53 protein-coding genes, 1 tRNA gene and 1 pseudogene (2 of these 55 cut by a window edge) are annotated in these 55,637 nt (G+C 72.8%); 31 read left to right on the top strand and 24 right to left on the bottom strand.

All coding sequences use genetic code 11. The features are described from left to right. Window positions 1-388 carry the 5' portion of a MarR family transcriptional regulator gene (locus ABZ385_RS18415; RefSeq protein WP_358583754.1) on the bottom strand. The gene continues 128 nt to the left of window position 1, outside the view, so the window shows 388 of its 516 coding nt (coding positions 1-388); its start codon is at window positions 386-388; its stop codon lies off the left edge, out of view. 162 nt (window positions 389-550) lie between these two features. Between ABZ385_RS18415 and ABZ385_RS18410 the strand changes: the two genes are divergently transcribed. Continuing rightward, entirely contained in the window at window positions 551-1,312 is a 762-nt protein-coding gene (locus ABZ385_RS18410; protein WP_358583767.1) for a class III extradiol ring-cleavage dioxygenase, read from the top strand. Here ABZ385_RS18410 and ABZ385_RS18405 read toward each other — a convergent pair. After that, window positions 1,309-2,373: a questin oxidase family protein gene (locus ABZ385_RS18405; RefSeq protein ID WP_358912188.1), complete on the bottom strand. Its 1,065-nt coding sequence runs from the start codon at window positions 2,371-2,373 to the stop codon at window positions 1,309-1,311. The two genes, ABZ385_RS18410 and ABZ385_RS18405, sit on opposite strands and share 4 nt — an antisense overlap. 71 nt (window positions 2,374-2,444) lie before the next feature. Beyond that, entirely contained in the window at window positions 2,445-2,993 is a 549-nt protein-coding gene (locus ABZ385_RS18400) for an N-acetyltransferase family protein (protein ID WP_358583751.1), read from the bottom strand. Window positions 2,994-3,204: 211 nt separating this feature from the next. On the opposite strand from ABZ385_RS18400, the gene ABZ385_RS18395 reads away from it, so the two are divergent. Then, complete coding sequence (locus ABZ385_RS18395; RefSeq protein ID WP_358583749.1) at window positions 3,205-4,203, top strand: sigma-70 family RNA polymerase sigma factor; 999 nt, start codon at window positions 3,205-3,207, stop codon at window positions 4,201-4,203. A 48-nt stretch (window positions 4,204-4,251) separates the two neighbouring features. Here ABZ385_RS18395 and ABZ385_RS18390 read toward each other — a convergent pair whose 3' ends face one another. Beyond that, on the bottom strand, window positions 4,252-5,259 hold the full coding sequence (locus ABZ385_RS18390) for a WYL domain-containing protein (protein WP_358583747.1): 1,008 nt from the start codon (window positions 5,257-5,259) through the stop codon (window positions 4,252-4,254). A 118-nt stretch (window positions 5,260-5,377) separates the two neighbouring features. Here ABZ385_RS18390 and ABZ385_RS18385 point away from each other — a divergent pair, with 118 nt between their 5' ends. The 5 genes from ABZ385_RS18385 (at window position 5,378) to ABZ385_RS18365 (ending at window position 11,369) form a co-directional block, all read left to right on the top strand. Continuing rightward, window positions 5,378-6,901, top strand: a complete 1,524-nt coding sequence (locus ABZ385_RS18385) for an MFS transporter (RefSeq protein WP_358583745.1) — start codon at window positions 5,378-5,380, stop codon at window positions 6,899-6,901. A gap of 227 nt (window positions 6,902-7,128) precedes the next feature. Then, window positions 7,129-7,890 (top strand): DeoR/GlpR family DNA-binding transcription regulator, encoded by a 762-nt coding sequence (locus ABZ385_RS18380; protein ID WP_358583743.1) that lies wholly within the window; start codon window positions 7,129-7,131, stop codon window positions 7,888-7,890. Next, window positions 7,887-8,834, top strand: a complete 948-nt coding sequence (gene pfkB, locus ABZ385_RS18375) for a 1-phosphofructokinase (protein ID WP_358583741.1) — start codon at window positions 7,887-7,889, stop codon at window positions 8,832-8,834. Before ABZ385_RS18380 ends, pfkB begins: the two co-directional genes overlap by 4 nt. Before the next feature lie 67 nt (window positions 8,835-8,901). Then, complete coding sequence (locus tag ABZ385_RS18370; RefSeq protein ID WP_358912186.1) at window positions 8,902-11,022, top strand: fructose-specific PTS transporter subunit EIIC; 2,121 nt, start codon at window positions 8,902-8,904, stop codon at window positions 11,020-11,022. A gap of 92 nt (window positions 11,023-11,114) precedes the next feature. Then, window positions 11,115-11,369: a hypothetical protein gene (locus tag ABZ385_RS18365; protein ID WP_358583737.1), complete on the top strand. Its 255-nt coding sequence runs from the start codon at window positions 11,115-11,117 to the stop codon at window positions 11,367-11,369. Here the strand turns inward: ABZ385_RS18365 and ABZ385_RS18360 are convergent. From ABZ385_RS18360 to ABZ385_RS18345, 4 genes are all read right to left on the bottom strand, one after another. Then, on the bottom strand, window positions 11,366-12,121 hold the full coding sequence (locus tag ABZ385_RS18360) for a DUF6227 family protein (protein ID WP_358583735.1): 756 nt from the start codon (window positions 12,119-12,121) through the stop codon (window positions 11,366-11,368). The two genes, ABZ385_RS18365 and ABZ385_RS18360, sit on opposite strands and share 4 nt — an antisense overlap. Before the next feature lie 143 nt (window positions 12,122-12,264). Next, window positions 12,265-13,482, bottom strand: a complete 1,218-nt coding sequence (locus ABZ385_RS18355; RefSeq protein WP_358583733.1) for an Ig-like domain-containing protein — start codon at window positions 13,480-13,482, stop codon at window positions 12,265-12,267. 128 nt (window positions 13,483-13,610) lie between these two features. Then, window positions 13,611-14,759 carry a P1 family peptidase gene (locus ABZ385_RS18350; protein WP_358912184.1) on the bottom strand — a complete coding sequence of 383 codons (1,149 nt, stop codon included), beginning with the start codon at window positions 14,757-14,759 and terminating at the stop codon, window positions 13,611-13,613. Window positions 14,760-14,772: 13 nt separating this feature from the next. Then, window positions 14,773-16,077, bottom strand: coding sequence for a low temperature requirement protein A (locus ABZ385_RS18345; RefSeq protein ID WP_358700268.1), 1,305 nt, complete (start codon window positions 16,075-16,077; stop codon window positions 14,773-14,775). Between the two features lie 233 nt (window positions 16,078-16,310). Between ABZ385_RS18345 and ABZ385_RS18340 the strand changes: the two genes are divergently transcribed. Continuing rightward, entirely contained in the window at window positions 16,311-16,511 is a 201-nt protein-coding gene (locus ABZ385_RS18340) for a hypothetical protein (RefSeq protein WP_358583729.1), read from the top strand. Between the two features lie 7 nt (window positions 16,512-16,518). Here ABZ385_RS18340 and mscL read toward each other — a convergent pair whose 3' ends face one another. From mscL to ABZ385_RS18310, 6 genes are all read right to left on the bottom strand, one after another. Next, the gene (gene mscL, locus ABZ385_RS18335; protein WP_358912183.1) at window positions 16,519-16,998 is read right to left on the bottom strand and encodes a large conductance mechanosensitive channel protein MscL; all 480 of its coding nucleotides are present in this window, start codon (window positions 16,996-16,998) and stop codon (window positions 16,519-16,521) included. Between the two features lie 135 nt (window positions 16,999-17,133). Then, window positions 17,134-17,652, bottom strand: coding sequence for an RcpC/CpaB family pilus assembly protein (locus ABZ385_RS18330; RefSeq protein ID WP_358912181.1), 519 nt, complete (start codon window positions 17,650-17,652; stop codon window positions 17,134-17,136). A gap of 202 nt (window positions 17,653-17,854) precedes the next feature. Beyond that, complete coding sequence (locus ABZ385_RS18325) at window positions 17,855-18,712, bottom strand: S-methyl-5'-thioadenosine phosphorylase (protein ID WP_358583724.1); 858 nt, start codon at window positions 18,710-18,712, stop codon at window positions 17,855-17,857. Between the two features lie 354 nt (window positions 18,713-19,066). Beyond that, window positions 19,067-19,408 (bottom strand): FmdB family zinc ribbon protein, encoded by a 342-nt coding sequence (locus tag ABZ385_RS18320; protein ID WP_358912179.1) that lies wholly within the window; start codon window positions 19,406-19,408, stop codon window positions 19,067-19,069. Between the two features lie 67 nt (window positions 19,409-19,475). Further along, window positions 19,476-20,747: an MFS transporter gene (locus ABZ385_RS18315; protein ID WP_358699004.1), complete on the bottom strand. Its 1,272-nt coding sequence runs from the start codon at window positions 20,745-20,747 to the stop codon at window positions 19,476-19,478. Between the two features lie 237 nt (window positions 20,748-20,984). Continuing rightward, window positions 20,985-22,523 (bottom strand): potassium/proton antiporter, encoded by a 1,539-nt coding sequence (locus tag ABZ385_RS18310; protein ID WP_358583718.1) that lies wholly within the window; start codon window positions 22,521-22,523, stop codon window positions 20,985-20,987. A 210-nt stretch (window positions 22,524-22,733) separates the two neighbouring features. Here ABZ385_RS18310 and ABZ385_RS18305 point away from each other — a divergent pair, with 210 nt between their 5' ends. Beyond that, on the top strand, window positions 22,734-25,577 hold the full coding sequence (locus ABZ385_RS18305; RefSeq protein WP_358912177.1) for a penicillin acylase family protein: 2,844 nt from the start codon (window positions 22,734-22,736) through the stop codon (window positions 25,575-25,577). Between the two features lie 106 nt (window positions 25,578-25,683). On the opposite strand, the gene ABZ385_RS18300 is transcribed toward ABZ385_RS18305, so the two are convergent. Further along, on the bottom strand, window positions 25,684-26,298 hold the full coding sequence (locus ABZ385_RS18300) for a 5-formyltetrahydrofolate cyclo-ligase (protein ID WP_358583714.1): 615 nt from the start codon (window positions 26,296-26,298) through the stop codon (window positions 25,684-25,686). Between the two features lie 93 nt (window positions 26,299-26,391). Between ABZ385_RS18300 and galU the strand changes: the two genes are divergently transcribed. From galU to ABZ385_RS18265, 7 genes are all read left to right on the top strand, one after another. Next, complete coding sequence (gene galU, locus ABZ385_RS18295) at window positions 26,392-27,303, top strand: UTP--glucose-1-phosphate uridylyltransferase GalU (RefSeq protein ID WP_358912175.1); 912 nt, start codon at window positions 26,392-26,394, stop codon at window positions 27,301-27,303. Between the two features lie 4 nt (window positions 27,304-27,307). Beyond that, on the top strand, window positions 27,308-28,654 hold the full coding sequence (gene glp / locus ABZ385_RS18290) for a gephyrin-like molybdotransferase Glp (RefSeq protein ID WP_358583711.1): 1,347 nt from the start codon (window positions 27,308-27,310) through the stop codon (window positions 28,652-28,654). Between the two features lie 86 nt (window positions 28,655-28,740). Beyond that, window positions 28,741-29,265, top strand: coding sequence for a cyclic pyranopterin monophosphate synthase MoaC (gene moaC, locus ABZ385_RS18285; protein WP_358583709.1), 525 nt, complete (start codon window positions 28,741-28,743; stop codon window positions 29,263-29,265). After that, on the top strand, window positions 29,262-29,780 hold the full coding sequence (locus ABZ385_RS18280; protein ID WP_358583707.1) for a MogA/MoaB family molybdenum cofactor biosynthesis protein: 519 nt from the start codon (window positions 29,262-29,264) through the stop codon (window positions 29,778-29,780). Before moaC ends, ABZ385_RS18280 begins: the two co-directional genes overlap by 4 nt. Further along, window positions 29,777-30,400 (top strand): GNAT family protein, encoded by a 624-nt coding sequence (locus ABZ385_RS18275; protein ID WP_358912258.1) that lies wholly within the window; start codon window positions 29,777-29,779, stop codon window positions 30,398-30,400. Before ABZ385_RS18280 ends, ABZ385_RS18275 begins: the two co-directional genes overlap by 4 nt. Before the next feature lie 209 nt (window positions 30,401-30,609). Beyond that, window positions 30,610-31,818, top strand: coding sequence for a gephyrin-like molybdotransferase receptor GlpR (gene glpR / locus ABZ385_RS18270; protein WP_358912173.1), 1,209 nt, complete (start codon window positions 30,610-30,612; stop codon window positions 31,816-31,818). Window positions 31,819-31,904: 86 nt separating this feature from the next. Further along, window positions 31,905-31,978 (top strand) — tRNA-Ala (locus tag ABZ385_RS18265). A gap of 61 nt (window positions 31,979-32,039) precedes the next feature. Here the strand turns inward: ABZ385_RS18265 and ABZ385_RS18260 are convergent. After that, window positions 32,040-32,555 (bottom strand): GNAT family N-acetyltransferase, encoded by a 516-nt coding sequence (locus ABZ385_RS18260; protein ID WP_358579667.1) that lies wholly within the window; start codon window positions 32,553-32,555, stop codon window positions 32,040-32,042. Between the two features lie 280 nt (window positions 32,556-32,835). Between ABZ385_RS18260 and ABZ385_RS18255 the strand changes: the two genes are divergently transcribed. Together ABZ385_RS18255 and ABZ385_RS18250 are read left to right on the top strand one after the other, a co-directional pair. Then, window positions 32,836-33,627: an exodeoxyribonuclease III gene (locus ABZ385_RS18255; RefSeq protein ID WP_358912171.1), complete on the top strand. Its 792-nt coding sequence runs from the start codon at window positions 32,836-32,838 to the stop codon at window positions 33,625-33,627. Window positions 33,628-33,814: 187 nt separating this feature from the next. Next, window positions 33,815-34,825 (top strand): DUF6528 family protein, encoded by a 1,011-nt coding sequence (locus ABZ385_RS18250; RefSeq protein WP_358912169.1) that lies wholly within the window; start codon window positions 33,815-33,817, stop codon window positions 34,823-34,825. A gap of 15 nt (window positions 34,826-34,840) precedes the next feature. On the opposite strand, the gene ABZ385_RS18245 is transcribed toward ABZ385_RS18250, so the two are convergent. Further along, window positions 34,841-35,467, bottom strand: coding sequence for a MerR family transcriptional regulator (locus ABZ385_RS18245; protein ID WP_358579675.1), 627 nt, complete (start codon window positions 35,465-35,467; stop codon window positions 34,841-34,843). Window positions 35,468-35,642: 175 nt separating this feature from the next. Here ABZ385_RS18245 and ABZ385_RS18240 point away from each other — a divergent pair, with 175 nt between their 5' ends. Genes ABZ385_RS18240 through ABZ385_RS18230 form a run of 3 tightly spaced genes read left to right on the top strand, consistent with a single transcriptional unit; the run spans window position 35,643 to window position 39,027 of the window. Then, window positions 35,643-37,223 carry an NAD(P)/FAD-dependent oxidoreductase gene (locus ABZ385_RS18240; RefSeq protein ID WP_358912167.1) on the top strand — a complete coding sequence of 527 codons (1,581 nt, stop codon included), beginning with the start codon at window positions 35,643-35,645 and terminating at the stop codon, window positions 37,221-37,223. Beyond that, window positions 37,220-38,146, top strand: a complete 927-nt coding sequence (locus tag ABZ385_RS18235) for an alpha/beta hydrolase (RefSeq protein WP_358912166.1) — start codon at window positions 37,220-37,222, stop codon at window positions 38,144-38,146. Before ABZ385_RS18240 ends, ABZ385_RS18235 begins: the two co-directional genes overlap by 4 nt. After that, window positions 38,143-39,027 carry an SDR family oxidoreductase gene (locus ABZ385_RS18230; protein ID WP_358912164.1) on the top strand — a complete coding sequence of 295 codons (885 nt, stop codon included), beginning with the start codon at window positions 38,143-38,145 and terminating at the stop codon, window positions 39,025-39,027. The genes ABZ385_RS18235 and ABZ385_RS18230 overlap by 4 nt, the downstream gene beginning before the upstream one ends. A 165-nt stretch (window positions 39,028-39,192) precedes the next feature. Here the strand turns inward: ABZ385_RS18230 and ABZ385_RS18225 are convergent, their stop codons facing one another. Together ABZ385_RS18225 and ABZ385_RS18220 are read right to left on the bottom strand one after the other, a co-directional pair. Beyond that, window positions 39,193-39,423, bottom strand: a complete 231-nt coding sequence (locus ABZ385_RS18225; RefSeq protein WP_358579652.1) for a hypothetical protein — start codon at window positions 39,421-39,423, stop codon at window positions 39,193-39,195. 115 nt (window positions 39,424-39,538) lie between these two features. Further along, the gene (locus ABZ385_RS18220) at window positions 39,539-43,057 is read right to left on the bottom strand and encodes a S41 family peptidase (protein ID WP_358912162.1); all 3,519 of its coding nucleotides are present in this window, start codon (window positions 43,055-43,057) and stop codon (window positions 39,539-39,541) included. Between the two features lie 181 nt (window positions 43,058-43,238). On the opposite strand from ABZ385_RS18220, the gene ABZ385_RS18215 reads away from it, so the two are divergent. Continuing rightward, the gene (locus ABZ385_RS18215) at window positions 43,239-43,829 is read left to right on the top strand and encodes a TetR/AcrR family transcriptional regulator (RefSeq protein ID WP_358579647.1); all 591 of its coding nucleotides are present in this window, start codon (window positions 43,239-43,241) and stop codon (window positions 43,827-43,829) included. Between the two features lie 111 nt (window positions 43,830-43,940). Beyond that, the gene (locus ABZ385_RS18210) at window positions 43,941-46,187 is read left to right on the top strand and encodes an MMPL family transporter (RefSeq protein ID WP_358912160.1); all 2,247 of its coding nucleotides are present in this window, start codon (window positions 43,941-43,943) and stop codon (window positions 46,185-46,187) included. A 45-nt stretch (window positions 46,188-46,232) separates the two neighbouring features. Here the strand turns inward: ABZ385_RS18210 and ABZ385_RS18205 are convergent, their stop codons facing one another. Further along, window positions 46,233-46,574 (bottom strand): SsgA family sporulation/cell division regulator, encoded by a 342-nt coding sequence (locus tag ABZ385_RS18205; protein ID WP_358912159.1) that lies wholly within the window; start codon window positions 46,572-46,574, stop codon window positions 46,233-46,235. A 208-nt stretch (window positions 46,575-46,782) separates the two neighbouring features. Between ABZ385_RS18205 and ABZ385_RS18200 the strand changes: the two genes are divergently transcribed. The 4 genes from ABZ385_RS18200 to ABZ385_RS18185 all read left to right on the top strand — a co-directional run bounded on the left by ABZ385_RS18200 (window position 46,783) and on the right by ABZ385_RS18185 (window position 50,734). Beyond that, window positions 46,783-47,877 (top strand): energy-coupling factor ABC transporter permease, encoded by a 1,095-nt coding sequence (locus ABZ385_RS18200; RefSeq protein WP_358579640.1) that lies wholly within the window; start codon window positions 46,783-46,785, stop codon window positions 47,875-47,877. A gap of 1 nt (window position 47,878) precedes the next feature. Then, window positions 47,879-48,640, top strand: coding sequence for a cobalt ECF transporter T component CbiQ (gene cbiQ, locus ABZ385_RS18195; RefSeq protein ID WP_358579637.1), 762 nt, complete (start codon window positions 47,879-47,881; stop codon window positions 48,638-48,640). A gap of 100 nt (window positions 48,641-48,740) precedes the next feature. Continuing rightward, entirely contained in the window at window positions 48,741-49,520 is a 780-nt protein-coding gene (locus tag ABZ385_RS18190; RefSeq protein ID WP_358700450.1) for an ABC transporter ATP-binding protein, read from the top strand. A gap of 20 nt (window positions 49,521-49,540) precedes the next feature. Beyond that, window positions 49,541-50,734, top strand: a complete 1,194-nt coding sequence (locus tag ABZ385_RS18185; RefSeq protein WP_358912157.1) for a serine hydrolase domain-containing protein — start codon at window positions 49,541-49,543, stop codon at window positions 50,732-50,734. A 34-nt stretch (window positions 50,735-50,768) separates the two neighbouring features. Here ABZ385_RS18185 and ABZ385_RS18180 read toward each other — a convergent pair whose 3' ends face one another. Next, window positions 50,769-51,038 (bottom strand): hypothetical protein, encoded by a 270-nt coding sequence (locus ABZ385_RS18180; RefSeq protein ID WP_358579630.1) that lies wholly within the window; start codon window positions 51,036-51,038, stop codon window positions 50,769-50,771. Next, window positions 51,035-51,553, bottom strand: coding sequence for a hypothetical protein (locus ABZ385_RS18175; protein ID WP_358912155.1), 519 nt, complete (start codon window positions 51,551-51,553; stop codon window positions 51,035-51,037). The genes ABZ385_RS18180 and ABZ385_RS18175 overlap by 4 nt, the downstream gene beginning before the upstream one ends. Window positions 51,554-51,634: 81 nt before the next feature. Here ABZ385_RS18175 and ABZ385_RS18170 point away from each other — a divergent pair, with 81 nt between their 5' ends. Both ABZ385_RS18170 and ABZ385_RS18165 read left to right on the top strand, forming a co-directional pair. Then, window positions 51,635-51,976 carry a helix-turn-helix transcriptional regulator gene (locus tag ABZ385_RS18170; RefSeq protein WP_358701544.1) on the top strand — a complete coding sequence of 114 codons (342 nt, stop codon included), beginning with the start codon at window positions 51,635-51,637 and terminating at the stop codon, window positions 51,974-51,976. Continuing rightward, the gene (locus tag ABZ385_RS18165) at window positions 51,973-52,644 is read left to right on the top strand and encodes a permease prefix domain 1-containing protein (RefSeq protein ID WP_358912153.1); all 672 of its coding nucleotides are present in this window, start codon (window positions 51,973-51,975) and stop codon (window positions 52,642-52,644) included. Before ABZ385_RS18170 ends, ABZ385_RS18165 begins: the two co-directional genes overlap by 4 nt. A gap of 11 nt (window positions 52,645-52,655) precedes the next feature. Here the strand turns inward: ABZ385_RS18165 and ABZ385_RS18160 are convergent, their stop codons facing one another. Then, on the bottom strand, window positions 52,656-54,053 hold the full coding sequence (locus ABZ385_RS18160; RefSeq protein WP_358912151.1) for a sporulation protein: 1,398 nt from the start codon (window positions 54,051-54,053) through the stop codon (window positions 52,656-52,658). Between the two features lie 122 nt (window positions 54,054-54,175). On the opposite strand from ABZ385_RS18160, the pseudogene ABZ385_RS18155 reads away from it, so the two are divergent. Both ABZ385_RS18155 and ABZ385_RS18150 read left to right on the top strand, forming a co-directional pair. Next, window positions 54,176-54,496 (top strand): annotated as a pseudogene (locus tag ABZ385_RS18155) (asparagine synthetase B); the annotation flags it as partial. Window positions 54,497-54,515: 19 nt separating this feature from the next. Then, window positions 54,516-54,890, top strand: a complete 375-nt coding sequence (locus ABZ385_RS18150) for a UDP binding domain-containing protein (RefSeq protein WP_358912149.1) — start codon at window positions 54,516-54,518, stop codon at window positions 54,888-54,890. A gap of 30 nt (window positions 54,891-54,920) precedes the next feature. Here the strand turns inward: ABZ385_RS18150 and ABZ385_RS18145 are convergent, their stop codons facing one another. Beyond that, window positions 54,921-55,637, bottom strand: partial view of a DMT family transporter gene (locus ABZ385_RS18145; RefSeq protein ID WP_358579610.1) — the 3' portion only. 135 nt of this gene lie beyond the right edge of the window; only the last 717 of its 852 coding nucleotides appear in the window; its start codon lies off the right edge, out of view — the gene reads right to left on this strand; it ends in the stop codon at window positions 54,921-54,923.

Genomic DNA, 55,637 nt, shown 5'->3' with positions numbered 1-55,637 from the left:
CGGCGACATGGCCGGGGGCGGTCCTGCGCAGCACCTCGAACCCCTCGTCGGTGAGGATCGCGAGCTGGCCCCGCTTGTCGGAGGGGCAGTCCTCGCGGCGCACCCAGCCGCTCTTCTCCAGGCGCGCGACCGCGTGCGAGAGCCGGGACCGGGTGATCTTCATCGTCTTGGCCAGCTCGGTCATCCGCAGCCGCCGCCGGGGGGCGTCGGACAACTGGACCAATAGCCCGTAATACATGTGCGGCATGCCCGCGTCGCGCTGGAGCTGACGGTCGAGGAAGTCGTCGAGGAGGGTGCTCGCCTGGAGGTAGGACCGCCAAACGCGCTGTTCGTCGCCGTCCAGCCAGCGCGGTCCGCCGTCTGCGGGAGGAGTGGGTGCCATGTCCATGTACTCCACTGTACGAGGCCCTTCCTTGAACTTTGAACAAACCACGCGTACCGTCGAGCGTAAAGCTTGAGAGTTCAAGTAGATGCCTCTGTCGGCCAAAGGGGTCCCGCCCCCCCGGCCCCAAGGCCCCCACACGCAGCCCGGAGGTGCGCGATGACCCGCATGCCCGCCCTGTACCTCAGCCACGGCGCGCCGCCGCTCGCCGACGACCCCGTGTGGCCCGCCGAACTGGCCGCCTGGTCCGCCGGTCTGCCCCGCCCCCGGGCGATCCTCATGGTCTCCGCCCACTGGGAAGAGGCGCCCCTGGCCCTCGGCGCCACCGCGACCGCGCCGCTCGTGTACGACTTCTGGGGCTTCCCCGAGCGCTACTACCAGGTGACGTACGCCGCCCCGGGCGCCCCCGCCCTCGCGGACTCCGTGCGCAAACTGCTGCGCGCCCCCGGTATACCCGTGCAGGACGTGCCGGACCGGGGTCTCGACCACGGCGCGTACGTCCCGCTGGTGGAGATGTACCCCGACGCCGACATCCCCGTGCTCCAGATCTCCCTGCCGACCCTGGAACCGCGCCGCCTCATGGACCTCGGCCGCAGGCTCGCGCCGCTGCGCGACGAGGGCGTCCTGATCGTCGGCAGCGGCTTCTTCACGCACAACCTGGCCGCGCTGCGGCAGGACGGCACCCCCTCCTGGTCCGCCGAGTTCGACGCCTGGGGGAAGGAGGCCCTCGCGGCGGGCGACGTGGACGCGCTCCTCGACTTCGGCCACGCGTCCCCCGCCGGGCACCTCGCCCACCCCCGCACCGAGCACTTCGCCCCGCTCTTCGTGACCCTCGGCGCCGCCGACGCCACGGGGGACCTCGCCGGGCAGCGCAGCGTCATCGACGGGTTCTGGATGGGGCTGGCGAAGCGGTCGGTGCAGTTCGGCTAGCGCGGGCCCGCGACCGGGCGGCCGCCCGGCCACCCGAGCGGCTCACCCAGCTCGACCGCCCGCAGCGCCGCCGCCAGCGCCCGCTCATCACCGATGTCGAGCGCCGTGTCCGTGAACTTGATGACGTGCTCGTCGCCGTGCGCCAGCGCCAGCTCGGCCACCTCCGCCGCGGCGACGGAACCCCGCGGCTCGTACGCGACCGGTGCGTCCGGCGCGTACATGGCGGTGACCGCCGCCGACGCCGTCCAGGCGGCGCGCAGACTCGGCACCCACAGCGCGCGAGGGAGCGCGGGCAGGGCGCGCAGCACGGCGTTGGGGGCCGTCGCCGCGTGGACGAGCATCACCTCGTCGCCGTGGCCGTGCGTGGCGTACCGGTGCGTGGCCGCCCGGACCAGCTCGGCCAGCGCCCGCCGCGCCTGGTCGGGGTCCGTCACGGAGGCGGCCCACACCGGCAGCCCGCGCACCCGGGCGAGCCGGTCGGGGAAGCCGCCCGCCGCCCGGTCCGTGATGGGGGGCACCGCGTCCAGGGCCTCGGCGGCGCTCACGGCGCCCGGCAGTGGGGCCAGGCCGGTGACCGGGCGGTGCCGGGCGGCCCAGTAGCCGAGGCCGTGCGCCAGTTCGGCCAGGCGGGGCGTGGTCTCGCCCCCCGCCAGGGCCCGCACAGCGTGGCCCACCCGGATCACGGGGTGCGTCGAGCCCCCGCACATCCCCGGCAGCAGCACGGGCCACCACTCGGCGAGCACCTCACGCCAGGGCCGCGCGGCGATCTCCCGGCCGAAGTGGCCGATCCAGTCGGCCGCCCGGCGCGGATCGCCGAGGGCGGTGTGCCGTTCCGCGACGGTGATCGGCGCGACGGGGGCGGGCAGGTCCTCCAGCTTCGGGGCGTAGCGATCGAGCCAGCGGTGGACCGCCCCCGCCTGCCCGCGCGCGGCGAGCGCCTCGACGGCCATCGGGGCGTGGTTGGTGAGCCGCCCCAGCCGCTCGGGCCCGAAGCCGTGCAGCCGCTCGAAGGCCTCGTCGAGGATGCCCGTGGGGTCGGTCGTGCCGGCAGTGTCGCTCATGCCGGGACGGTAGGCCCCCGGCCGGGCGGCCCGTAACGGCCCGGAGACCTAGGGCGGGCCCCGTCCCGGCCCTAGGTCCGGGGGCCGGGAGGGCCGAGGGGCCGCTCGTACCAGGCGACGTCCCAGTACCGCCCGAACTTCCTGCCCACTTCCTCGTACGTGCCCACGTGCCGGAAGCCGAAGCGCTCGTGCAGGCGGACCGAGGCCGGGTTCGGCAGGGCGATCCCGGCGTAGGCGCGGTGCAGGTCCTCGCCCTCCAGGGCCGCGAAGAGCGCCGTGTACAGGAGGGTACCGATGCCGTGGCCCGCGGCGTGCGGGGCGCAGTACACGCTGACCTCCACGGAGGTGGCGTAGGCGGGCTTCGGGCGCAGCGGGCCGCTGGTCGCGTAGCCGAGCAGTCGGCCGGGGCGTGCGTCGGAACGCGTTTCCTGGGCAACCAGAAGACGGTGAGGGCCGTCTTTGGGGTGGGAGAGCAGCCAAGGGCGGCGCTGTTCCGGCAGGAAGGCGACGGTGTCGAAGGTGATGGCCGTCTCACGTACGTAGTGGTTGTAGAGGTCGGTGAGGGCTTCGAGATCGCTCTCGACCCCCGGCCTGACCTGCACCCGCGCACGTTCTGTCATCGACTGCCCTCCCCGTGTGGCGCGACAGGGTACTGCACCGTCAGGAAAAAAGAAGCGCCGCATGGGAATTCTGTCCGGATTCCAGTCGTTGTTTCCATCGGATGCAGGGCACTCGAAGGTGTGCCATCCGCCACACAGGCCCCACTGGGGCCGACACACAGCAGGCCCCGGCAAGAGGGCCGACCAGGACACCACACGCAAGGGAGCACGCATGGCAACCCGTGCCGTCGCCCGTCGTAAGTCCGCCTCCGGCGAGACCGATGCGGCACGCAGTGTTCGCGCCGTAGGCGGGGAGATCGCCGACCGCGACCTGGTCGGCATGTACCTCGACGAGATCGCGCGTACGCCGCTGCTCGACGCCGCCAAGGAAGTGGAGCTGTCCCAGATCATCGAAGCGGGTGTGTACGCCCGCAAGATCCTGGACGGCGAGGTCGAGGACAGCAAGGTCACCGCGGACCGCGAGGAGCTGGCAGCCCTCGTCGCCGACGGCGAGCGGGCCAAGGACGTCTTCATCCGGTCGAACCTGCGCCTGGTCGTCGCGGTCGCCCGCCGCTATCCGCGCAGCGGCCTGCCCCTCCTCGACCTGATCCAGGAGGGGAACGCGGGCCTGGTGCGCGCCGTCGAGAAGTTCGACTACGCCAAGGGTTTCAAGTTCTCCACGTACGCCACGTGGTGGATCCGCCAGGCCATCACGCGCTCGATAGCCGACCAGTCGCGCACCATCCGCCTCCCCGTCCACCTGGTGGAGGAGCTGGGCCGCATCCGCCGCGTGCAGCGCGAGTTCAACCGCGAGCACGGCCGCGAGCCGGAGCCCGCGGAGATCGCCGCCGAGCTGTCCTCGACGCCCGAGCGCGTCATCGACGTCCTGGACTGGGCCCGCGACCCGGTCTCGCTGAACATGGGCGTGGACGACCAGGGCGACACCCAGTTCGGCGACCTCCTGGAGGACACCTCCGCCGTCTCGCCCGAGCAGTCCGTCCTGTCGCTGCTGCGCAGCGAGGAGCTGGACGACCTGATCGGCCGCCTGGACCAGCGCACGGCCTCCATCATCAAGATGCGGTACGGCATCGACGACGGCCGCGAGCGGACGCTGACGGAGGTCGGCAAGGAGCACGGGCTCACCCGCGAGCGGATCCGCCAGATCGAGAAGCACGCCCTGCTGGAGCTGAAGAAGCTGGCGCGGGACACGGGCTTCGACGCGGTCGCCTAGGGCCTTCGCGGGGCCCCTCATCCCCCCTGCGGCCGAGGCCGCGCGCGGTTAGGCGGGGCGGACCGGGCCCTCGTCGGGGTGCCCGGCGGCCGCCCGGGTCAGGCGGCCGCCCATCTCCCGCAGGCAGTCGATCAGTTCCGGCGGCCCGTGGGCCGTGAAGTCGCAGTCGGTCACCGCCAGGCGGACCGCGAGCCACTCGACGGAGTCCGTCGCCCTGCCGCGCAGCCGGCAGCGGCCCGCGTCCAGCGGCTCGACCGCGCCGAGCGTCGACGGCAGCCTGGCCGTCACGAACTCCGCGGGCGCGGCGAACGTCACGTCGATCTCGTACGCCTCCTGCCCCCGCCACACCGACTGGCGGATGAACTCCGCGGCGCCCCCCTTCGGCAGCTCCCTGGGCACGAACCGCGCCCCCGTGGGGAAGGGCTCCGCGATCCGGTCGACGCGGAAGGTGCGCCAGTCCTCGCGGTCGATGTCGTACGCCACGAGATACCAGCGCCGCCCGGTCGAGACCAGGCGGTAGGGCTCCGTCAGGCGCCGCGACTCGGTGCCGTCCCCCGTGCGGTAGGCGAACCGCAGGCGCTCGTGGCCGGCCGTGGCCGACGCCATCACCGTCAGCGTCTCCGGCGCGATGCTCGCCCCGTCCCCGCCGGTCAGCGGCATCGTCGCGATCTGCAGCGCCGACACCCGGTGGCGCAGCCGCGCCGGCAGGACCTGCTCCAGCTTGGCGAGCGCCCGCACGGACGCCTCCTCCACGCCCTCCACCGCGTGCCCCGCCCCGGCCCGCAGCCCCACCGCGATGGCCACCGCCTCCTCGTCGTCGAGGACCAGCGGCGGCATGGCCTTGCCCGCGACCAGGCGGTACCCGCCGAGGGCGCCCTGGGTCGCCTGCACCGGATAGCCGAGGTCCCGCAGCCGGTCCACGTCGCGCCGCACCGTGCGCCGGCTCACCCCGAGCCGCTCGGACAGCTCGCTGCCGGGCCACTCGCGGGGCGCCTGGAGCAGCGAGAGCAGTTGCAGCAGCCGGATGGGCGTCTGGGCGCCCGTCGCCCCGGTCACGCGCCGGCCGCCCGGAGCAGCGGCGCGGTCCTCGTCGGACCCTCGGTCGTCGTCATGGCATCCAGCATGCCGTGGATATAGGAACTGTTATGACCTACATGCCTTCTAGCCTTCCGGCATGAGTTCTTCCCCCAGCACCCTGCCCGAAGCCCCGCCGGCGGCGGACCGGCGCCGGTGGCTCGCCCTGGCCATCGTGATGACCGCCGCCTTCATGGACCTCGTGGACGTCACCATCGTCAACATCGCGATCCCGTCGATCCAGCGGGACCAGGGCGCCACCTACAGCCAGATCCAGTGGATCACCGCCGGTTACGCGCTCGCGTTCGCCGCCGGACTCATCACGGGCGGACGGCTCGGCGACATCCACGGCCGCAAGCGGCTCTTCCTGATAGGCATCACCGGCTTCACCGTGGCCTCCGCGCTGTGCGGTCTGGCCGCCAACCCGGAGATGCTGGTCGCCTCCCGCATCCTCCAGGGCGCCATGGCCTCGCTGATGGTGCCGCAGGTGCTGTCCATCGTGCACGCGACGTTCCCCGCGCACGAGCGCGGCAAGGTCTTCGGGCTCTTCGGCATGATCGTCGGCCTGGGCGCGGTCTCCGGACCGCTGCTCGGCGCGCTGCTCACGGAGTGGAACCTCTTCGGCCTGGAGTGGCGGCCGATCTTCCTGATCAACCTGCCGGTCGGCATCGCGGGCGTCCTCCTCGGCCGGAAGTTCATCACGGAGTCCAAGGCCCCGAGGGCCCTCAAGCTCGACCTCGTCGGCGTCGTCCTGGTCACCCTCGGCATGCTGATGCTGATCTACCCCCTCACCCGCGGCCGCGAGCTGGGCTGGCCGACGTGGGGGTACGTCATGATGGCCGGCTCCCTCGTCGTCTTCGGCGCGCTGGTCGCGTACGAGAGGCACAAGGCCGCGAAGGACGGCTCGCCGCTCGTGGAGCTGTCGCTGTTCAAGGTGAAGAGCTTCGCCGCGGGCATCGCCGTGCAGACCGTCTTCGGCGTCGTGATGGGCATCTTCTTCCTCGTCTGGACCCTGTACATGCAGCTCGGCCTCGGCTGGACCCCGCTGCGCTCGGGTCTGACGGGCGTGCCGTTCTCGATCGCCGTCTCGGCGGCGGCGGGCATGTCGGTGCAGAAGCTGGTGCCCCGCTTCGGCCGCAAGGTGCTCCAGGCGGGCGCCCTGACGATGGCCGCGGGCCTGCTGGTCTACATCTGGGAGGTGGACCGGTACGGCACCGGCATCGCGCCCTGGCAGATGGCGCTGCCCCTGGTCGTGATGGGCGTCGGCATGGGTCTCATCGTGGCGCCGCTGACGGACGCGGTCCTGTCCGACGTGCCGCGCGAGCACGCGGGTTCGGCCTCCGGGCTCATCAACACCGTGCAGCAGATGGGCACCGCGCTCGGCCTCGGCCTGGTGTCGGTCGTCTTCTTCGGCGTGATCGACGAGGAGGTCGCGCCGTACCGGCTCCCCGCGGAGTTCGAGGCCGGCTTCGAGAACGCGCTGGGGTGGGCGGCGGGCGTGCTCGTGGTCATCTTCCTGCTCATGTTCGCGCTCCCGGCGAAGCCGAAGCAGCAGGTGGAGGGCGGCGCCCCCGTCGCGCCGGAGCCCGAGGCGCCCGAGCGCGAGGCCGCGCTGAGCCACTGACCCCGGGGCGCGGCCCTCTCCCGGGGCAGACCCCGCGCCGAGCGATGCCGCGCCCAGTGCCGTGCGACCCCCGTGCCCCTCAGGGCGCGGGGGTCCACGCGTTTCTCGGCCTCTGCCCTGAGCCCGCTTGTGCCCACTTCCTGCCCGAACGTGTTTACTTTCCGCTCGCCCGACCGTACTCTGCCGGGGAAACCACAAGCTCGGGCATGCGGCGGAGGCAAACGGACATGTACGCACCGGAGCGGCAGCAGGAGATCCTGCGGCTCGCACGCGACGGCGGGCGGGTGGACGTCCTGTCGCTGGCCGAGGAGTTCGCGGTCACCGCGGAGACCATCCGCCGCGACCTGAAGGCGCTGGACCGCGCCGGACTCGTGCGCCGCGTGCACGGCGGGGCCATCCCGGCCGGGCGCCTCGACTTCGAACCGGACCTCGCCGAGCGCGAGAGCACCGCCGCCGACGAGAAGGACCGCATCGCCCGCGCCGCCCTCGCCGAGCTGCCGGCCGAGGGCAGCGCCGTCCTGGACGCCGGCTCGACCGTCGCCCGGCTCGCCGCGGCCCTCCCGCTGGAGTCGACGCTCACCGTCGTCACGCACAGCCTGCCGACCGCCGCCCGCCTCGCCGACCACCCCGGCATCCAGCTGCACCTCATCGGCGGCCGGGTCCGGCGGCGCACGCGGGCGGCCGTCGACGCGTGGGCCCTGCGCGCGTACGGGGAGATCCGCGCCGACGTGCTCTTCCTCGCCGCCAACGGCTTCTCCGCCGAGGCCGGCCTCACCACCCCCGACCTCGCCGAGGCCGCCGTGAAGCGTGCCGCCGTCGCCGCCGCCCGCCGGGTCGTCCTGCTCGCGGACTCCGCCAAGCACGGCCAGGAGCACTTCGCCCGCTTCGGTGACCTCACCGACGTCGACCTGCTGATCACGGACACCGGCCTCGCCCCCGAAGACGCCGCCGCCATCGAGCGCGCGGGCACGGAAGTAGTACGCGCATGATCCTCACCGTCACCCCGAACCCCTCCCTGGACCGCACCTACGAGGTCCCCGCCCTCGACCGCGGTGAGGTCGTCCGCGCCACCGGCGACCGCATGGACCCGGGCGGCAAGGGCGTCAACGTCTCGCGGGCCGTGGCGGCGGCGGGCGTACGCACCATCGCCGTACTGCCCCTCGGCGGCGCCCCCGGCGCGCTGGTCGCGGCCCTCCTCGACGAACAGGGCATCGAGGCCGCCCCGGTGCCGGTGGCCGGGCAGACGCGTTCCAACATCGCCGTCGCCGAACCGGACGGCACCCTCACGAAGATCAACGCACCCGGCCCCGAACTGTCCGGGGCCGAGGCGACGGCCCTGCTCGCCGCCGTCGGCGAGAAGTCCGCCGGCGCCGACTGGATCGCCTGCTGCGGCAGCCTCCCGCGCGGCCTCGCCCCCTCCTGGTACGCCGAGCTGGTGGCCCGCGCCCACGCCGCGGGCGCCCGGATCGCCCTGGACACCTCGGGCCCCGCCCTGCTCGCGGCGCTCGCCGGGCGCCCGGACGTCGTCAAGCCCAACGCCGAGGAACTGGCCGCCGCCGTCGGCCGCCCCCTCGCCACCGTCGGCGACGCCCTCAAGGCGGCCGAGGAACTGCGGGCGCTGGGCGCGCGCGCCGTTCTCGCCAGCCTCGGCGCGGACGGCCAGCTGCTGGTCGACGACGCGGGCGCGCACTTCGCGAGCGCCCCGGTCGCGGCTGTACGCAGCAACGTCGGCGCCGGTGACTCCTCCCTGGCAGGCTTCCTGATCGCGGGCGGCCACGGGCCAAAGGCCCTCGCCTCCGCCGTGGCGCACGGCGCCGCCGCGGTCCAGCTGCCGGGCAGTGTGATGCCGGCGCCCGGCGACCTGCGGCCGGACGCGGTCACCTTGACGGCCGAGGTCCCGCTGGACCGCGTCCTGACGGAGCCCGCCGCGTGAACCGCCCCGCCCCCGTCCCCCCGAAAGCCCCCGCCCGCCGGGCGATACGCGTGCGAAGGAGCCCGCGATGACCGAGATGATCACTGCGGACCTGGTCGACCTCGATCTCGACCGGTCCGCGGAAACCAAGGAGGCCGCGGCGCGCTCCCTGGCCGAGCGCATGGCGGCCCTCGGGCGCGTGAGGGACCTGGACGGCTTCCTCGCCGACGTCGCGGCCCGCGAGGCGCAGATGCCGACCGGCCTGGACGGCGGCATCGGCATCCCGCACTGCCGCAGCGCGCATGTCACCGAGCCCACCCTGGCGTTCGGCCGCTCGGCCCGGGGCATCGACTTCGGGGCGCCGGACGGACCGGCGGACCTGATCTTCCTCATCGCCGCCCCGGCGGGCGCGGACGACGCCCATCTGACGATCCTGTCGTCGCTGGCCCGGCAGCTGATGGACGCCGAGTTCACGGCCGCGCTGCGGGCCGCGACGGACGCCGGGACGGCCACGGACCTGATCCGGGGCACCCGGCCGGCCGACGGGGAGCCCTCCGCACCTTCCGAACCCTCCGCACCTTCCGAACCCTCCGTGCCCTCCGCGCCCTCCGCACCTTCCGAACCCTCCGTGCCCTCCGCGCCTTCCGAACCCTCCGTGCCCTCCGCGGACCAGGAGCCTGCCGAGTCGCGGACGCGGGACGACGGGACCCCGGCGGAGCCGTTCCGCGTCGTGGCGGTGACGTCCTGTCCCACGGGCATCGCCCACACGTACATGGCGGCCCAGGCGCTGGAGAGCGCGGCCCGCGAGGCGGGCGTCGAGATCAGCGTGGAGACGCAGGGCTCGGCCGGCTTCACCCGCCTCGACCCGGCGGTCGTCGCCGCGGCGGACGGCGTCCTGTTCGCCCACGACGTCCCCGTGCGGGACAAGACGCGCTTCGCGGGCAAGCCCACCGTCGACGTGGGCGTCAAGGCCGCCGTCAACCGCCCGGCGGAACTCCTCGCGGAAGTCCGCCGCAAGGCGGCCCGCGGCGAGACGACGCCGGCGCCGGGCAAGCCGTCCCCGGTCGAGAGCGCGGGCGACAGCGACGACGGTTACGCCACCAAGCTCCGCAAGTGGCTGATGTCCGGCGTCAGTTACATGGTCCCCTTCGTCGCGGCCGGCGGCCTGCTCATCGCCCTTGGCTTCGCCATCGGCGGCTGGAAGATCGACAAGGCGCCGTCGGTCGCCGAGCACTTCATCTGGACGGAGCACACCAGCTGGGCCGCGCTGCTGTTCCAGATCGGCGGACTCGCCTTCGCCTTCCTGGTCCCGGTCCTCGCGGGCTACATCGCGTACGGGATGGCGGACAGGCCCGGCCTCGTCCCCGGCTTCGTCGGCGGATCGGTCGCCGTCACCATCAAAGCGGGCTTCCTCGGCGGGCTCGCCGCCGGCCTGATCGCGGGTGCCGTCGTCCTCGGCGTCCAGCGGGCCCGCGTCCCGGCCGTGCTGCGCGGCATCATGCCGGTGGTGGTGATCCCGCTGATCTCCTCGGCGGTGGTCGGCTTCCTGATGTTCCTCGTCGTCGGCAAGCCCATCGCCTCGCTCCAGAGCGCGCTGACCGACTGGCTGGAGGGCCTGTCCGGCGCCAACGCGGTCATCCTCGGCGTCATCCTCGGCCTGATGATGTGCTTCGACCTCGGCGGCCCGCTGAACAAGGTCGCCTACGCCTTCGCGATCGGCGGCCTCACCCACCCGACCGACGGCGGCCTCAAGGTCATGGCCGCGACGATGGCGGCCGGCATGGTCCCGCCGCTGGCCATGGCCCTCGCCACGACCGTGCGCGGGCGCCTGTTCACCGCGACCGAGCGGGAGAACGGCAAGGCGGCCTGGTTCCTCGGCGCCTCCTTCATCACCGAGGGCGCGATTCCGTTCGCGGCCGCCGACCCGCTGCGGGTCATCCCCGCCTCGATGGCGGGCGGCGCGGTCACCGGCGCCCTGTCGATGGCGTTCGGCTGCACACTGCGCGCCCCGCACGGCGGTGTCTTCGTGGTCCCGCTGATCGGGGAGCCGCTGCTCTACCTCGTCGCGATCGCCGCCGGCGTCGGCGTGTCCACGCTCGTGGTCGTCCTGTTGAAGAGCGCCCGCAAGGCGACGCCCGTGGACGCCACGACCGAGGCGCGGACGGCGGCCGGGACGGACGCCACGGAGCGGGTGCCGACGGCCGTCTGACCCAGGGGGGTGGTGCGACGTGCGTCACTTCGGGACCTAAGCCCCATAAGCCCCCTGTCGGAAGTCCCCTCCCTTGTTGTCTACTGGGCCGCATGTTCCGGGATGTCTCGATCGTTCAGCAGCTGGGCGTGGCCGTGCTCGCCGTGGCGACCGCGGTCTGGGCCGTCGGCCTGGTGCGGGTGATGCGCAGGGAGCACCCCCAGGCAGGGGCGGGGCGCCAGGCCCACGGCCTGGGCGTCCTGCCCGGCCAGCAGGGCCCACCGCACTGGGAGAGCGTGGAACTCACCTCGGCCGAACGGGCCGCCTTCGCCGGTCTCGTACGCCAGTTCGGCGAGCGGCGTCCTTAACCCGCCGCCGTGTTCCCGGCTCTGCGCTCCATCGCGGCGCGGGCCGCCTCCTGGGTCGCGTACACCTCGCACATGTGGCGGCCGTCGGGGGTCAGGGTGTGCTCGACCTCCCACAGGCTCACCTCGCCGCCGTCGAAGAGCAGGAACGCGTGCTCGTAGAGCGCGAAGCCGGGACGCGCCCCGCCCGTGGGGGCGGGGCGGCCGAACGCCTGCGTTATCTGGTGCGCGAACGCCGAGCGCAGCAGCCGCGCGACGTCCTCGCCGGGGCGGTCCGCGTTCTCCGCGCGGCGCAGCAGTCTGCGCGCGTGGTCCGCGGAGTCGTCCGGCACGTACGTGTGGCGCGGCGCGGGGTCGGCGGGCATCTGGAGCGGCAGAGGCCGGCCGCGGTCGGGCGGATCGGGCGGCAGCGGCAGCCGCGAGGTGGCGACGCCCGCCTCCTCCTCGTCGGCGTACAGCTCGTACGTCGGGGCGCTGCCCGGCGAGGTGTTGTGCACCAGTTCCCAGAGGGTGAGCACGGACGCGTCGGCGAGGAGCCAGGTGTGTCTGTACGTCTCGCGGTGCAGGCCGGCGCTGTGGTGCGCGGAGTGCAGGGCACTGTCGTGGGCGAGGGCCGAGTCGAGGCGGGCCAGCACCTCGTCCGGCAGGTCGAAGGAGTTGAGGGCACGGCCGAGGAGTCGCTCGAGATGCTCCTCCGGGGAGTGTGGGTCGGGCGACTCGGGTGGCTCGTACGCCGTGTCGTACGGAACGCTCAAGGCTTCTCCCGGCGTTGCTGCATGTCACCTGGTGAGTGCATACCGTAGCCCCTGGGTCGGACATCATGCCCGGGAACGGGAAAACGCGCGAGCCACGTGGCAAGTTCCCACGTGGCTCGCGCGGTTGGTCCGGGCCGGCGGCGTCAGCTCGCGCTGCCCGCCGTCCACTCGCTCCACGACATGTTCCAGCCGTTGAGGCCGTTGTCCGGGGCGATCGTCTTGTCGGGCGAGCCCTTGACGGTCACGACGTCACCGATCAGGGAGTTGTTGAAGAACCAGGCGCCCATGGTGTTCGGGTCGCCCGCGCCGCGCGCGTCCTGGAGGCCGACGCAGCCGTGGCTGGTGTTGGCGCTGCCGAAGACCGAGGGCGAGCCCCAGTAGTTGCCGTGGATGAAGGTGCCCGACGTGGACAGGCGCATGGCGTGCGGCACGTCCTTGATGTCGTACTCACCGCCGAAGCCCACCGTGTCGCCGTTCATACGGGTCTGGGTGAACTTCTCGGAGATCACCATCTTGCCGTTGTACGTCGGGTTCGAGGGGCTGCCCGCGGAGATCGGGACGGTCTTGATGACCTTGCCGTCCCGCTCGACCGTCATCTTCTTGGCCTGCACGTCGACGGTGGAGACCTGCGCGCGGCCGACGGTGAAGGTGACCGTCTTGTGCTGCACGCCAGTGATGCCGTTGCCGCCCTTCACGCCGTCCAGGTCGATCTTCATGGTGACCTTGGAGCCGGCCTTCCAGTACTCCTCGGGCCGGAAGTCCAGGCGCTGGTCGCCGAACCAGTGGCCGACGACCTTCTGGCCGCTGCTGGACGTCACCGTGATGTGCGACTGGACGTCCTTCTTCTGCGTGATCGCCTTGTCGAAGTTGAAGGAGACCGGCATGCCGACGCCGACGGTGGCCCCGCCGTCCGGGGTGTAGCTGCCGATGAAGCTGTTGGCAGTGGAGACGGTGGTGAACGTCGCGTTCTCCGTCGCCGCGTTGCCCTTGGGGTCCTTGGCGTTGGCGGTCACCTTGTACTTGGTGCCGCGCTCCAGCTGGCCCTTGGGCTTCCAGGAGGTGCCGTCGCCGGAGAGGGTCCCCTCCACCGCGGCGCCGGACGTCACCGACGTCATCTTCACGCTCGTCAGCTTGCCGCCCTTGACCTTGACGCTGGTGGCGTTGATCGAGGCGTCGGTGGCGCCGTCCTTGGACGAGATGGTGATGTCGGCACCCTTGGCCGACTCGTTCGCGCCCTTCTTGTCGTCCTTGGCACCCGCGTCCCCGCCACAGGCGGTGAGGGTCAGCGCGCCCACGGCGGCGAGCGCGGTGGCGGCCAGCAGGGCACGGCGCCGGGGGTTGACTATGACTGACCTTGTCACGAGCTGCTCCAAGTACGGGTTCTGATCCAGTACGAGTAAAGAGCGGCCCGGCGTGCGGAGTAGTTCCCTCCGCCGCGTGTGAGCGCGGGCACATTTATGGCGCCCAATTCGGCCACCTGGGCGGGCATTTACCCCATGGCTGCCCCTTTGCCCCGCCCGGCGGCCGGGAAGCGAGGCCCCGGATAGAGGTCGAGGTACGCCGGGAACGCGCCGCCCGGCGTCCGCACCGACTCCGCCGCCAGCAACGCCCGCACGATCGACGCCGTCACGAGGTCGGCGCCCGCGGCGAGGATCTCGTTGAGCGCGAGCGGGTTCCCGGCGTCCAGCGGGCGCTCCCCCGTGGCGAGCGCGAAGACCGTGTCGCCGTCGTTGAGCAGGTGGACGGGGCGCACGGCGCGCGCCATCCCGTCGTGGGAGGTGCCCGCGAGCTTCTGCGCCTGAGCCTTGGTCAGGTCCGCGTCGGTGGCGACGACGGCGAGGGTGGTGTTGAGGGGCGGCGGCCCGTGCTCGGCGGCGGCCTCGGCCAGATGCCGCAGCGCCTCCTCGTGGACCTCCGGCGCGGGGTACTCGACCCGCCGCCCCTCGAAGTACCGCCCGTACAGCGCGCCCGTCCCCGGGTCGACCCCCGACCCCGCCGCGTTCGCCACGGCCAGCGCCGCGACGGTGACGCCCGAGCCGAGGCGGACGCTCGCGCTGCCGACACCGCCCTTGAACCTGCCGACCACGGCCCCGGTCCCCGCGCCGACGTTGCCCTCCACGACGGGGGTGAACGGCTCGGTGCGCGCCGCCGCCTCCACCGCCGCCCGGCCGGTCGCCGCGTCCGGCCGGGCCCGGAAGTCGCCGCCCCGGCCCAGGTCGAACACGCAGGCGGCCGGCACGACGGGCACGACGTGGGCGGGATCGGCGCCGACGCGCACCCCGCGCCCGTGCTCCTCCAGCCACGCCATCACCCCGGCCGCCGAGTCCAGGCCGTACGCGCTGCCGCCGGTGAGGACGACGGCCTCCACGCCCCGCACGAGGTTGCGCGGGTCGAGGGCGTCCGTCTCGCGGGTGCCGGGCCCGCCGCCGCGCACGTCCACGGCGGCGACGGCGCCCCCCTCGGGCGCCAGCACCACGGTGGTGCCGGTCAGCCGCCCGTCACCGGTCAGGGTGGCGTGCCCGACGCGCAGCCCCGCGACGTCGGTCAGGGAGCCACCCGCGCCGGCGGTCACCGCGCTCGCAGTCACCGCGCTCGCGGTCACCGTGCTCAGGGAGTCAGGGGCGGAGTCAGGGGTCATACGCCGATGCGTATCACGCCCGGCGGCTCGTCCGGGAGGTGAGCGTCACCCCCGTCGCGACCGTCGCCGTCGCCACGAGCCCCGCGACGAGCACCGCCCAGCGCCCGGCGAACGTACTCGCCAGCGTCGCCAACGCGCTCACCGGCAACACCATCTGCTGGGCGAGCCCCACCTTGAAGTACCGCGCGTGCAGCGCCCATACGGTGATCAGGTACAGCGCCGTCGGCACCGTGACCGCGGCGGACGCGGCCGTCGTCGACAGATGCGCCTCGCCCACGGCCTGTTCGACCGCCACCTCGATCCCGGCGCCGATCGCCGCGGCCGATCCGAGGATCACGTAGTGGCCGTATCCCCACAGGAACGCCTGGCGGTTGTCGCGCAGCAGCCCATGGGCCGGCACGACGAAGTAGATCCACCACGCGGCGAAGACGATGAGCAGACCGCCCGCGGCGATCGGCAGGAGTTCGTCCAGGGCGTCGTTCTCCTCGATGCCCGACTTCACCGCGACCGTCGCCGCCGCGATCGTCTCGCCCAGCACGATGATCGTGAAGAGGCCGTACCGCTCCGAGATGTGGTGCGGGTGCCAGGCCGTGGTGTACGTCCGCTCCGCGATCACCGGCACGCACATCTCGGCGACCGCCATCACGAGGAACAGCCACAGCCGGCCGTCCTCGGGCAGGAACAGCAGCCCCGACCAGCCGATCTGGCAGAGCACCACGCCGATCGCGTACCGCAGGGCGGTCGTGCGCTCCGCGCCCGTCGCCGCCCTCGCCGCGCGCAGCCACTGGGAGGACAGGGCGATCCGCATGATCAGGTAGCCGAGCCAGATCAGCAGGAAGTCGTGCTCCTGGCAGGCCTTGGAGACCCCGGCCGCGAAAACCAGGACGCCGGCGATCTGGATCAGTGTGACCACACGGAACAGCGCGTCGTCGTTGTCGTACGCCGAGGAGAACCAGGAGAAGTTGACCCAGGCCCAGAACAGCGCGAAGAAGACCATCGCGTAGTTGAGGACGCCCTCGCCCGCATGCCCCTCGGCGACGGCGTGCACCAGCTCCACACCGGCCTGGGCGACCGCCACGACGAAACAGAGGTCGAAGAAGAGCTCCAGCGGTGTCGCGGCCCGGTGCCGCTCCTCCCGCCCTCGCGCGAGGAGCGGCCGCAGGGGCCTGGCCGGGGCGGAGGAGTCGGAGGCGTGCGAGGGCTCGGAAGGCCGTACGGGGTCGGAGGACCGTGCGGGGTCGGGGGAGGGGGAGGCGTGGGAGCGGTGCGAGGGGTCGGGGGAGTGTGGGGAGTCGGCGGGGTGTGGGGATGACGTCATGCGGACCACAACAGCAGACGCCGCGCGCCGATCCGGGACCCGGGGGGCCCGCAGGATCCGAAGCCCTGCCGAGCTTCACGCCTTTGGGCTCGCTCGCCCGCTTCCACATGCGGCGCGGATCGCCGAGACCGAGGAGATGGGGATCTTCGCGACCCAGGGCCTCCAGGCCGTCTGACAGCCACCGCCGGACGCGGCCGACGTACCCTTGAAGCATGCCGACGTACCCTGGAGGCATGAGTACCGCCCCCGCCCCCGAATCGCGCGATCCGGAGGAGCCGAAGAAGCCGAAGAACGCGCTGATCTTCGACGATCCGCTGTCGCAGCAGTCTTCGGACGATACGGACCGAGGGTGGGGTGAGCGGGCCGAGTCGGGCGGTGGCAGCGCCGCCGACCTGGCACGCTTCCTCGACGAGAAGCCGCCCCACCACCTCTGAGCCCGGGCTACTGCTTGTAGGGCCCGGAGCCGCGCTGCGCCACCAGGGCGTCGCGGATCTCCTTGAGGACCTCCAGCTCGGAGACCTCCATGACCTCCTTCGTGCCCTCCCGCTCGGCCCGCCGGGCCGCGACCCGCGCGAGGTACTTGGCCATCGGCAGCACCATCAGGAAGTACACGACGGCCGCGGTGATCAGGAAGCTGAGGACCGCGCTCAGCACGGAACCCCACATGATGGGGATGCCGTTGACGACCTCGCCCGCGGCGTTCGTCTCGCAGGGAGACTTCAGGCACGAGCGGTAGTGGTCGAGGTCCTTGGTGCCGAAGGCGCCGACCAGTGGGTTGATGACCCCCTTCACCAGCGAGTTCACGATGTTCGTGAACGCGGCGCCGATGACCACCGCGACGGCCAGGTCGACCACATTGCCGCGCATCAGGAAGGCCTTGAAGCCCTCCCAGACGCCCGGTTCCTTCTTCTCGCTCACCACGAGGCCTTTCGTCGCACGTGCAGGTTGCGGAACAAACAACTCCGCAACCTACGCCAGAGCGTGGACGGCCTGTCCAATTCGCTCTCACGAACGAGCGACGTGACCGGGTGCCCGTACGACCGCGCACGACGCCGATCATCGCAACGTCACCGCCAAGCGGGCGTTCGCCCCTGCCCCGGCGAGCCGTGACGCCGTGTCGCGCGGCACCGAGAGCACCACCAACGCCCCGCTCTCGGCGGGCCCTTCCGGCTGTTCCGGCACCTCGGACACCCGGGCCGCGGCCGCCACCACCCGGGGCTTAGCGCCGCCCCCCGGCGTCCCCTCCACGGCGATCACGTCGACGCGGTCGCCGGGGCGCAACAGGCCCGCGGTGGTCGCGTCCGCGATGCGCACCGGCGCGCTCACCGTCTCCATGGCCCGCCCGCGCTCCCGCGAGGGCTCGGCGGACGCCGCCGGGCCAGGCGGCCGGTCCTCGCCCGGCGGCCCCGAGGACGCGAGGGCCGCCGCGGTCATCGCGAGTCCCACGGCCAGGGCCCGCCGCCGGTGGCGCAGCAGCCGGCGCAGCCGGGGATGCCCGCGGCGCACCCGCACGGGCGTGAAGTGGGGGACAGGGCAGCCGTCGGCCGGCCGGGTGCGGGAAGGGAGTTGGGTCACGACAACCACCGCCTGCGGTGCGAGGACTGGACTCTTCCGCACCCACGATGCAGGTCTGCGCCGATCCCCGCTGAGGCCCGTGGACTACCCACCGGTTGTGGACAACTCCCTCACCCGAAGGAGCAATTCCGCCCACCGCGCCCCCACGGCGCCCCCGCCGACCCCCAGCCCCAGCTGAGACCCAGTCCCAGGCCCGGCCCCCTCACGGCAACCGGAACCCCGGATCCATCCCGCCCAGCGCCCCGGCACACAGACAGTTCCGCTCCCCATCCCCCGCCCCCGGCAGCCCCGCGATGGCGTCGAACAGCACGCCCCGCAGCCGGTCCACATTCGCGGCGAACACCTGGAGCACCTCCTCGTGCGAGACGCCCTCGCCGGTCTCCGCGCCCGCGTCCAAGTCGGTGACCAGCGTCAACGACGTGTAGCAGAGCTCCAGTTCCCGTGCCAGCGCCGCCTCGGGGTGCCCGGTCATGCCCACCACCGACCAGCCCTGGGCGGCGTGCCAGCGCGACTCGGCCCGGGTCGAGAAGCGCGGTCCCTCGACCACGACGAGCGTCCCGCCGTCCACCGGCTCCCAGCCGCGTCCGCGCGCGGCCTCCAGCGCGGCGGCCCGCCCGACGGGGCAGTACGGGTCGGCGAGCGACACGTGCACCACCCGGGGCACGGTGCCGTCCGGCAGCGGCACCCCGTCGAAGTACGTCTGCGTCCGCGCCTTGGTGCGGTCCACGAGCTGATCGGGCACGAGCAGCGTCCCCGGCCCGTATTCGGCGCGCAGCCCGCCGACCGCGCACGGTGCGAGCACCTGGCGCACGCCGACGGAGCGCAGCGCCCAGAGGTTGGCGCGGTAGTTGATGCGGTGCGGCGGCAGGTGGTGGCCCCGGCCGTGGCGGGGGAGGAAGGCGACCCGCCGCCCCCCGGCCTCGCCGAGGAAGAGGGAGTCGCTCGGGGCTCCGTAGGGGGTGTCGACCTGGATCTCGGTCACGTGGTCGAGGAAGGAGTAGAGACCGGAGCCGCCTATCACGCCGATCTCGGCCCGGGTCACGTTCGCCGTGTTCACCATGGGCCGCACGGTATCCGCCTCGCGGGACACGCTGAAGCCCCCGTCCTCCGGCTCGCGGAGGCACCTCAAGCCCCGGTCCTCCGGCTCGCGGGACACGCTGAAGCCCCCGCCACCCGCCTCGCGGGACACGCCGAAGCCCCGCCGTCCGACTCGCGGGGACACGCCGAAGCCCCGCCGTCCGACTCGCAGGGACACGCCGAAGACCCCGCCATCCGACTCGCGGGGAACACGCCAAAGCCCCGCCGTCCGGCTCGCGGAGGCACGCCGAAGCCCCGTCACCCGGCTCACGGGGACACGCCGAAGACCCCGTCGTCGCGGTGGACGGCGGGGCCTTGCGGAAGAAGCCTGGAAGCCCTAGGCGGCCGAGCTCGAAGCCGACGAGGAGCCGGACGACGACGACCCGGAGGACGAGGACGACGAGGACGAAGAAGTCGAGGAGGCCGCGGCGGAAGTCGTGGAGGACTTCGTGTCGGACGTGGACTTCGACGGGGTCGTCGACGGCGTGCTGCTGGACGACGAGCCGCGGCTGTCGTTGCGGTAGAAGCCGGAGCCCTTGAAGACGATGCCGACCGCGGAGAACACCTTCTTGAGGCGTCCGTCGCAGCTCGGGCACACGGTCAGGGCGTCATCAGTGAACTTCTGCACCGCCTCGAGGCCCTCGCCGCACTCGGTGCACTGGTACTGGTACGTCGGCACTTGCTTCCTCCTGGCACTCTCACTCGATGAGTGCTAACGACGATCCATAGTGACGTATTCCGGGGGATCAGTCCACCGTGACCGGCACGCGGTGACCGACGCCACGCGCGACGGTGCGGCCCGAGTCCTTCGGGACGAGCCGCGAGCGCAGGGTCACGAGGACCGCCAGGGCCAGTGCGGTGCCGCCCAGCGGGACCAGGAACCCGGCCCCGTCCCAGAAGTGGTCCTCCAGCTGTCCCGCGACCGTGACGGCCGCCGCCTGGCCGAGCGCGACGGCGCCGGTCAGCCAGGTGAAGGCCTCCGTGCGGCCGGTCGGCGCGACCAGCTTGTCGACCAGCGTGTAGCCGGTGATCAGCGCCGGCGCGATGCAGACGCCGACCAGCAGGCCGAGGCCGGCGAGCAGCAGCGCGGAGTGCGCGGCCCACAGGCCCGAGGCCATCAGCGTCAGGGCCGCGTACGCGACCAGGAGGCGCCGCTGCGGGGAGACCTTCCAGGCGATGGCGCCGCAGACGACCCCGGAGAGCATGTTGCCCGCCGCGAACGTGCCGTACAGGACGCCGTTGAGGCCGGGCTCGCCGATGGACTCGGTGAAGGCGGCCAGCGAGACCTGCATGCCGCCGAAGACGGCGCCGATCCCGAGGAACGTGACGATCAGGACCCGCACTCCGGGGACCCGCAGCGCCGAGACGTGCTCCACGCGCGCGTGGCCCTCGTCCTGCGAGGACGGCTTGGGCTGGGTGCCCTTCTGCGCGGCGAACAGCAGACCGCCGACCAGCGTGAGCCCTGCCTCCGTGAGGAGACCCGCCGAGGGGTCCACACCGGTGCACAGGGCGGTCGCCAGGAGCGGCCCGAGGACGAAGGTCAGCTCGTCGGTGACCGACTCGAAGGCGGCCGCCGTGGTGGCCAGCGGGGAGTCCTGGAGCTTGACGCCCCAGCGGGCCCGCACCATGGGGCCGATCTGCGGCGTCGAGGCACCCGCGGGCACGGCGGCCACGAAGAGGGCCCACAAGGGCGCGTCGGAGAGCGCGAGCACCGTCAGGGCGATGACGGACGCGCTGTGGACGAGGACGCCGGGCACCAGCACGGCGCGCTGCCCGAACCGGTCGGCGAGCTTGCCGCTGAAGGGGGCGAACAGCGCCATGGAGACGCCGGTGGCGGCCGAGACGGCGCCCGCGGCACCGTAGGAGCCGGTGGTGTGCTGGACCAGCAGGACGATGGAGATCGTCAGCATCGCGAACGGCTGTCGTGCCGCGAAGCCGGGGAGCAGGAACGTCCAGGCGCGAGGGGTGCGCAGGAGCTGTCCGTAGCCCGGGCGGGATGCGGTGACCGTGGATGCCACGGCCCGTGCCTTTCTGCCGCCTGGTAGCGCCCGTGCGGGGGCGCCGAGAGCTGTCCTCTTGCGCGGAACTGCGGTAGATGCCGGGGCCCACTGCGAGGGCGCCACGGCCGCCATACGGTCGCGCCAGCCCTGCGTCAGGCAGAGTTGGTTCGATCAGGTGACCTTTACAGGTCCCTTTATCGTACAGGCAAAGGCCTCATCTGCCCCTGTGATCGCAGCCGATGAGACCCCCGCCACCTACGATTGGTGTTTTTCTCCGTCGTTTCCCAGCCAACTGGCGAGCTTTCCGCCGTGGCCGACCGCGCGCAGCCGCCGCTCGGCCGCGTCCCGCACCGGGTCCGTCGCCACCACGAGCAGCTCGTCGCCGCGCCGCAGCACGGTCGTGGGCAGCGGCACAAACGATTCACCTTCCCGCACGATCAGCGTCACGGCCGATCCGGCGGGCAGGCGCAGCTCGGCCACCTCGACGCCGTGCATCCGCGAGCCCTCGGGGATGCCCACCGACAGCAGATGGCCCTGGAGCCGCTCCAGCGGCGCGGACTCGATGCCGAGGTCGGCGGCCTCCGGGGAGCCGCCGATGTGCAGCAGCTTGGCCAGCCAGGGCAGCGTGGGCCCCTGGACGAGGGTGTAGACGACGACGAGCACGAAGACGATGTTGAAGATCCGCTGACTGTCCTCGACGCCGCTCACCATCGGGATCGTGGCCAGGATGATGGGCACGGCGCCGCGCAGCCCGGCCCAGGACAGCAGCGCCTTCTCCTGCCAGGGCATGCGGAACGGCAGGAGGCTCAGCACGACCTCCAGGGGGCGCGCGACCATCGTCAGGACCAGGCCGATGACGATGGCCTGCCAGGTGTCGTCGAGCAGCTCGTGCGGGGTGACCAGCAGGCCGAGCAGGACGAACATGCCGATCTGGGCGAGCCAGCCGAGCCCCTCGGCGAAGCCGCGGGTGGCGGGCCAGTGGGGCAGCCTGGCGTTGCCGAGGACCATCGCGGCGAGGTAGACGGCGAGGAAGCCGCTGCCGTGCGCCATGGCGCCGGCGGCGTAGGCGGCGACGGCGATGGCCATGACGGCGATGGGGTAGAGGCCGGAGGCGGGCAGCGCCACGTGCCGCAGGCCGTAGGCGCCGAGCCAGCCGACCGCGATGCCGATCGTGGCGCCGATCGCCAGCTCCAGGGCGATCTTGCCGACCAGCAGGTACCAGTCGTCCACCGGGCCCGCCGTGGAGAACGCCACGACGAGGATCACCACGGGGGCGTCGTTGAACCCCGACTCGGCCTCCAGGACGCCCGTGATGCGCGAGGGGAGCGGCACCTTCCGCAGCACCGAGAAGACCGCCGCCGCGTCCGTCGAGGAGACGACCGCGCCGATGATCAGCGCGGGCCGCCATTCCAGCCCCACCAGGTAGTGCGCGCCGGCCGCCGTGACGCCCACGCTCACCGCGACCCCGAGGGTCGACAGCACGGCCGCGGCGGGCAGGGCGGGCCTGATCTCTTTCCACTTCGTGCCGAGGCCGCCCTCGGCGAGGATCACGACCAGGGCGGCATAGCCGATGACCTGGGTCAGCTCGGCGTTGTCGAAGTGGACGTCGCCGATGCCGTCCTGGCCCATGACGACGCCGATGCCGAGGTAGAGGAGCAGGCTGGGGAGCCCGCTGCGGGACGAGACGCGGACCGCCGCCACCGCGACGAGCAGGACGAGCGAGGAGACGAGCAGGAGCTGGTTGAGGTGGTGGACAGTCAGGGGCCGTTCCTTCCTCCGTGCGCGCACAAGCACTTCTTGCGAGCCAAGTACTTCGTTACCTTACCTAATTGTTAACGCCTTCTTGATGCTCTCGAACGCGCATACGATCTTCTGGGGTCCGGTTCCTGACTCCGCGTCCGGAGTCACAACGCCCTGCGCCTATGGTTGCTCCAGCGCTCCCAGAGCCGCCCATTCGACAGCACAGCCCGCCCTGCCGCTCGCGTAAGGACAGCAAGGACAGCGATGCCCTCCAACACCACCGCCTCTTCCGGTCATAAGTCCGGCAAGAAGAAGGGGCGCCGAGCCCGACTCGTCGTGATCGTCCTGGTCCTGGCCATCGTCGGAGGCATCGGCTTCGGCGCGTACTGGAGCATCAGCGCCGTGCGCTCCTCCTTCCCGCAGACCAAGGGAACGATCAAGCTCGACGGCCTCTCCGGCAACGTCGAGGTGAAGCGCGACGGGAACGGAATCCCGCAGATCTACGCCGAGTCCGACGCCGACCTGTTCATGGCACAGGGCTTCGTCCAGGCGCAGGACCGCTTCTGGGAGATGGACGTCCGCCGTCATATGACCTCCGGGCGGCTCTCCGAGATGTTCGGCAAGAGCCAGGTCAAGAACGATGAGTTCCTGCGCACGCTCGGCTGGCACCGGGTGGCGAAGAAGGAGTACGACTCCAAGCTCTCCCCGGAGACGAAGAAGTACCTCCAGGCCTACGCCAAGGGAGTCAACGCCTACCTCGACGGCAAGGACGGCAAGGACATCTCCGTCGAGTACGCGGCGCTCGGCTTCACCAACGACTACGAGCCGCAGAAGTGGACCCCGGTCGACTCCGTGGCCTGGCTCAAGGCCATGGCCTGGGACCTGCGCGGCAACATGCAGGACGAGATCGACCGCTCCTTGATGACGAGCCGCCTCGGCCCCTCGCAGATCAAGGACCTGTACCCGGAGTACCCGTACAAGCGGAACAAGCCGATCGTGCGGGAAGGCGCGTACGACGGCCTCGGCAAGAAGTACGACCCCAAGGGCACGGGCACGCAGTCCGGCACCGGGGGGACCGGTACGGGCACGGGCACGGGCGCCGGGGCCGGCGGGACCGGCACGGGGACCGGCGCCGGCGGCGCCGCGGGCTCTGGCGGCGGCACGGCGGGCTCCGGCCTCGCCGGTGGCGCCCAGAGTCCCGACGGCCTCCAGTCGCAGCTCTCGGGCCTCTCCGACGCCCTGGACGGGGTCCCCGCGATCCTCGGCCCGAACGGCAACGGCATCGGCTCGAACTCCTGGGTCGTCGCCGGCGAGCACACGATCACCGGCAAACCGCTCCTGGCGAACGACCCGCATCTGGCGCCGCAGCTGCCCTCCGTCTGGTACCAGATGGGCCTGCACTGCCGTTCGGTCTCGGACAAGTGCCGCTACGACGTCTCGGGCTACACCTTCTCCGGCATGCCCGGCGTGGTCATCGGCCACAACCAGGACATCGCCTGGGGCATGACGAACCTCGGCGCCGACGTCACGGACCTGTACCTGGAGAAGTTCACCGGGGACGGGTACCAGTACGGCGACAAGGTGGTGCCGTTCACCACGCGCGACGAGACCATCAAGGTCGCCGGCGGCAAGGACAAGACCATCAGGGTCCGCGAGACCAACAACGGCCCGCTCATCTCCGACCGCGACGACGAGCTGGTCAAGGTCGGCAAGAAGGCAGGCGTCGACAGCGCCGCCCCCGACCGGGGCGACGGCTACGGAGTGGCGCTGCGCTGGACCGCGCTGACCCCCGGCCGTTCCATGGACGCCGTCTTCGAGCTCAACCGGGCGACGGACTTCAAGGAGTTCCGCAAGGCGGCCGCCTCCTTCGAGGTGCCCTCGCAGAACCTGATCTACGCCGACACCAAGGGCAACATCGGCTACCAGGCGCCCGGCAAGATCCCCACCCGCGGCAAGGGCGACGGCTCGCTCCCCGCGCCCGGCTGGGACCCCGCGTACCGCTGGGACGGCTACATCCCGCAGGGCGCGCTGCCCTACGAGTACAACCCCGAGCGCGGCTACATCGTCACCGCCAACCAGGCCGTGATCGACGACGGCGACAAGGCGAAGTACCCGTACAAGCTCACCTCGGACTGGGGCTACGGAGCGCGCAGCCAGCGGATCGACGACCTCATCCAGTCGAAGATCAAGAACGGCGGCAAGATCTCCACCGAGGACATGCGCCTCATGCAGATGGACAACAGCAGCGAGATCGCCAAGCTGCTGGTGCCCAAGCTGCTGAAGATCGACGTCAAGGACAAGTACGTCCGCGAGGCGCAGAAGCTCCTGGAGGGCTGGGACTACACCCAGGACGCCGACTCGGCGGCGGCGGCGTACTTCAACTCGGTCTGGCGCAACATCCTCAGGCTCGCCTTCGGCAACAAGCTCCCCAAGGAGCTGCGCGTCAAGGGCCAGTGCCTGAACGTCGAACCGGCCGGCAACACCGGCCCGGCCGACGAGGGCAAGAAGGTGCGCGAGTGCGGTGAGCGGGACGCGGACTCGGCGCAGCCGGACGGCGGCGACCGCTACTACGAGGTGATCCGCAAGATCATCGACGACCGGACCAACGACTGGTGGAAGACGCCGGCGACCCGCACCGACCGGGCGACCAAGACCCGCGACGGCCTGTTCGCGAGGGCCCTGGAGGACGCGCGCTGGGACCTGACGGCCAAGCTCGGCAAGGACGTCGACAGCTGGAGCTGGGGCCGTCTGCACCGCCTCACGCTGAAGAACCAGACGCTCGGCACCGAAGGCCCCGGCTGGCTGCAGTTCGTGCTCAACCGCGGGCCGTGGAACCTCGGCGGCGGTGAGGCCGCGGTGAACGCCACCGGCTGGAACGCGGCGGGCGGCTACGGCGTGGTCTGGGTGCCGTCGATGCGCATGGTGGTGAACCTCAAGGACCTCGACAAGTCCAAGTGGATCAACCTCACCGGTGCCTCGGGGCACGCGTACAACGCGCACTACACCGACCAGACCGACAAGTGGGCCAAGGGCGAACTGCTGCCGTGGGCCTACACCGACAAGGCGGTCGAGAAGAGTACGAGCGACAAGCTGGTCCTGCGCCCCTGACCGGGACCGGCACCCGCTGAAAGGGCCCTCCACGCGCGCGTGGAGGGCCCTTTCGCGTGGCGCGCGGCCCTACGCGGGCTCAGCGGAAGCGATGCGCCCCGGAGGGTCAGCGGAAGCGATGCACCCCGGAGGGCGTCACGGCGGCGCGTACCGGGTGGTCGTGGGCCTCGGCCGGGACGTGCGCGAGCACTTCGGAGTCGTACAGGAGCACCACGAGCGCGGGATCGGCGCCCGCGCGCTCCAGCCGGGCCAGGACGCGGTCGTAGGACCCGCCGCCCCGCCCGAGCCGCGTCCCGTGTCCGTCCACCGCGAGCCCCGGCAGCAGGACGGCGTCCGCCTCCAGGACGGCCGCCGGGCCGAGGCGGGCCCCGGCGGGTTCGAGCAGCTCGATCCTGCCCTGGTGCCGCACGCGCACGAGGGAGCCCTCGCCGTCGTACGCGGCCCAGTCCAGGTCGTTGTCCGCGAGCAGCACGGGCAGCAGGACCCGCGTCCCGCGCGCGTGCAGGGCGTCGAGCAGCACGCGCGTGCCGGGCTCACCGCCCACGGAGACATACGCCGCGACCGTGTCCGCCCCCGCCAGCTCGGTCAGCTCCAGCGCGCGCTGTGCGAGCGCCACCGCCGCCTTTCGTACGTCATCCCCCGTCAACCCGCTTCTCACCGTGAGGAGGCCTCGCCGCAACGTCCGCTTGGTTGGCTGGCCGCAGGCCTCGGGTCCGCTCATGGAACACTCACAAATCCTTCCTGATGACGCATATGCCATCGAATTATCTGGACTCACAGATTCCGCACATAACCACCGGATATGGTGGGCCGCATGACTGAGTCTCACCCCCCCCGCCCCCGGATCACCAAGGCGGTCATCCCGGCGGCCGGCCTGGGCACGCGCTTCCTGCCCGCCACCAAGGCGACGCCCAAGGAGATGCTGCCGGTCGTCGACAAGCCGGCGATCCAGTACGTGGTCGAGGAGGCCGTGTCCGCGGGACTCGACGACGTCCTCATGATCACGGGCCGCAACAAGCGCCCCCTGGAGGACCACTTCGACCGCAACTACGAACTGGAGTCGGCCCTCCTGAAGAAGGGCGACGAGGCGCGGCTGGCCAAGGTCCAGGAGTCCAGCGACCTCGCGACGATGCACTACGTCCGCCAGGGCGACCCCAGGGGACTCGGTCACGCCGTCCTGTGCGCGGCCCCGCACGTCGGCCGCGAGCCGTTCGCCGTCCTCCTCGGCGACGACCTCATCGACCCGCGCGACCCCCTGCTCGCCCGCATGGTCGAGGTCCAGGAGCGGCGCGGCGGCAGCGTCATCGCGCTCATGGAGGTGGCCCCGGAGCAGATCCACCTCTACGGCTGCGCCGCCGTCGAGGCCACCGAGGACGGCGACGTCGTCAAGGTCACCGACCTGGTCGAGAAGCCCGACACCGCCGACGCGCCCAGCAACTACGCGATCATCGGCCGCTATGTCCTTGACCCCAACATCTTCGACGTACTGCGCAAGACCGAGCCGGGCCGCGGCGGCGAGATCCAGCTCACCGACGCGCTCCAGCAGCTCGCCGCCGACGAGAAGGTGGGCGGCCCGGTGCACGGCGTCGTCTTCCAGGGCCGCCGCTATGACACCGGCGACCGGGGCGACTATCTGCGTGCCATTGTCAGACTCGCGTGCGAACGTGAAGATCTGGGTCCGGAGTTCCAGGCCTGGCTTCGCCGTTACGTCACCGAGGAGATGTAGCACTTTGAGCAGCAGCACGACGACACCGAGCACCGGTCAGGACGCGCTCTGGTCGGTTCAGGAGCATCTGGACGACGTCCTCGCGACCGTCCGCCCGCTCGAACCGATCGAGCTCCAACTCCTCGACGCCCAGGGCTGCGTCCTCGTCGAGGACGTGACGGTGCCCGTCTCGCTGCCGCCCTTCGACAACAGCTCCATGGACGGGTACGCGGTACGGGTCGCCGATGTCGCGGACGCCAGCGAGGAGTTCCCCGCCGTCCTGCACGTCGTCGGCGACGTGGCCGCGGGCCCCGGCGAGCGGCCCACCGTCGGCGCGGGCCAGGCCGCCCGCATCATGACCGGCGCGCCCCTGCCCCCCGGCGCCGAGACCGTCGTGCCCGTGGAGTGGACCGACGGAGGCCTCGGCGAGGGCCCCGTCACCGGGATGCGCGCCCACAGCGCGGCCCCCGAGGGCGCTTTCGGCGAGGTCCGCGTGCACCGCCCCGCCGAGGCACGCGCGCACGTCCGCGCGCGGGGCAGCGACGTCCGGGCGGGCGACCGCGCCCTGGACGCGGGCACGGTGCTCGGCCCGCCGCAGATCGCCCTGCTCGCCGCGATCGGCCGGGGCACGGTGCACGTGCGCCCGCGCCCCCGCGTGGTCGTCATGTCCACCGGCAGCGAACTGGTCCAGCCCGGCGAGTCGCTGGCGGACGGTCAGATCTACGACTCCAACAGCTTCGCCCTCACCGCCGCCGCACGCGACGCGGGAGCCATCGCCTACCGCGTCGGCGCGGTCGCCGACGACGCCGAGACGCTGCGCTCCACCATCGAGGACCAGCTCATCCGCGCCGACCTCGTGGTCACCACGGGCGGCGTGAGCGTGGGCGCGTACGACGTGGTGAAGGAGGCCCTGACCTCCCTGGGCGACCCCGACGAGGAGAGCGGCATCGGGGCGGGCGGCGGCGTGGAGTTCCGCAAGCTGGCCATGCAGCCGGGCAAGCCGCAGGGCTTTGGCACCATCGGCCCCGACCACACCCCCCTGCTCGCCCTGCCGGGCAACCCGGTGTCCTCGTACGTCTCCTTCGAGCTCTTCGTGCGCCCCGCGATCCGCACCCTGATGGGCCTGCCCGAAGTGCACCGGACGGCCACGCGCGCGAAGCTGACCGCCGACAAGGCGCTGCGCTCGCCCGAGGGGCGCCGGCAGTTCCTCCGGGGCAGGTACGACGCGCAGGCGGGCACCGTGCGCCCCGTCGGGGGCTCGGGCTCGCATCTGGTCGCCGCGCTCGCGCAGGCCGACGCGCTGATCGTCGTCCCCGAGGACACCACGTCGGTGGAGCCGGGCACGGACGTCGACGTGGTCCTGCTCGGCTGAGAACACCGTGTGCGCGGTACCGTGTCGCGCACAACAGGCCCGGCGCGCCGCACCGCGCGGGGCCATGACCGGGAGCGCCACAGCACATGACCGCGATTTCCCGGGGGGACACCCCCGGACCCTCCGAGCAGCAGCGACTGACCCACATCGACGAGGCGGGCGCGGCGCGCATGGTCGACGTCTCCGCGAAGGACGTCACCGCCCGCACCGCGCGGGCCAGCGGCCGCGTCCTGGTATCGCCCCGCGTGATCGAGCTTTTGCGGGGCGAGGGAGTGCCCAAGGGCGACGCCCTCGCCACCGCCCGGATCGCGGGCATCATGGGCGCCAAGCGCACCCCCGACCTCATCCCGCTCTGCCACCCGCTGGCCGTCTCCGGGGTGAAGCTCGACCTCTCCGTGGCGGACGACGCCGTCGAGATCCTCGCCACGGTGAGGACGACGGACCGTACGGGCGTCGAGATGGAGGCCCTCACCGCGGTGAGCGTCGCGGCCCTCACCGTGGTCGACATGGTCAAGGCCGTGGACAAGGGCGCCGTCATCACGGACGTGCGCGTGGAGGAGAAGACCGGCGGCAAGTCCGGGGACTGGAGCCGTGCGGGAGCGGGCGCATGAGCGACGGACAGGCACAGACGCCCTACCGGGCACTGGTCGTCACGGCCTCCAACCGCGCCGCCGCCGGCGTCTACGCCGACCGGGGCGGCCCGCTCCTCGTCGAGGGTCTGACCGCGCTCGGCTTCTCGGTCGAGGGCCCCCGGGTCGTGCCCGACGGCGACCCGGTCGAGCAGGCGCTGCGCGCGGGAGTCGCGGCCGGCCACGACGTCATCCTCACCACCGGCGGCACCGGCGTCTCGCCCACCGACCGCACCCCCGAGGCCACCCGCCGAGTCATCGACCACGAGGTGCCGGGCATCCCGGAGGCGATCCGCGCGTACGGCAGGGACAAGGTCCCGACGGCGGTGCTCTCCCGGGGCCTCGCCGGGGTCGCGGGCCGCACGCTCATCGTGAATCTGCCGGGCTCCACGGGCGGGGTGCGCGACGGCCTCGCCGTCCTGGAGCCGCTGCTTCGGCACGCCGTCGACCAGTTGCGCGGCGGCGACCATCCCGGTCCCGCTGGGGGTGCGAGCTGAACAGCCCTTCCTGGCCCGTCGAGCTGACGGACAAAGACATCACGCTCCGTCCGATAAAGATGCGCGACCAGCGCGCCTGGCGCGAGGTCAACCGGCGCAACCGCGACTGGCTGCGCCCCTGGGAGGCGACCATCCCGCCGCCCACGGCCGGCGGTCCGCTCGTGCACCGCCCCACCTACCGCCAGATGGTCCGCCACCTGCGCGCCGAGGCGAGCGCCGGCCGGATGCTGCCGTTCGTCATCGAGTACCAGGGCCGCCTGGTGGGGCAGCTGACGGTCGCGGGCATCACCTGGGGCTCGATGTGCTCGGGCCATGTCGGCTACTGGGTCGACGAGTCCGTGGCCGGCCGCGGGGTCATGCCGACCGCCGTCGCCCTCGCCGTGGACCACTGCTTCCGCTCGGTCGGGCTGCACCGCATCGAGGTCTGCATTCGCCCCGAGAACACGCCGAGCCGGCGGGTCGTGGAGAAACTCGGTTTCCGCGACGAGGGGCTGCGGCCGCGCTATCTCCACATCGACGGGGCCTGGCGCGATCATCTCGTCTTCGCGCTTACCGCCGAGGAGGTGCCGGAGGGGCTGCTGTACCGCTGGTACCAGGCGCGCCCTCGGAACACGGCCTAGCCGAGTCCCCCGGGGAGCCGCCAGGGTCGCCGTCAACAACACAAATGAAATATGTGTTCGAAATTGATCGATGGGGTCATTAATTTTCGTGTGCCGGACTGCCTGTTGATCGCATCAATCACAAAAAAAGTTCGAGATATCAGCCAGATCGTGCGACACACCGGCGCAATTGGCAGATGGCCTCAACGAAACCCCTCTACCGTGTGAGCGTGAGCAGCAGCGGCCTCATCTACGCAGTCATCGTCGGGGCCTGGGCCGCCTACTTGGTGCCGATGTGGCTCCGTAGGCAGGACGAGCTGAACGAAGCCCGTCCGACGGAACGCTTCAGCACCGCCATCCGGCTGCTGTCCGGACGGGCGGCCATGGAGCGCCGATACGCCAAGGACCTGCAAGCCCGCTCGCCCGAAGAAGGGGAGACGCGCGGCGACCCGGACCTCGTCACCGGCTCGGTGGACGTCCGGGCCTTCGCCGCGCCTCCGGAGGGCCGGGCCGAGCCCGAGGCGGACCGGGCGGAGCCTCCCGCGGCACGGGCCGAGCCCCCGGCCCGGCAGCAGGCGCGCCCGGAAACCGACTCCGAGCCCGAGACCGAGCCCGGGCAGCCCCCGCGCACCCGCTCGTCGCCCGCCCGGCGCGCCGCCGCCGCGGATGCCGCCGCGCGCGCCCGGCGCTCCAAGGTGCTCGCGCGCCGCCGGCGTACGACGGTGCTCCTCTTCCTCGCCTTCACGGCCGGCGCGATCGTCGCCGCGGTCGGCGGCCTCGCGTTCCTGTGGGCGCCCGCGGCGCCGGCGGTATTGCTGAGCGCGTACATCGTCTACCTGCGGGGCCAGGAGCGGCGCCGCTTCACGTACACGATGGACCGGCGGCGGGCCGAGGCGGCGGCGCAGCGGCTGCGCGAGCGCCAGCCCCGGCGCGGGGCCGCGAGCGCGGAGCCCGTCATGGCCGAGACGGCGGAAGGACAGGACCCGGGGACGGAGACCGGTCTGTCCGCGCTGGCCGCCGACCGCCGCGCCCTCGTCGAGCAGACCGACCACGCGGAGTGGGTCGACCAGCAGCGCGAGCGGCAGCGCGGGCCCGGCCGCGGCGACAGCTGGGACCCGGTCCCGGTGCCGCTGCCGACGTACGTGACCGCGCCGGTCGCCCCGCGCGCCTCCAGCGGCGTCGACCTCGGCGCCCCCGACGCGTGGAGCTCGGCACGCTCCAGCACGGCCGAGCCGGCCGCCGACGAGCCGAGGCGGCCCGCCGGGGCCGCGGCCACCGGAGCCGCCGCCGAGACCGACGGCGTCGAGGGCGCGGAGACCGGCGGCGGGCGCAGCGACAAGCGCCGGGCCGCGTCCGCGCGACGGGCCCGCGAGCGGGGCCGTACGCCGCTGTTCGACCAGTACGAGGACGGCGACCGGCCCCGTGCCGCCAACGAGTGAGACGCCGTGACGTCCGCCCGGGCTGACCAGCCAGGACCGGATTTCCGAGCACCCCGATCGGGATGCTAGAGTTTCACTCGTTGCAAGGGCCTGTGGCGCAGTCTGGTAGCGCACCTCGTTCGCATCGAGGGGGTCTGGGGTTCAAATCCCCACAGGTCCACTGCACATGAGATCCCGTCCAGTTCATCGAACTGGACGGGATCTTTGCGTTGCCCCGAGGTCTAGAGCGCCTTCACGTAGCAGCGGCTCAAGTCGTCGAAGCGGTAGTGGCCGAACTTGGTGGGGGCCGGGGTGTAGCCGCTGGAGGTGTAGAGCGCTATCGCCTCCGGCTGCTTCGTGCCGGTCTCCAGGACCATGCGGGTGCGGCCCGCCGCCCTCGCGTCGTTCTCCAGGGCCGCCAGGATGCGGCGGGCCAGGCCGAGGCCGCGTGCCTGGGGTGTGACGTACATCCTCTTCAGCTCGGCGTCGCCGACGTCGTAGCCCTCGCCGGTCGCGTCCATCGCGCGCCAGCCGCCGGTGGCCAGTGGGGTGCCCCCGTCGTCGTAGGCGATGAGGTACAGGCCGCGGGGCGGCTCGAACATCGTCGGGTCGAGGTGGGTGACGTCGCCGCCGTCGCCGTACCGCTGGGCGTATTCGAGCTGGACGCGGTCGTTCAGCTCGATCGCGTGGGGGTGCGCGAACGTGACCGTGCGCAGGTGGACGGCGGAGGCGGCCGGGGCCGCGTTCTGGATAGTCATTCGAGGCATCGTACTTCTATGCGGTGGCGGATGGGCGGTGAGTGGGTCGGGGGTGGTTTCCGCTCCAGTGTGCCCGGGGGTGCACGGGGTGCGGGAGGGCCGCCGTACGGGCGAAGTTCCCGTGCGTTCGGGTTGGTCACCGGCGGCAGGGTGTGCGCGGAGGTGAGGCCCGGACAGTCACCCCCGGGCGCCGAACACTTCTCCGGGCCGGGCGCCCGCCGTGTGGGAGCCTGTTCCCTGGCCCGCGGAGGAAGCGGCCAAGGAAGAGTGGGCGAGTGTTGTGCTGACAGTGACCTCAGTGAATGTGAACGGGCTGCGGGCCGCCGCCAAGAAGGGCTTCGTGGAGTGGCTCGGCGGGACCACGGCCGACGTGCTGTGCCTGCAGGAGGTGCGCGCCGAGCCGCAGCAGCTGCCGGACGAGGTCCGCGTGCCCGAGGGGTGGCACGTCGTGCACGCGCCCGCGGCCGCCAAGGGGCGCGCCGGTGTCTCCCTCTACACGCGCCGCGAGCCGGACCGGGTGCGGGTCGGCTTCGGGTCGGCGGAGTTCGACGGCGCCGGGCGGTACGTGGAGGCCGATCTGCCGGGTGTCACGGTCGCCAGCCTGTATCTGCCCTCGGGTGAGGTCGGCACCGAGCGGCAGGACGAGAAGACGCGGTTCATGGCGGAGTTCCGGGTGTACCTGACGGGGCTCAGGGAGCGGGCCGCCGCCGAGGGGCGGCACGTCCTCGTGTGCGGCGACTGGAACATCGCCCACCAGGAGGCCGACCTCAAGAACTGGAAGGGCAACAAGAAGAACTCCGGCTTCCTGCCCGAGGAGCGCGCCTGGATGAGCGACGTCTTCGAGGAGTACGCGGACGTCGTGCGGGCCCAGCACCCTGGTGTGGAGGGGCCCTACTCGTGGTGGTCCTACCGCGGGCGCGCCTTCGACAACGACACCGGTTGGCGCATCGACTACCACGTCGCGACGCCCGGCCTCGCCGAGCGCGCCGTGAAGGCGTACGTGGAGCGGGCCGCGACCCACGGCGAGCGCTGGAGCGACCACGCGCCCGTCACGGTGGTCTACGACCTCTAGCCGGTCGGGTCCGCGCGCCTTCCCCCTTCGCGGCCCTGCCCCTGCCTCCCCCCCCCCGAAGCCGCCACGCGAGTGGTCCGGCCCCGGACACGGGGACAAAGTCCGGCGGAACGCTGTCGCCGGCCCGGCCGGCATGGCAGATTGCGGTCCCGAGTGCGACCAACTGCCGCTGTGACGGGGGGACTTCGTGGCCGTTCTGCCTTCGAGACGTGCCGTGGTGCTGGGCGCCGCGGGTGCCGGGGCCGCGGCGGTGCTGCCCGCCGCCGGGGCGCATGGGGCGGGCGGCCGGACGCCGCACGTGCTGGTGACCGAGCAGGCGAGCAGGCGGCTGCTCGTCCTCGACGCCCGGCGGCGCGTGTGGGATCCCACCGCCGACCCGTCCGTCGTGCGCTGGCAGTTCTCGCCGCTGGGCGACCCGCGTTACCGGGACCTGGGCCCGGACGACAGCTGGGTGTACCCGAGCGAGGCGAAGGTGCGGCTGCACCGCAAGCGGCGGTACGTCCTGACGACGGCGTCGTTCGGCTTCGTGGCCGTCGTGGAGCACCCGACGGGCCGCCGGTACTGGGGCGCGGCGCTCGGGCCCGGTGACGACCTGCTCAACCCGCACAGCGCCGAGATCCTGCCCGACGGCAATGTGGCGGTCGCGTGCAGCACGGGCGCCTGCGTACGGCTGTACGCGGCCTCGCAGGGCCCGCGCGCCACCTGGCACACCCAGGAGCCGCTCAAGGGCGCGCACGGGCTGCACTGGGACGGTGCGCGCCGGCTGCTGTGGGCGCTCGGCGACGACGAGCTGGTGGCGTACGAGGTGGGCGGCACGGCCGCGCGGCCCGCGCTGCGCCGTACGTACGGCATCGCCCTGCCCGTGGGGACGCCCGGCAGGACGCCCGGCGGGCACGACCTCTTCCCGGTGGCGGCGTGGCCGGGGCGGCTGTGGGTGACGACCAACGTGGCCGTCCTCCAGTACGAGATCGACACCGGCGTCTTCGTGCGGGACTACGCGGGGGCCGGGGAGATCTCCCGGAAGTCCGTGAAGGCCGTCGGGGACGACCCGCGCACCGGGCGGGTGGTGACCACCGTGCCGGAGAGTGGCCTGGGGGAGACCTGGTGGACCACGACGGTCTCCCTCCACCGACCGGAGGGCGGCCACCGGCTGGTCGGCGGCGGGATCTACAAGGCCCGCTGGTGGCTGCCGCGCTGAGCCGGGTCCGCCGCCTCAGGTCGGTTTGACGCGGCGGTCCAGGGCCATCGAGAGCTCCGCCTCCACCACGCTCTTGGCCACCGGGCGGAGCAGTTCGATGTCCGTCTCCGCGGCGCCCGGGGTGTGCGTGCGGATGACCGTGATGAACAACTCCGCGAGCGCGTCGGCGTGTTCGCGCACCCGCCGGCCCGCCTCCAGGACCGCCGCGAGGGGAACCCCCTTGCGCACGAGGGTGGACGAGGCGTCGAGCAGGCGGCGGCTGATGTGCACGAGGTCGTCGCCGTCGGTGCCGAGGTAGCCGAGCTCCAGCGCGGCCACGAGGTTCTCCGGGGTGACCTCGCCCGCGAAGTGGTCGGCCAGCTCCTCGGGGGTGAGGCGGACCGGCTGCTCCTCGGTGGGGCCGCCGAGGCCGAGGAGTTCGCCGACGTCGCGGCCCTTGTCGAAGGCGTCGGAGAGTTCGGCGATGCCGTTGAGGGTGTGGCCGCGCTCCAGGAGGGCGGCGATGGTGCGCAGGCGGGCCAGGTGGTGCTCGTCGTACCAGGCGATGCGGCCCTCGCGGCGCGGTGGCGGGATCAGGCCGCGCTCGCGGTAGAAGCGGACGGTGCGCACGGTGATGCCGGCCGCCTCGGCCAGCTCCGCCATGCGGTACTCGCGGACGCCGCCTTCGCCTTCCCGTTGGTCTGCCACGGGGGAAGCCTATGTCGTACCGCCGGTAACTTTCCCCGGCCGACCCCTACCCATGAGTACGTACGGTGTTCTACTCTCCCCATTGCGCCAGTAGTTACTGGCAGAGTCGTGTACTTCGGGAGGCGGCGGCATGGCCGAGCGCGAGCGTGGCCCTGAGCAGGGGCGCGAGCACGAGCACGTACGGGTGGCGGTGATCGGTTCCGGGTTCGGCGGCCTCGGCGCGGCCGTGCGGCTGCGGCGCGAGGGGATCACCGACTTCGTCGTCCTGGAACGGGCCGGCGCGGTGGGCGGCACCTGGCGGGACAACAGCTACCCGGGCTGCGCCTGCGACGTGCCCTCGCACCTGTACTCGTTCTCCTTCGCGCCCCACCCCGACTGGCCGCGCACCTTCTCCGGGCAGGAGCACATCCAGGAGTACCTGGAGCGCGTCACCGACACCTTCGGGCTGCGCCCGCACATCCGCCTCGACACCGAGGTCGAGCTGATGCGCTGGGACGCCGGGCGGCTGCGCTGGGAGATCGAGACCAGCGGGGGCACCCTCACCGCCGACGTCGTCGTCTCGGCCACCGGGCCGCTCTCCGACCCCAAGACGCCGGACATCCCGGGCCTGGCCGCCTTCCCCGGCAAGGTCTTCCACTCCGCCCGCTGGGACCACGGCTACGACCTGCGCGGCAAGCGCGTCGCGATGATCGGCACCGGCGCCTCCGCCATCCAGATCGTGCCCGAGATCCAACCGGCGGTCGGCAGGCTCACCCTCTTCCAGCGCACGCCCCCCTGGGTGATGCCCCGCGCGGACCGCGCCATCAGCGGCGCCGAGCGCTGGCTGCACCGGCAGCTGCCGTTCACCACGCAGGCCCGGCGCGGCCTCCTGTGGGGCATCCGCGAGTTGCAGGTCCAGGCGTTCACCAAGCGGCCGAACGAACTGGGCATCGTGGAGCGGATCGCCAAGCGGAACATGTACCGGGCGATCAAGGACCCGGCGCTGCGGGCCAAGCTGACGCCCGACTACCGCATCGGCTGCAAGCGCATCCTGCTCTCCAACACCTACTATCCGGCGCTCGCGCGACCCAACGTCGACGTCGTCGCCAGTGGTCTGAGCGAGGTGCGCGGCAGCACCCTGGTCGCCGCCGACGGCACCGAGACCGAGGTCGACGCGATCATCTTCGGCACCGGCTTCCACGTGACGGACATGCCGATCGCCGAGCGCGTCGTCGGCGCCGAGGGGCAGACCCTCATGGAGAGCTGGAAGGGCGGCATGAACGCGCTGCGCGGCGCGACCGCGGCCGGCTTCCCCAACTGGATGACGATCATCGGCCCCAACACCGGCCTCGGCAACTCCTCCATGATCCTCATGATCGAGTCGCAGCTGAACTACCTGGCCGACTACCTGCGCCAACTCGACGTCCTCGGAGGCCGCGCCGCGCTCGCCGCCCGCCCCGAGGCGGTGAGCGCCTGGAACCGGCGGGTGCAGGAGCGGATGAAGCGCACCGTGTGGAACACCGGCGGCTGCACGAGCTGGTACCTGGACGCGAACGGCGTCAACACCACCGTCTGGCCCGGCACCACCACCGAGTTCAGGTCGGCGACCCGTCGGGTCGACCTGAACGAGTACGAGGTCCTCAGGGCCCCGGATGCAGCGCCTCACATCCAGGAGAAACCCCGTACGACGGGGGAGACGTCCGGTGCGGCGAAGGTGGAGGCCGGGGCATGAGCCGGCTGACCCGCGCGGCGAGCGGGCCCTACGCGCCGCCGCCCCCGGCCCGCGAGCTGACCGCCGTCTCCGCCGACGGGGCCCCGATCCACGTCGAGACGCACGGGCCGCAGGGCGCGCCCGCCGTGGTGCTCGCGCACGGCTGGACGTGCTCGACGGCCTTCTGGGCCGCGCAGATACGTTCCCTCAGCGCCGACCACCAGGTCATCACGTACGACCAGCGGGGGCACGGGCGCAGTGGCGCGCCCGCCGAGCCCTCCGGGTACAGCACGCGGGCGCTCGCCGACGACCTCGAAGCGGTCCTCGCGGCGACCCTCGCGCCCGGCGAGCGGGCCGTGCTCGTCGGGCACTCCATGGGCGGCATGACGATCATGGCGGCGGGCGGGCGCGAGCTGGTGCGGGAGCACGCGGCCGCGGTCCTGCTGTGCAGCACGGGCAGTTCGAGCCTGGTCGCAGAGTCGCTGGTGGTGCCGTTGCGGGCCGGGCGGGCGCGCACCCGGCTCACCCGGTCCGTGCTCGGCTCGCGGGCGCCGCTCGGGCCGGTCACGCCGCTGAGCAGGCGGCTCCTCAAGTACGGCACCATGGGCCCCGGTTCGGCGCCGGACAAGGTCGACGTGTGCGCGCGGATCGTGCACGCCTGCCCCACCGCCGTGCGTCACGGGTGGTCCCATGTGCTGGCCACGCTCGAACTGGACGTCGAGGTCGCCGCGTTGCGGGCGCCCACCGCCGTCCTCGCCGGTCTGGCCGACCGGCTCACGCCCGTCGTGCACGCCCGGCGGATCGTGGCCGCGCTGCCCGTCTGCGTGGGCCTCACCGAACTGGCCGGGGTCGGCCACATGACGCCCATAGAGGCGCCGGACGCCGTCACCGGGCGCATAAGGGAACTCGTCGGCACGTACGTACAGGTCAAGGAGGGCGCATGAGCAAGGTCAGCCTGGAGGGTCAGGTCGCCGTCGTCACGGGCGCCGCGCGCGGAGTGGGCGAGCTGCTCGCGCGCAAGCTGTCGGCGCGCGGGGCGAAGGTCGCGCTCATGGGCCTGGAGCCGGACGAGCTGAAGCAGGTCGTGGCGCGGCTGCACACCGAGGCCGCGTACTGGCACGCCGACGTCACCGACCACGGGGCGATGGCGCGGGTCGCGCGAGAGGTCAAGGAGCACTTCGGGAAGGTCGACATCGTCGTCGCCAACGCGGGTGTGGCCGGCGGCGGGCCGTTCGTGGAGTCCGACCCCGACGCGTGGCGCCGCGTCATCGAGGTCAACCTCATCGGCAGCGCGGTGACCGGGCGCGCCTTCCTGCCCGTCCTCATGGAGAGCCGCGGCTACCTGCTCCAGATCGCCTCGTTCGCCGCGATCGCGCCGGCGCCGATGATGACGGCGTACTGCGCGTCGAAGTCGGGCGTCGAGGCGTACGCGCACGCGCTGCGGGCGGAGGTCGGCCACAAGGGCGTCAAGGTCGGCGTCGGCTACCTCTCCTGGACGGACACCGACATGGTGCGGGGCGCGGACCAGGACGACGTGATGCGGGAGCTGCGCCAGCGCCTGCCGTGGCCGTCCAACAAGACGTACCCGCTGGGCCCCGCCGTGGACCGCCTGGTCGCCGGGATCGAGCGGCGCTCGGGCCATGTGTACGCGCAGTGGTGGCTGCGGGGCATGCAGGGCATCCGCGGCTATCTGCCGGGCCTGATCGGCACGGTGGGCCAGCGCGAGATGCGCCGCTTCGAACCCCGCCTCGGCGACGTGCCGACCGGCCTCGTCGGCGCGGGCGGCTCGGCGGACGAGCGGGCGCGGGCACAAGCGGGGGCCTGACCCCGGGCCGTATCCGGCGCCCGTATCCGGCGCCCGTATCCGGCGAGTGGATACGACGGGTGGGTCCGACGGGTGGATACAACGGGTGGGCCCGCGCGTCGACGCAGCGCGAGAGAGGCCCGCCCGGCGTCCCGGGGGGCCTCTCGTCTCACGCGCGGGGTGGCGTCAGATGTCCTGGTCGAACGTGTCCTGACGCTCACGCGCGGCGTTCCGGGCCCGCTCCTGGGCCTGCGAGGACCGCTCGGACGCCTCGTCGCGGGTCTGCGTGCCGCGCTCGCGCATGTCGTCGCGGGCCTGCGAGGCGCGCTCGCGTGCCTGGCTCTTGTCGCCCTTGGCGCTCTTGGCCTTGTCGGCGAGGTCCTGAGCCTTGTCCTGGAACTGGTCCTTGATGCCCATGCGATTCACTCCCGTTGTGGGTGAGGGGGTTGGGGCCTCGACCAGATTTACACGGGTGGACACTCCGCGCATTTCGATCAAGTACGCAGCGTGACCGGCGGCTTGGCGCGCGGCGTCAGGAGCGGGGCGGCAGCGGCGGCCGGCGGCGGTCCGGGACGTCCGAGTAGCCCGGCGGCACCGCCGCCGGCTCGCGCTCCAAAAGCTCCAGCGCCACCCTGACCGCGTCGTCGAGCTGCGCGTGCCGCCCCTCCGCCCAGTCCAGCGGCGTGCGCAGCGCCTCGATGTCCGGCGGCACGCCGTGGTTCTCCACCGACCAGCCGTACGCGTCGAACCAGCCCGCGTTCATCGGCACCGTGATCACCGTGCCGTCGCCGAGCCGGTGCCGCCCGGTCATGCCGACCACGCCGCCCCAGGTGCGCTGGCCGACGACCGGGCCGAGGCCGAGCAGCTTGAAGGCAGCCGTGATCATGTCGCCGTCCGAGGAGGTCGCCTCGTCGGCCAGCGCCACCACGGGGCCGCGCGGCGCGTTCGAGGCGTAGGAGACGGGCTGGGCGTTGCGGGTGATGTCCCAGCCGAGGATCTTGCGGGTGAGCTTCTCCACGACCAGTTCGCTGATGTGCCCGCCCGCGTTGCCGCGCACGTCCACGATCAGCGCGGGCCGGGACACCTCAAGGCGCAGGTCCCGGTTGAACTGCGCCCATCCGGAGCCGCCCATGTCGGGGATGTGCAGATAGCCGCACTTGCCGCCGCTCAGCTCCCGCACCACCTCCCGGCGTTTGGCCACCCAGTCCTGGTAGCGCAGCGGGCGTTCGTTGACGAGGGGGACGATCGCGACCCGCCGGGCGCGGCCGCCGCCCTCCGCCGGGCGGAACGTCAGCTCGACGGTCGTGCCGCCCGCCGCCGCGAGCAGGGGGTAGGGCCCGGTCACCGGGTCGACGGGGCGGCCGTCGACGTGCGTGAGGATCGCGCCCTCGCGGATGCCCGAGCCGGCCAGCGGCGAGCGCGCCTTGGAGTCCGAGGAGTCGCCGGGCAGGATCCGCTTGACCAGCCAGCCGCCGTCCCGGCGGACGAGGTTCGCGCCGAGCAGGCCCATCGCGCGCTGGTAGTGCGGCGGGCCCTCGTTGCGGCGGGCGGGGGAGACGTAGGCGTGGGAGGTGCCCAGCTCGCCGAGGACCTCCCGCAGCAGGTCCGCGAACTCGTCGGGGGACGCGACGCGTTCCACCAGCGGGCGGTACTGCGCGAGCACCCCGTCCCAGTCGATGCCGCACATGTGGGGGTCCCAGAAGTACGCGCGGATGATGCGGCCCGCCTCCTCGTAGGCCTGCCGCCACTCGGCGGCCGGGTCGACCTCGTGCAGGACGCGGCGCAGGTCGATCCAGACCGTCGTGTCGCCGTCGCCCTGCTCGGTGGCGGGTACGGCGGTCAGGTCGCCCTCGTCGACGACCACGAGCCGTGAGCCGTCGCCGCTGAGCGCGAACCAGTCCAGGTGGTCGACGAGTGGGGACTTCTTCGCCTTGGCGATGTCGAAGTGCTCCAGGGTGGGGCGGCCCGAGGTGTCGGCGGGGTTGGCGAAGGTCTCGCCGAGCGCGCCCGAGATCGGCCAGCGCAGCCAGACCAGCCCGCCGCCGCTGACGGGGTGCAGCGCCGAGTACTTGGACGCGGCGACGGGGAAGGGGGTGACCCGGGCGGCCAGCCCTTCCGTCTCCACCGTGGTCGTGCCGTCGCCCTCGCTGTTGTCGGCCGGGTCGAGGCCGCCGGCCGCCGGGCGCCCGTCGGGCAGCAGCGCGAAGGGCGAGGGGGTCGCCGAGGAGAGCGGCACGAGGTAGGGGCGGCAGCCGAGGGGGAAGGACAGGTCGCCGGTGTGCACGTCGTAGACGGGGTCGAAGCCGCGCCAGGAGAGGAAGGCGAGGTAGCGGCCGTCGCGGGTGAAGACGGGGTTCTCGTCCTCGAAGCGGCCATTGGTGACGTCGACGATCGTGCGGGCGCCGGGGCCCGCGATCCGGGCCAGCTTGATCTGGCGCAGGGAGCGGCCGATGCCGGGGTGCGACCAGGTCAGCCAGGTCCCGTCCGGGGAGAACGCCAGATCGCGCACCGGCCCGTTGACGGACCGGATCAACTCGATGACCTCGACGGCGTCGCCCTGCCCGACGGCGGCGCCTGCCGGGGACCGGTGGGCCGTCCGGGTCCCCGGGGCGCCGTCGTCCTCCCCCGCGTCTGCGGTCCCGCCGTCCGGGGCTGCCGCCTCCGCGGCCTCCTCGGTCCCGAGGGGCTCACCACTCCCGCCTGCCTCCCTGCCCGCGGCGGCCGTCTCCGCCTCGCGGATCTCGCCCACCTCGCGGATCTGCCGGTTCAGGTCGGCGCTCACCGCGTCGGACAGGGCGATGAGCAGGAGGCGGCCGTCGTTCGAGGCGACGGCGAGGCGTTCGCCGTCCGGGTCGGAGACCAGTTCCTGGACGCGGCCGAGCCCGCCGGTCACCAGTCTGCGCGGCGGCCGGTCGCCGCTGGCGCGCGGCAGGTAGGCGATCTCCACGGCGTCCTCGCCGTCGGCGTCGGTGACGTAGGCGACCTGGCCGCCGGTGCCGAGCATCTCGGGCAGCCGCACGCGCACGCCGGGGGTGTCGGTGATGGTGCGGGCGGGGCCGTCCCGGTGGGTCAGCCAGTACAGGCTGCCGCGTACGACGACGGCGCTGGCCCGGCCCGTGGTGTCCACGGAGATCGCGTCGAGGTGCTGCGCGGCCGGCACCTGGTAGATCCGCCGCCCCGGACGCGGCCCGCCGAGCCGTACGTCCAGGCGGCGCGGCGCGGAGTCGGCGGTGAGCGCCTCGACCAGCCAGATGTCGCCCGCGCACTGGTAGACGACCCGGGTGCCGTCGCTGGCGGCGTGCCGGGCGTAGAAGGCGTCGTGATCGGTGTGGCGCCGCAGGTCGGTGCCGTCCGGCAGGCAGGAGTAGAGGTTGCCGACGCCCTCGTGGTCGGAGAGGAACGCGATGCGCCCGGCCACGAACATGGGGGAGTCCAGATGCCCGTCGAGGTGGCCGAGGATCTGCTCGCCGTGCATCCACAGGCGCCCGGTGGCCCCGCCCCGGTACCGCTTCCAGGCGGCCGGCTCGTGGGGCGGCTTGCCCGTCAGGAGCAGCGTCTTGCGGTCGCAGTCGTCGTCGGCGAGCGTGTCGGTGATCGCGATGTCGGCGACGGGACCCCAAGGCAGCTTGCCGCCGGGGGAGCCGTCGACGGGCACGCTGTAGGCCCAGCAGAAGTGCGAGAAGGGCTGGCCGTGCGAGGAGACGGCGAGGACGTCCCCGTCGGGGGACCAGCCGCAGACCCGGGTGTCGGTGCTGCCCCAGTAGGTCAGCCGGCGCGCGGGCCCGCCCGCCACCGGCGCCAGATGGATCTCCGGGTCGAGGCTGCGCCAGCTCGTGTACGCGATGTGGCGGCCGTCGGGCGAGAAGCGGGGGTGGCCCACCTTGGTGCGGTCGACGGTGAGCCGCCGGGCCCGGCCGTCGGGGGTGCCCGCCGGTGTGAGCGGGGCCACCCAGAGGTCGTCCTCGGCGGCGAAACAGAGGCGATCGCCGCTGAGGTGGGGAAATCGCAGGTAGGCGGGGTCCGCCTGGGCATCGTCGCGCTCGTCGGTCACCTCACCATGCTTTTCCGCCCGACAGGCCCCGGCAACTCGTGGCGGGCCGCGTGACGCACACCACGAACGAAACGGTTTCGTTTCGTTAAGGGGTGACCTACAGTCGAGGGGTACGAAACCGTTTCGTTCACGGAGTCGGGCGGCGCGCGCCGGGTCGCCGTCGCACCAGGAGGTGGGGACCATGGCCGAGCCGACGACCGCGCGGCGCAGCAGGATCACGCCCGAGCGCGAGGCCGAGCTGTACGAGGCCGTGCTCGACCTGCTCCGCGAGGTCGGCTACGACGCCCTCACCATGGACGCCGTGGCCACCCGCACGCGCTCCAGCAAGGCCACCCTCTACCGCCAGTGGGGGAGCAAGCCCGAGCTGGTCGCCAAGGCGCTGCGGCACAACAAGCCGGTCTCCCTGGCGGAGATCGACACCGGATCGCTGCGCGGCGACCTGTCCGAGATGGTGGCCCGCTCCGACGACTGCCAGATGGAGAAGGACGCCGCGCTGATGCGGGGCCTGTTCCACGCCGTCCACGACAACCCCGAACTCCACCGGGCGCTGCGGAACCTGCTCATCGAGCCGGAGCTGACGGGCCTGAACGATCTGCTGCGCAGAGCCGTGGAGCGCGGTGAGGTCGCCGCGGACAACCCGGCGCTGGAGTACGCCGTCCACATGCTGGTCGGCGGTTTCGTCGCCCGGGACCTCATCGAGGACCGCCCGGTCGACCGCGCTTTCCTCGCCTCGTACGTGGACGCCGTGATCCTCCCCGCCCTCGGCGTCTGACCGCTCCACCCCCCGTCCCGGCGCGACCGCTCACGCCGCCGGGCCGATCCCCCTCGCCCTGCAGCCACCCCGGGCTGCGTGTCACCTCGACCTGACCGGGAGTACGCCCCCGTGGCCACGTTCCTCTACAAACTCGGCAAACTAGCCTTCCGAAGGCGGCACTTCGTCGCCCTGATCTGGGTGGCGCTCCTCTCGCTCGCCATGGTCGGCGCGGCGTCGGCGCCCACCGCCTCCTCCAGCTCCTTCTCCATACCCGGCACGGAGGCCCAGAAGGCCTTCGACCTGCTGGAGAAGCGTGTCCCCGAGGCCAGCGCCGACGGCGCGAGCGCCCGCGTCGTCTTCAAGGCGCCGGCCGGCGAGAAGGTGACGGACCCGGCCAACAAGGCCGAGATCGTCAAGACCGTCGGCGCCCTGAAGTCCGGCTCGGACCAGGTGGCCCGCGCCGACGACCCGTTCCGCGCCAAGACCGTCAGCAAGGACGGCTCCACCGCGTACGCCTCGGTCTCGTACAAGGTCACCGCCATGGAGCTGACCGACGAGGACCGCGACGCGCTGGAGAAGACCACCGACAAGGCCCGCGCGTCCGGGCTCACCGTCGAGGTCGGCGGCGACGCGCTCCAGGCCATGCCGGAGACCGGCTCCACCGAGATCATCGGCATCGCGATCGCGGCGGTCGTCCTCGTCATCACCTTCGGCTCGCTCATCGCGGCCGGGCTCCCGCTGCTCACCGCCCTTATCGGCGTCGGCATCGGTGTCTCGTCCATCACCGCGCTGGCCGACGCCCTGGACCTCGGCACCACCACCTCGACGCTCGCCATGATGATCGGCCTGGCGGTCGGCATCGACTACGCGCTCTTCATCGTCTCGCGCTTCCGCGGCGAGCTGGCCGAGGGCCGCGACCGCGAGGAGGCGGCGGGCCGCGCGGTCGGCACCGCGGGCTCCGCGGTCGTCTTCGCCGGGCTCACCGTCGTCATCGCGCTGGTCGGCCTCGCCGTGGTCAACATCCCGATGCTCACCAAGATGGGCTTCGCCGCGGCCGGCACGGTCGTCATCGCCGTGCTCATCGCGCTGACCCTCATACCGGCGCTGCTCGGGTACGCGGGCCGGCTCGTCCTGCCGATGGGCGAGAAGAGCCGGCTGTTCGGCGGCGGCAAGAAGCCGGCCGGTGCCGACGCCGACGCCGAGCGGCCGGGTGCCGCCAAGCCGAACATGGGCACCCGCTGGGCCCGCTTCGTGGTGCGCCGCCCGATCGCGGTGCTGCTGGTCGGCGTCGTCGGGCTCGGCGCCGCCGCCCTCCCCGTCTCGCAGCTGGAGCTGGGCCTGCCGGACGACGGCGCGCAGCCCACGTCCACGACCCAGCGCAAGGCGTACGACCTGGTCTCGGACGGTTTCGGGCCGGGCTTCAACGGGCCGCTGATGGTGGTCGGCGACCTCAAGGGCGCCGACGACCCGAAGGCGGCCGCCAAGGAGATCACCAAGACCATCTCGGGCCTCGACGACGTCCTGACGGTCGCCCCGCCGATGATCGACAAGGCGGGTGACACCGCGATCATCAGCGTCGTGCCGTCCTCCAAGCCCAGCGGCGTCGAGACCGAGGACCTGGTCCACTCGATCCGGGACACCGGCGCGAGGATCACCGGCGACACCGGCGCCGAGATCATGGTGACCGGCACCACCGCCATGAACATCGACGTCTCGCAGAAGCTCAACGACGCCCTGCTGCCCTATCTGGCGCTGGTCGTGGGCCTGGCCTTCCTGCTCCTGATCGTCGTCTTCCGCTCGGTCCTGGTCCCGCTCAAGGCGGCCCTCGGCTTCCTGCTCTCGGTCCTCGCGGCCCTCGGCGCGGTCGTCGCGGTCTTCCAGTGGGGCTGGTTCGGTTCGCTCTTCGGCGTGGAGCAGACCGGCCCGATCATGTCGATGATGCCGATCTTCATGGTGGGCGTGGTCTTCGGCCTCGCGATGGACTACGAGGTCTTCCTGGTGACGCGCATGCGGGAGGCGTACGTCCACGGGGAGCGGCCCGGCCAGGCGGTCGTGACCGGCTTCCGGCACGGGGCCCGGGTGGTCTCGGCGGCGGCCGTCATCATGATCGCGGTGTTCGCGGGCTTCATCGGCTCCAGCGAGCAGATGGTCAAGATGATCGGCTTCGGCCTCGCGATCGCGGTGTTCTTCGACGCGTTCGTGGTCCGCATGGCGCTGGTGCCCGCCGTCCTCGCGCTGCTCGGCGGGAAGGCGTGGTGGCTGCCCAAGTGGCTGGACCGCGCGCTGCCGAACGTCGACGTCGAGGGCGAGGGGCTGCGTACGGCGGCGGAGCGGGACGCCGATCCGGACGCGGACCGGGACCTGGTGCGGGTCTGACTCCGCCGGACGGGGCCGGGCCGGCGTCCGGCCCCGTCGGCCGGGTCAGTGGTTGACCGGGGTGGCGGTGTAGGTGCGGCGCAGGAAGCGGATCAGTGTCGCGGCGTCGAACTGGACGACCGTCACCCCCTCCCGCGCGTGGAACTCCACGACCGTCTGGACCCGGCCGCAGGGCCAGATGTGCACGTCACCGGCGGTGACCGGGGCGCGCAGGCCCCTTTCGAGCAGGTGCCTCGCGAGGGCCCGCTCGCGGTGGCCGGGGAGGCCGATCCGTACGGTGTGCGGGTCGGCCTCCGCGTCGTAGCGCAGGACGGCGGGGACGGCGCGGTGGCCCTCGGAGGAGTCCGTGACGAGGTGGGCGCGTGCGTACTGCTCGACTGCGGACATCGCTGAACTCCTCACCCCGACGCCATTTCCTCACCAATGTCCCATATGTCCGGCCGTCTGCCCTGAGGTGGCGGCCGAAGTGGCCCACCCGGCGGGCGTAGCCGTATCGGGACGTCGGTGCTCTTGCAAACAGTTCGCAACAAGGCCGTATCCTTGAACGGTTCACGAGCGAGCTGCCCTGCCAGGGCCCCTGCCCAGGAGTGCACGCATGCATGTCCCCGACGGATTCATCAATGCTCCCGTCTCCGCCGCGGCGGGGGTCGTCGCCGCGGGAGCCGTGGCGGTCAGCCTCAAGGGCGCCCGGCGCGAACTGGACGAGCGGGCGGCCCCGCTCGCCGGACTGGTCGCCGCCTTCATCTTCGCGGTGCAGATGCTGAACTTCCCCGTCGCTGCGGGCACCAGCGGGCACCTCCTCGGGGGCGCGCTGGCCGCGATCCTCGTCGGCCCCTACACCGGGGTCCTGTGCGTCTCCGTCGTCCTGCTCATGCAGGGCGTCCTCTTCGCGGACGGCGGCCTGACCGCGCTCGGCGTGAACATCACCGACATGGCGGTCGTCACCACCGTCGTCGCCTACCTCGTCTTCCGCGGTCTGGTGAAGGTCCTGCCGCGCGGGCGCCGCTCGATCACGGTCGCCTCCTTCGTCGCGGCGCTGCTGTCCGTGCCCGCCGCCGCGATCGCCTTCACGCTGATCTACGCCGTCGGCGGCACGACCGACGTCTCGCCGACCAGGGTCGCCACCGCCATGGTCGGCGTCCACGTCCTCATCGGCATCGGCGAGGCCGCGATCACCGCGCTCACCGTGGGAGCGGTGATCGCCGTGCGGCCCGACCTCGTGTACGGGGCGCGCGACCTGGCCCGGCCGCTGAAGCTGCGGGTGGGCGGGGAGCTGGTCGACGCGCCGGCCCCCGTCACGGCACCGGCCGCCTCGGCCCGCTCGGCCCCCTCGCCCAAGAAGGTGTGGCTCACGGGCCTCGCCGCCTCCCTCGTCCTCGCGGGCTTCGTCAGCTTCTACGCCTCCGCGGACCCCGACGGCCTGGAGAAGGTCGCCCGCGACAAGGGCATCGACAAGAAGGCCGAGGAGCACGCCGCCGCCGACTCGCCGCTCGCCGACTACGGCGTCAAGGACGTCACCGACGCCCGTCTCTCCGGTGGCCTCGCCGGTGTGATCGGGGTCGGCGTCACCGTCGTCGCCGGGTCGGCGGTGTTCTGGGCGCTCAGGCGCCGGCGTACGGGCGAGACGGGGCCCGCGTCGACCGCGGACGTCACCGGTGCCACCGCCCCCAGCGGCTCCGAGAAGGCCTGAGGTGGGCGCGGGCCACGCCCACCGGCTCTACCGGCACGGCCACTCGCCGGTGCACGCGCTGCCCCCGCACGCCAAGCTCGCGGCGGTCTTCTGCTTCGTGCTCGTCGTCGTCTCCACCCCGCGCGAGGCGATGTGGGCGTTCGGGGTGTACGCCCTGCTCCTCGCCGTCGTCGCGCGGGCGGCCCGGGTGCCGGCCGCGTTCCTCCTCAAGCGGCTGCTGATCGAGGTGCCCTTCGTGGCCTTCGCCGTCCTGATGCCGTTCGTGGCGCAGGGCGAGCGCGTCGACGTGCTCGGCGTCTCCCTGAGCGTGAGCGGCCTGTGGGGCGCCTGGAACGTCCTGGCCAAGGGGACGCTGGGCGTCGCCGCGTCGGTGCTGCTCGCCTCCACCACCGAACTGCGCGAACTGCTCCTCGGCCTCCAGCGGCTGAAGCTGCCGCCGCTGCTCGTCCAGATCGCCTCGTTCATGATCAGATACGGCGATGTCATCACCGACGAGATGCGCCGCATGAGGATCGCCCGGGAGTCGCGCGGCTTCGAGGCGCGGGGCGTGCGGCAGTGGGGCGTCCTCGCCAGGTCCGCGGGCGCGCTCTTCATCCGCTCCTACGAACGCGGGGAGCGGGTGCACCTCGCGATGGTCAGCCGTGGCTACGCGGGCTCGATGCCGGTCATCGACGAGGTGACCGCCTCGCGCGCGCAGTGGACGTACGCGCTGGCCCTCCCGTCCGCCGCGCTCCTCGTATGCCTGCTGGGGTGGACGCTGTGACCGCCGGCCGGGGTGGATGCTGTGACGCGCCGACTGGAATGGATGCTGTGACGCGGATGGATGTTGTGACGCGCCGACCGGGACGGATGCTGTGACGCGGATGGATGCTGTGACCTCGACGCCTTCGCTGGAAGTGGCCGGCCTCGCCTTCGCCTACCCCGACGGGCACCAGGCCCTGTTCGGCGTGGACTTCCGCGTCGGGCGCGGCGAGCGCGTCGCCCTGCTCGGGCCGAACGGCGCGGGCAAGACGACCCTCGTCCTGCACCTGAACGGCATCCTGACCGCCGGCGCGGGCTCGGTGACCGTCGCCGGGCTGCCCGTCGGCAAGAAGCACATGGCCGAGATCCGGCGCCGGGTCGGCATCGTCTTCCAGGACCCGGACGACCAGCTGTTCATGCCGACGGTCCGCGAGGACGTGGCGTTCGGCCCGGCGGCGTCGGGAATGCGGGGGCCCGAGCTGGAGACGCGCGTGGCCAAGGCCCTGGCGCGGGTCGGCATGGCGGACTACGCGGACCGCCCGCCGCACCACCTCTCCTTCGGCCAGCGCCGCCGGGTCGCGGTCGCGACCGTCCTCGCCATGGAGCCGGAGATCCTCGTCCTGGACGAGCCCTCGTCCAACCTCGATCCGGCCTCGCGGCGCGAACTGGCCGACATCCTGCGCTCTCTGGACGTCACCGTCCTGATGGTCACGCACGACCTGCCGTACGCCATGGAGCTGTGTCCGCGCGCGCTGATCCTCAGCGAGGGCACGATCGCGGCGGACGGTCCGACCGGCGACCTGCTGGCCGACGACGCCCTGATGCGCGCCCACCGCCTGGAACTGCCTTTCGGCTTCGATCCGAAGACGCTCAAGGCGAGCGGCCAGGGAATCACGGGCTAGCGGTGGCTGTTGGGCTGGACATGAATGACGTCATGGGTGGGGTGCGGGGCTCGGTCGCCGACGGTTTCGAGGCGGTCCGCGAGGCCTTCGCACGCAACCTCGCCGAGCGCGGGGAACGCGGGGCCGCCGTCACCGTCTACCGGCACGGGCGCAAGGTCGTGGACCTGTGGGGCGGCACGCGGGACGTCGACGGCGACCTCGCCGCCGGGGACGCGCCCTGGGAGCCCGGCACGGCACAGGTCATCCGCTCGGCCACCAAGGGCGTGGCCGCCGCCGCCCTCCTCCTGCTCCACCAGCGCGGTGAGCTGGACCTGGACGCGCCGCTCGGCACGTACTGGCCGCAGTTCAAGGCGCGCGGCAAGGAAGGCGTCCTGGTGCGGCACGTCCTCGCGCACCGCGCGGCGGTACCCGCCCTGGACCGGCCGCTGACCCCGGCCGAGGCGCTCGACCCCGACCTCGCGGCGGCGGTGGTCGCGGCGCAGGCCCCGTTCTGGGAGCCCGGCGCGGACCACGGCTACCACGCGCAGACCTACAGCTGGCTCACCGGCGAACTGGTGCGGCGCGTGACGGGCCAGGCCGTCGGGGAGTGGATCGCCGCCGAGATCGCCCGGCCGCTCGGCCTCGGCCTGTGGCTCGGGCTGCCGGAAACGGAGGCGGCGCGGGCCGGCCGGATGGGCCGCGTCGAACCGCCTGCCGCGGCGGGCGGTCTGCGCCTGCGGCCGAAGCGGAACGTCGCGGCGGCCTACGCGGATCCGAACTCGCTCACCCGCCGCGCCTTCGGGGCGATCGATCCCACGCCGGACGAGAACGACCCGCTGTACCGGGCGGCCGCCCTGCCCGCCTCCAACGGCATCGCCACGGCGGACGGCCTGGCCCGCTTCTACGCCGCGCTCATCGGCGAAGTCGACGGCGGCACCCGGCTGTTCGCCCCTCGGACGATGGAGGCGGCCCGGACCGAGCAGTCCGCGGGCCCCGACCGCGTCCTGGTCGTCCCCACCCGCTTCGGCCTCGGCTACATGCTGCACGGCGCCGCCTCCCCGCTGCTCGGCCCCGGCTCCTTCGGCCACCCCGGCCGCGGCGGCGCCCTCGGCTTCGCCGACCCGGAGTCGGGGACCGCCTTCGGGTACGTCACCAACGGGATGGGCAAGGGCGTCACCGCGGACCCGCGGGCCCAGGCGTTGGTACGGGCGGTGCGCGAGGGGCTCGGCGCGTAGCCGGACTCCGGGGCCCGCACCGGGACGAGGGGCGTCAGTTCCCGGCGGGGGCGCGGCTCTCGATCCGCCGCAGGGCGAGCAGGCCGCCGACACCGGGGGTCAGGGCGCGCCACCGGGCCCCGGGCGCGGCGGCCGACGGCACGGTCCACGTGGTGGCGATGACGACGAGGTACGCCGTGCCGTGCAGCGGGCCGAGCAGCGCCGAGAGCGCGGAGGCGTGGACCGTGCACAGGTTGGCCAGCAGCAGGACGAGCGAGAGGGCCTCGGCGGCGGCCGCGATCCGCAGGGTGCGCACGGGACTCACGCTCCCGTGGTGGAGCCGGGGCGGACGATCATCAGGACGACGACGATCGCCCAGAGCAGGTTGAAGACACCGGTGAGCATCGCCAGCCGGGCGGCGGCCTTCGCGGGCCCCTCGCCCCCGGACCCGGCCCCGTACCTTGGGCCGCTTGGCGCGGCGCCCGCACCGCCCTGTGCCGGCGCGTCGCCCTGCGCCAGCGCGAGCAGGCGGCGCTGGCCCGGCAGGACGGCCAGCGCCAACAGGCCCGCCGCGAGGGCGGTCAGGGCGAGCGAGGCGATGAGCCACGCGTCGCCGAGCACGCCGAGGCGGGCCCCGGTGGCGATGCCGAAGACGGGCACCGCGATGCCCGCGACCGCGTAGCCGCGGCACACCCGGTGCAGGAGCGCGGCGACTCTCGGCCCCTCCTCGCCGCCGATCGCCCGCAGCGCCTGGCGCGGGAACATCGAGGCGGCCACGGTGATCGACCCCACGGCGAGGATCGCCACGAGGACGTGGACGGACAGCAGGAGCTTGGTCACGGCGGAGCCTCCGGAGGAAACATATACGTTGGCTGCCAATACATACACCGCCTACGGTCGCTTTGTGTAGGCTGCCTACTCATGAAGGCGGATGCGGTGCGCGGGCACCTCGACGGACTGCTGCTGGCCGTGCTGGAGCAGGGCCCCCTGCACGGGTACGCGATCATCGCCGCGGTGCAGCGCCGCAGCGGCGGCGTGCTGGAGCTGCGTACGGGCACCATCTACCCCGCGCTGAACCGCCTGGAGCGGCTCGGCCTGCTCAGCAGCGGCTGGCAGGCGACGGGCGAACGGCGGCGCAGGTGCTACGAGTTGACGGACGCGGGGCGGGCGACGCTGGCCGGGGAGCGGGCGGCCTGGAGCGAGTTCACCGCGGCGATCGGCTCGGTCCTCAACCCCGCCCCGAACACGGGACTCGCGACGTGACCCCCCTTGCCCCGCCCCTCCAGGCGTACGTGGCCGAGCTGACCGCCGCCCTGCACGGCCCCGCCAAGGCCAAGGCCCGCCTGGTCGAGGAGATGCGGGACGGTCTCACCGACACGGCCGCCGCGTACGCCGACGCCGGACTGTCCGAGGAGGAGGCCGCCCACCGGGCACTGCGGGAGTTCGGGACCGTCGCCGAACTCCTGCCCGGCTGCCAGCGGGAACTGACCGTCGCCCAGGCCCGGCACACCGCGCGGGCCGTCACCCTGGCCGCGCCGTTCCTGGCCGGCTGCTGGTACCTGGCCAGGACCGCGGGCCACGGCCTGGCCTGGCAGCTGCCGCGCACGGCCCAGCTGCTCGCCGTCCACCTGGCCGTCGTCGCGACCCTCGCCGCGCTGCTCGCCGCGGCCGCGCTGGCCGCCACGGGCAGCCTCGCCCGCCGCCTGCCGACGCCGCGCCGGCTGCCGCTCGTGGTCGCCTGGGCCGGCACGACCGCCAGCGCGGCCATGGCGGCGGCGACCCTCGCGCTCACCGCCGCGGCGGCCCTCACCGGCGACTGGCCCCTGCTCACCTGCGCCGGCCTGCTGGCCGCCGCGTCCCACGCCACCCTGGCCCCCTCGGCCCGCGCCTGCCGCCACTGCGCCCACCTCCCGGAACCGGCCACGGGCTGACGTGGACGGGCTCAGACCGCGACGCCGAGTTCCTCGCGCGTCCGGTGGAAGAACGCGCGTACGGCCGGCTCGCGTCTCCAGGGGACCAGGGCCGCGTTGAACTCGCGGACGTAGTCCTTGGCCCGGGTCGACTGGACGCGGGCGAGAATGTCGACGGACCGGTGGCCGAGTTCGAGCCCGTGGTCGAGGTCGCGGGCCTGAAGGTGGGCCGTCCCGACGATCGCGAGGCGCATGCCGACGGAGCGGGTGAACGCGCCGGCCGGCATGGCGGCGGCCCGCTGGTTCCAGGCCAGGGCCGCCTTGGGATTCCCCAGGTCCCGGAAGATCTCGGCGGCGTCCGCGGACAGGCGGGCGTGGTGGTAGAAGTCGATCCAGGCGGGTTCGTCCCCACTGTCCGCCGCTGCCCGGTCGAGGAGGAACTCCGAGGCGGCCAGAGCCCGTGCGGCGGCTCGGGGGTCGTTTCCGCGGGCGTGCGCGCGGGCCTCGATGAGTCTGGTGAACGCCAGCACACGAGGAGTCGCGTGTCCCTTGGCCCGATTGAAGGCGCCCTGCGCCATGTCGACGGCCTCGGAGGCGAAGCCCCGCATCAGGGTCTGCATGGCCATGGTGGTCAGCACGTAGCAACCCAACTGCACGTCGCCGCCGGCGCGGGCGAGCCGAAGGGCCTGGATGAAGTGGCGCTGGGCGACCTCGTGCTGGCTGACGTCGAAGGCGGTCCAGCCCGCCATGCGGGACAGCTCGGCGGTGACGGAGAAGAGTTCACGGCCGGTCCGGTCGGAGAACGACCCTTCGAGGAGCGGGGTCGCCCTCCGGTCGAGACAGTCGGTGAGGGAGTTGGCCCGCCAGTTCCCGCCCCCGAACCTGGAGTCCCAGCGGCGGGCGTCGTCGGCGGCCTCACGCAGTTCGTCGAGGTCGGCCCGGCCGACCTGCCTGCCGCCGCGGCGTTCCGCGGTGTCGTCGGTGGGGGCGATGAGCCAGCGGGTGACGGGAGTGGTGAAGGCGGAGGCGGCGAAGGCCGATCCGGCTCCGGCCAGGAAGTCGCGGCGGTTCACGGAGCTCCAGAACGAAGTGGCGACGCGGATGGCATCGACGGGGTCCCGCGGGAAATCCAACCCCGCGTCCGCGTCCACGGCCCCTGTGCCGCCCATGCCGATCTCACAGAGGCCGACGGGACGCCCGAGCCTCTCGGCGACGGCCTGTGCCAGCAGTTTGGGGACGGGCCATTTCGGTGTCATTCCCCGTCTGCACCAGTTCGCGACGGACGTGTGCGAGTAATCGGTCTCCACCCCGGCGGCCCGGGCGAGCTGATTGACGCGCAGAGCCAGGGACTTGTGGCTCGCGCCACTGGCTTCGATGATCCGGGCCAGCTCCACGTTGGGCGGACGGGGCCGTCGGGCGACCGATGCCATGACCTGCTCCCTTGCCGGTGACTCACCATGGACGGGCCACCGACCCTATTCCTCCTGGCGGGGCCGCGAACCGTGGTCGCGAGATGTGAGCCCCCTTGTGAGCCCTCCCTCCGTCCTCGGCGATCGTCGACCCGGAGGCGGAACCCGACCCCTATCTCGACGGCGTGTCCGGGGTGCTGCTGGCCTTCAACGGCGAGATCTACAACTACCGGCATCAGGCGAAGGCCTGGGGCATTCCGCTCGCTGCCCGTGAGACCGACGCGCACTTCCTGCTGCGGGCCTGGGTCAGGTTCGGACCGTCCTGCCTGGACGGTCTGGACGGCATGTTCGCCCTCGCTGTCCACGACCCGCGGGCCGGGACGCTGTTCCTGGCGCGAGACCGGCTCGGCGAGAAGCCCCTCTACTGGCGCCTGGACGGCGGTCGGCTCGCGTTCGCCTCCGAGGTCACCACCCTGACCGGCTATGGCAGCGCACCGCTGGTGCTGCGGCCGGAGATGCGGGCGATCGAGACACCGACCGGCGTCGACACCCCCTTCCAGGGCATCCAACTGCTCGCACCACGAGCTCGGTGCCGAGGTCACCGTCAGCGACCCGAAGGCTCTGGACAACGCGCGCAAGACGTGTCCGGAACTCGACTTCGTCGCCGACCCCGTCATCGCCGTGCAGGACGCCGACCTGCTGCTGCATCTGACCGAATGGCCGCAGTTCTCCCTCGTGGACCCGCGTCGGCTCGCGGCCGGCGTCTCGGTGCCGAACGTGATCGACGGCCGGGGCACCCTCGACCCGGTCGCCTGGCGCGAGGCCGGCTGGAACTTCCGCGCGCTCGGTTGCCCCTGAGCCACGGACCGATGACAGGCCCGTCGCCGCCTACCCCGCGTGCAGCATCAACCCGATCCCCGCCACCATCAGCCCCGCCGCGACCAGCCTCGGTGTGCCGAAGCGTTCCTTGAAGAAGATCGCGCCTATCGCCGCGCCGACGATGATCGAGGACTCCCGCAGGGCCGAGACCGGGGCCAGGGCCGCCTTGGTCTGGGCCCACAGGACCAGGCCGTACGCCGAGACCGACAGGGCCGCGCCGAGCAGGCCCACCGCCGCGAACGGGCGGAGTCTCGCGGGGAGTTCGCCGCGCCAGCGGTACGCCGCGTAGAGCGGGATCGCGAGGCCCTCCAGGATCATCAGCCACGCGATGTAACCCATCGAGGAGCCGGAGGCGCGCACGCCGAGGCCGTCCACCACCGTGTACGCCGCGATGGAGACGCCCGTCGCGAGGGCCGCGCCGATCGCCGGCCAGTCCGGGCGGCGCCCCGAGCCCCGTATGCCCCACAGGGCGAGGCACGTCAGGCCCGCGCACGACACGGCTACGCCCGCCGCCTGCCGGCCGTCCGGGGTCTCGCCCGCGAACACCGCCGCGAGGACCGTCACCACCAGCGGCGCCGTGCCACGCGCGATGGGGTACGCCTGGCCGAAGTCGCCGAGCTTGAACGACCGCATGAGCAGGGCGTAGTAACCCACGTGCAGGAGGGCGGAGAGGACCAGGTAGGGCCAGGCCCCCGCCGCGGGGAGCGCCACGAAGGGGGCCAGCAG

Source organism: Streptomyces sp. NPDC005898, assembly GCF_040629635.1.
In the GTDB taxonomy this organism is placed as follows: Bacteria; Actinomycetota; Actinomycetes; order Streptomycetales; family Streptomycetaceae; genus Streptomyces.
The sequence above is the reverse complement of the archived record's forward strand: the minus strand, read 5'-3'. Positions and strand labels throughout refer to the sequence as shown.

What these genes read in the sequence shown, in the direction of transcription:
- ABZ385_RS18410 (WP_358583767.1), top strand. Translation starts at nt 551, where the DNA reads ATGCCCGCCCTGTACCTCAGCCACGGCGCGCCGCCGCTCGCCGACGAC.
- ABZ385_RS18405 (WP_358912188.1), bottom strand. Translation starts at nt 2,373, where the DNA reads ATGAGCGACACTGCCGGCACGACCGACCCCACGGGCATCCTCGACGAG.
- ABZ385_RS18400 (WP_358583751.1), bottom strand. Translation starts at nt 2,993, where the DNA reads ATGACAGAACGTGCGCGGGTGCAGGTCAGGCCGGGGGTCGAGAGCGAT.
- ABZ385_RS18395 (WP_358583749.1), top strand. Translation starts at nt 3,205, where the DNA reads ATGGCAACCCGTGCCGTCGCCCGTCGTAAGTCCGCCTCCGGCGAGACC.
- ABZ385_RS18385 (WP_358583745.1), top strand. Translation starts at nt 5,378, where the DNA reads ATGAGTTCTTCCCCCAGCACCCTGCCCGAAGCCCCGCCGGCGGCGGAC.
- ABZ385_RS18380 (WP_358583743.1), top strand. Translation starts at nt 7,129, where the DNA reads ATGTACGCACCGGAGCGGCAGCAGGAGATCCTGCGGCTCGCACGCGAC.
- pfkB (WP_358583741.1), top strand. Translation starts at nt 7,887, where the DNA reads ATGATCCTCACCGTCACCCCGAACCCCTCCCTGGACCGCACCTACGAG.
- ABZ385_RS18370 (WP_358912186.1), top strand. Translation starts at nt 8,902, where the DNA reads ATGACCGAGATGATCACTGCGGACCTGGTCGACCTCGATCTCGACCGG.
- ABZ385_RS18365 (WP_358583737.1), top strand. Translation starts at nt 11,115, where the DNA reads ATGTTCCGGGATGTCTCGATCGTTCAGCAGCTGGGCGTGGCCGTGCTC.
- ABZ385_RS18350 (WP_358912184.1), bottom strand. Translation starts at nt 14,759, where the DNA reads ATGACCCCTGACTCCGCCCCTGACTCCCTGAGCACGGTGACCGCGAGC.
- ABZ385_RS18345 (WP_358700268.1), bottom strand. Translation starts at nt 16,077, where the DNA reads ATGACGTCATCCCCACACCCCGCCGACTCCCCACACTCCCCCGACCCC.
- ABZ385_RS18340 (WP_358583729.1), top strand. Translation starts at nt 16,311, where the DNA reads ATGAGTACCGCCCCCGCCCCCGAATCGCGCGATCCGGAGGAGCCGAAG.
- ABZ385_RS18325 (WP_358583724.1), bottom strand. Translation starts at nt 18,712, where the DNA reads ATGGTGAACACGGCGAACGTGACCCGGGCCGAGATCGGCGTGATAGGC.
- ABZ385_RS18305 (WP_358912177.1), top strand. Translation starts at nt 22,734, where the DNA reads ATGCCCTCCAACACCACCGCCTCTTCCGGTCATAAGTCCGGCAAGAAG.
- ABZ385_RS18300 (WP_358583714.1), bottom strand. Translation starts at nt 26,298, where the DNA reads ATGAGCGGACCCGAGGCCTGCGGCCAGCCAACCAAGCGGACGTTGCGG.
- galU (WP_358912175.1), top strand. Translation starts at nt 26,392, where the DNA reads ATGACTGAGTCTCACCCCCCCCGCCCCCGGATCACCAAGGCGGTCATC.
- moaC (WP_358583709.1), top strand. Translation starts at nt 28,741, where the DNA reads ATGACCGCGATTTCCCGGGGGGACACCCCCGGACCCTCCGAGCAGCAG.
- ABZ385_RS18280 (WP_358583707.1), top strand. Translation starts at nt 29,262, where the DNA reads ATGAGCGACGGACAGGCACAGACGCCCTACCGGGCACTGGTCGTCACG.
- ABZ385_RS18260 (WP_358579667.1), bottom strand. Translation starts at nt 32,555, where the DNA reads ATGACTATCCAGAACGCGGCCCCGGCCGCCTCCGCCGTCCACCTGCGC.
- ABZ385_RS18245 (WP_358579675.1), bottom strand. Translation starts at nt 35,467, where the DNA reads ATGGCGGAGCTGGCCGAGGCGGCCGGCATCACCGTGCGCACCGTCCGC.
- ABZ385_RS18240 (WP_358912167.1), top strand. Translation starts at nt 35,643, where the DNA reads ATGGCCGAGCGCGAGCGTGGCCCTGAGCAGGGGCGCGAGCACGAGCAC.
- ABZ385_RS18235 (WP_358912166.1), top strand. Translation starts at nt 37,220, where the DNA reads ATGAGCCGGCTGACCCGCGCGGCGAGCGGGCCCTACGCGCCGCCGCCC.
- ABZ385_RS18230 (WP_358912164.1), top strand. Translation starts at nt 38,143, where the DNA reads ATGAGCAAGGTCAGCCTGGAGGGTCAGGTCGCCGTCGTCACGGGCGCC.
- ABZ385_RS18225 (WP_358579652.1), bottom strand. Translation starts at nt 39,423, where the DNA reads ATGGGCATCAAGGACCAGTTCCAGGACAAGGCTCAGGACCTCGCCGAC.
- ABZ385_RS18215 (WP_358579647.1), top strand. Translation starts at nt 43,239, where the DNA reads ATGGCCGAGCCGACGACCGCGCGGCGCAGCAGGATCACGCCCGAGCGC.
- ABZ385_RS18205 (WP_358912159.1), bottom strand. Translation starts at nt 46,574, where the DNA reads ATGTCCGCAGTCGAGCAGTACGCACGCGCCCACCTCGTCACGGACTCC.
- ABZ385_RS18200 (WP_358579640.1), top strand. Translation starts at nt 46,783, where the DNA reads ATGCATGTCCCCGACGGATTCATCAATGCTCCCGTCTCCGCCGCGGCG.
- ABZ385_RS18190 (WP_358700450.1), top strand. Translation starts at nt 48,741, where the DNA reads ATGGATGCTGTGACCTCGACGCCTTCGCTGGAAGTGGCCGGCCTCGCC.
- ABZ385_RS18185 (WP_358912157.1), top strand. Translation starts at nt 49,541, where the DNA reads ATGAATGACGTCATGGGTGGGGTGCGGGGCTCGGTCGCCGACGGTTTC.
- ABZ385_RS18170 (WP_358701544.1), top strand. Translation starts at nt 51,635, where the DNA reads ATGAAGGCGGATGCGGTGCGCGGGCACCTCGACGGACTGCTGCTGGCC.
- ABZ385_RS18160 (WP_358912151.1), bottom strand. Translation starts at nt 54,053, where the DNA reads ATGGCATCGGTCGCCCGACGGCCCCGTCCGCCCAACGTGGAGCTGGCC.
- ABZ385_RS18150 (WP_358912149.1), top strand. Translation starts at nt 54,516, where the DNA reads ATGGCAGCGCACCGCTGGTGCTGCGGCCGGAGATGCGGGCGATCGAGA.